Genomic DNA, 55,983 nt, shown 5'->3' with positions numbered 1-55,983 from the left:
GTGCCGCCCATCCGACGAGCTTCGCATCAAAAGTGATGTGACGGGTCATGTAGGCGGGCTGGGCATAAGGCTTCGCGGTCTCAAGCGTCATCGGCTGCCCCTCGATCGTCAGCCGGTGCGAGGTGTTGCACCAGGCGTCGGCGATCACTGCGGTACCGACCGTCGTAGGCACCTTAAGCGACGCAGCGAGGAGGCCGTCAGGACCCGACAGATCGCCGAGGTTGATCTCGGTGACGTTGGGCGATCCCAGGCTGCAGGCGCCGATCACGGTCGACCCGAGCTCGATCTCGGCGGAAACTTCATTCGCATGGGCAACGCCGGATACAGCAAGCGCTGCGATCCCGACGGTCACCAATTTGAGGCGATGGAACATATCGTCACTCCCAAACAAGATCAGCATCACTGGGCGAGCGAAACGGTGAGGCGAACCTGACCGTTATAGCTGCCCGCGACGGGACGAAGATTGTTGGCCACGGTCGGATTGGAAAGCGTCAGCTTCATCTGACCAATATTCGCCTCGGGTGCGGAGATTTCCTGGCCCGACGCGGCCGTGCTGGTGACGTTGCCCGTGACATCGTCCCAGACCAGCGTCGCGGTGTAGTCGACGCGATTGGTGAACGACGCCGAGTCAGAAACGAACGTCACGGTGTCGTGCCGCAGCGGGTCGGCCGTGATCGTGACTTTCGACGGTGCGTTGCAATAGAAGCTCGCCGCAAGTTCGCGCTCGTCGGTGCCACTGAAATCGCTGACGATCTGCCCCGTCGCGCCGGTCAAGCTGCCGAGGTTGATCGGAGTCGAACTGATCGACAGTTCGGAGCAAAAGGGCGCGACTTGCGATTTGACGGTAAAGGTGTCGCTGTCCTGCGCCATGGCAGGAACCGCATACACCGTGGCGCCCAGCACCAATGCGCGAAGCAGGGTGGTTTTCACGATCTTCTCCTATACTCATCCGCGAGGCGGACGTGCTGTTCGGCGGCTAGCGATGCCGCCATGATCTCACCGACCGGTGAAAAATTCATGGTCATGCCCGCACCGCCAATTCGACGACGATGGTGTCGCGATACCGGCCAAGGGCCGGGTCGTCGGTCGCACCGGGACCGTTCCAGCGCAGGCTCATCGTGCCCGACCGGTTGATGGCGGTGGCGTCACCCGACGACCACCCCTCTCCTCCGCCAAAGGCACAGCCCGAACCTTGCTGATCGGACAATTGGTCGGCGCGGCACCAGCCCAGGGCATTTGCCCCGGAGTCGGTGTCCACGTTGACCGAAATTTCATAAGGGATGCGCCGGGCCACGCCTTCGAGACCATGCTCGGCGACGAACCCGCCTTCCCCGGACCGTACGCGCAGTTGAAACGGCGCGTTGCAATCGAGACCGAAATGCGCCTTGGCATCGCCCTGGCGATTGAAGTCCAGTCGGTCCGCGGCGAGCATCGGCGGCGATGCCATGCGGCACCGGGCGCTGACTTCGCCCCGCAGATCGATCCGCAATTCGGTCGGCGCACCCAGCGGCGCGTCGGATGACGTATAGCCGGTGCCCAACGCCGCCACACCGAGTTCGCCCGCCGAAGCGGTCGCCGCCCCGCCAATCCCGCCGAGCAGGAGCAGCAGGGCAGAGGCCCGGTGCAAGGTGATGGTCAATCCGCGCATAAAATCCGATGTCCGCTGGATGCGATCCGAAAGCGTTCCCCGCCCAGCCTGTCATCGACACCAAGAGGCGCGATAACAGACGGGCGGGGAATGCCGATTAGATGGCGGTGGCGGTGAAACGGACGTAGCCGTTATAGTCACCAGCAACCGCACGACGGTTCGACGGGTCGGCAACGACCTGGATCGAGTCGGCGCCGCCGAAGGCACGCAGGCCGGTTTCGAATGCACCACCGGTCGCGCCGGTCAGGCTCTTGACGCCGCTAGCTTCGCCAACCGTGCTCAGGGTCGCATCCTGGCCCGCACCGACATAGACACCAGCGTCGGTGACGACGACGACGTCGAAACGATTGGTGAACGAGCTGGTATCGGCGCTCGACGACGTGCTGGTCAGTGCACCGACCGACAGCGTCACGTTGGCGGCGCCGTTGCACCACACGTTGCCGAAGCTGCGGTTGGTGAAGGTCTGACCCGCGAACTGGCCGTTGGCGTTTGCGAGATTGACGCTGATGTCGGCCTGGTCCCAAGCCGCGTCCGAAGCGGCGCCCGACTTGTGGTTGCCAACGCCGCACGCCTTGTCGACGGTCGCGCTCAGCAGGATTTCACCGGTCGCGCTCGTCTGCGCAAAGGCCGGGGTCGAAGCAAGCAGGCCAATGGCCGAAACAGCAGCAAAAAGGGTCTTCATGACTATCTCCACATGTTGAACCGACCCGGCGGGCCGGCGTAGCTTTCCCGGAAGACCGTCCCCCTCCCCACAGGATGGAAACCGGCCCCTTGTTGCGCCGCGATCGCTCGCCACGCATCCACCTGCTCGCGCCGGGATTGGACACGAACCTGCGGCGGGGCCGACGGCCCCGAGATTGGGCTTTGCCCGCAAGGACGCAGCCGCAACTCCGCCGAACAGGCCGAAGCCCGTCGACAAAAGCTCTATGGTTAGTTTGCGTGGCCGTTACTCGGCCGGTGGCCCCCGATCGCCCTGGCGATCAATGCCCCATTAGTCGTCCAAAGCGGTGCGACAGTTTCCGCCTGGCTCCCCCTCGCAGAACCAATCCTTAATCTTGTGTCAACTAACTGCGGGGCGGTCGTCCCGACATCGTGAAAAAAACGTCCGACTATCGTGAATACTGGAGGGCCGCTTCTGTCTCAGTTCAGGACATTAACCAGTGGATCAACGCGTTACCGCGCTTTGCCAAAACGGACCCAACAAAGTTCGGGTTCTTTCGAGCGCCGCGATGCCGATTTTGACCCCGGTCATTCGACCGACGCCCCTCCGAGTCGCCCCGAGTCGCAAGCGCGACGGGACAGCAGGAATCGCTTCACCGGGGAATTTGTGCGCTATGCCTTATGGATAGGGAACGTCCGGATATGCTGGTGGGTTGGCTCGCTACGGGAAGTTGTGTCGCGCGCGGGTCGTGCGCGAAGCCATGCCGCCGCGTCTCCGGACCATGGCGGGCCGACGCCAAGCGCCGGGAAACACGTCAAAAGTGGAAATGGTCGGGGAGACAGGATTCGAACCTGCGACATCTTGCTCCCAAAGCAAGCGCGCTACCGGGCTGCGCCACTCCCCGACGCCGTCGCGCCTTTAACAGGCTGGCGCGGGATGTCTATCCCGGCCGGCCCGTCCGCCCCCTAGCCAGCCGACGTCGCGATCAGCCGGGCGTAGAAATCGATCATGCGCTGGAAGCTGTCGATCGCCATATGTTCGTTGGTGCCGTGGATCATCGCCGTTTCCTTCAGCGAAAAATGCATCGGCATGAAACGGTACACATCCTGCGACACCCCTTCCATGCTGCGGCTGTCGGTGCCGGCGACGACGAGCGTCGGCGTGAGCACCGCTTGCGGCGCGTCGGCGCGCGCTGCGGCGGCGATCCATTTCCAGCCCGGCGAACTGGTCGACGACACGCGCGACGGTTCGCGCGGCGGCTTGACCCAGGCGAGGTCGACCTTGGCATCGCCGACCGCGGCCCGCGCGCGCGCCATGACGTCGGCCGAGCTGTTCCACGGCGCGATGCGATAGTTGATCAGCGCATTGGCTGATTGCGGCAGGACATTTTCCTTGGGGCTCCCTTCCAGCATCGTCGGGGCGATGGTGGTGTGAAAGGCCGCGGCGGTCGAGGGCGTCGCGCCGAGTTGGCGCTTCAGCAGCGGCGCGAACAGCCAGGGGTTGGCGACCGCCATCCTGGTCGTGCCGCCCTTCTTTGCCGCCAGTGCCCCGATCATCGCCGCGCCGGGGCCGCGCAATTCGATCGGAAAGGGATCGCCGGTAATCCCGAGCACCGCCTTCGCGAGCGTTTCGACGCCGGTTTCGGCGGGCGGCATCGAACTGTGGCCGCCGGGGGCGTTGGCGGTGACGCGCAGCGTCGCATAGCCTTTTTCGGCGATGCCGATCATGATCGCGGGACCATCGATGACCGGGGTGTCGGTGAGTATGAGGCTGCCTTCGTCGAGGGTGAAGATCGCCTTCACCCCCTCTGCCTTGAGCTTCGCCGCCGCCGCGATCGCGCCGGTGCCACCGGCTTCTTCGTCGTGGCCCGAAACGAGATAGATGCCGCGTTTCGGCCTGAAGCCCACCTTCGCCAGCGCCTCGGTCGCCTCGAACAGCCCGATCAGCGAGCCCTTGTCGTCGACGGTGCCCCGGCCCCACACCGCCTGCTCGGCGATCGTCCCGGCAAAGGGCGGGTATTTCCAGTCCTTTTCGGTCCCCGCGGTCACCGGCACGACGTCCTGATGCGCCATGACGATGATCGGCGCGAGCGCGGGGTCGCTGCCCGGCCAGTGATAGACGAGCGTCCGGTTGGGCAGGATCGTCCGTGTCATCGTGCCGTGGGTCGCGGGATAGGTCGCCGCGAGCCACGCATGGAGCTTATCCCATTCGGCGATCTGGTTCTCGGCCGGGTCCTGGTGCGAGATGGTCAGGAACTGCGCCGCAGCGCTCAGATGCGCGACCGCGGCGTCCAGATCATAAGCGGGAACCGCGGCAAGCCGCACGTCGCTGCCGTCTGCGATGTTCGCCGGCTCGAAGGTCGCGGTGCGGACCGCGACGGTTCCGGCGATGATGGCCACGATGGCCAGCCCGCCCAGCAGGATCGTCCGCTTCTTCGCCATCAATTCTCTCCCCTTGTCGCGCCCAAAAGAGCGAAATGGGTTGCATATTGCAAGGGAAATGCCGTGGGCTAGCCCGGCTGGGACGGACTGAGTCGGTTGACGGTCGCACGGATCGCCAAAGCCGGGGCGACGGAGAACCCCAGCGCAGCCAGCAACGCTCCGGCCACCCACAGGGTCTCATCCGGACCGCAGCCTTCTTCGAAAAAGCAGGGGCCGAGAAACAGGTCCATCGTCAACGGAAAAAGGGCAAAGGCGATGATCGGCGTCAGAGCGAAAGCGACCTTGCCGCCGCGCGTTCCCATGGCCGAACTCCCACCTCTCCCCGACAATAGAAAATGGTGGGCCCGGCAGGACTCGAACCCGCAACCTAGCCGTTATGAGCGGCCGGCTCTACCATTGAGCTACAGGCCCCCGAGGGGATGGCGTGGCGATAGCGGAGCGCGGCGAGGCTTGGCAAGCGCGATCAGGGCGCTGATGCCTAACGTTGCGCCATATCGAGAATCGCCGCCGCGGTGGTCGGTTCGACCCCGCGTTTTGCGAGATGGCCAAGCACCACATCCCACCAGCGATAGAAGGCCGCCAGGTCGGCGTCGGTGCGGACATAGGGCGTGTTGCCCGGTTGCAGCGACGGTGAATGGAAGGAGAAGTTGAGCACCGGCAGCCGCGCCGCGACCGCGAGATCGATCGCCGCGCACGCCTTCGCGGCGGGAATGCCCTCGGGCGTCAACGCGATCCGTTCGGCGAGGCCGAGCCGCGCGAACGCCGCGCGGGTGTTCGACGAGGTGCGGTGATAGAGCCAGCGCCCGACCGGACCGAGCAGGCCGCCGAACAGCGTCGTCACCGGCATTTCGAGCAGGCGCTGTCCGCCGGTCTCGACCCACCAGGGATGGAGCGGCATCGCGCGATAATCGGGGCCGTGGCCGGGGCGATAATCGAAGCCCGAGCGCACCGACGTGTCGCAGCGGAAGCCAAGGTCGGCGAGCATGGCCGCGCTGTCGGGACCGACACCATAGCGACCGGCACGGTACACCGTCGGTGCCGCGCCGAAACGCGCCGCGATCGCGTCGCGCAGCGCGGTCATCTTGGCGCGTTGCAGGTCGGGCGGGAGGTTGCCGGTGTAGCTGTTGTAGGCGCTGACCACTTCGTCGTGCGGCGGGGTGACCCATGGGTGGAGCTGGGCACCGACCTCGCACCGCCCCGCCGCGCGCGCGGCGCCGAGGATCGCGACGGCGCGGTCGTCGGCGACGATCGGCCAATCGACGAGATAGATCGGCGCGACCCCGGCGCTTTCGAAAAAGGCCTGGCAATCGGTGAGCGCGGGGACCGAATCGAGCCGATAACCGGTGCGCGCGAAGGGCGCCGACCAGTCGAAATCCTCTTCGGTATCGATGGTCACCCAGAAGCGCGGGCTTTCGTCCGGTCGCAAGCGGACCAGATCCGACGCCGCGGGTGGCTTCAACAGATTATCCGCTCGTTCCACCGAGCTCTTCCCCTGCACGAGGTGCCCTGCCCCGATCAGTCTTCATGCTGCTGGACCATCGGATCCAGGGCAGACGCCGGGGTGGCGGAGGGAAGGTGCAAGGTCAAGGCGTTATGCCCGATATCGAGACGACCGCCCGCCGCGCGGGCGAGGCTGTCGACGAGCCGCAGCGAGAAGCCGAGGCTGAGAATCGCCGCGCCCGGCGCGTCGCCCTCGGGGCTGTAGCTGGGGTCGAGCAGGTCGCGGGCGGGCGTGAAACGGATCGCGACCGGGCGAACGAGCCGGAGCTGAAGTTCGTCCGTTTTCGCCGGATCGGTGACCAATTGCCCGACGAGCGTCGCGTTCGATTCGAACACATCGACCAGCGCGGTGATCAGCCGCCCGATCATCCGCCGCGCGCTGATATCCTCGACCGCGGCGTGGAACGGCCCGCCGACGCGCGAGATGCTGACCCCAACGCCATGCTCGGCGAACAATGGCGCGAGCTCGCGTTCGACCTGCGCGGTGATCGCCTCGATGTCGCTGTGTCCGCTGGCGGGGGCCACCGTCGTCGGGGCGGGCTGGGTCGCCGTCTGAAGATCGTCGATGATCGCCTGCACTGCCGCAGCATCGGCGACGATCGTGTCGGCCATAGCGCGATAGGCGCCGCTGACGGGGCCGAACATCTGGCCCGAGATGATCTGCGCGAAGCCCGAGATCGCGTTCAACGGGCTGCGCAGTTCGTGGATCAGCTGGCGGATCGAATCGCCGGCATTGTCCTCGGCGGGCAGGCCGTAGGGAATTTCGTTGCGATGCGGGCGCCGCGCGCTGCCGCGATAGCCGCGGAACTGGCCGCTGACGTGGTCGAACCAGGGCAAAGCCGAGAAACGCCATTCGCCGGCGTCGGCCTCGGCGCCTTCGAGGATCATGCGCGCGTTGATCATTTCGGCGCGCTGGCGGAACGCCCCCGCCGCGACGCCGTCGGTGCCGGGTTCGCCGCCGAACGCCGCCTCGGCGATCGACAGCCCGATCGCGGCGCCGCGCGGGACACCCTCGACCCAGTGGATGACGCCGTCGGAACCGGTTTCGAAGAGGAAGGATTCGCGCGCGACGGGTGCGGGGCGCGACGCGGCGGACGGCTGGCCGCGGCCCGCCTGATATTTGTCGATGCGGCGGACGAGTTCGCTGATCTGGCTCGGTTCGGTGTCGGGCGCCGGCGCCGAAGCCGGTTGGGGTTCGGGCGCGGACTCGGCCGTTGCTGCCTCCGGTTCCGCGATCCGGTCGGGCTGTGGCAGCGCGACCGAGGCAGCGCCGAGGCTGGCGAGCGCGCGGTTGACGCCTTGCGGCAGGTCGCTGCGCGCGGCGAGGAACGAGCGCGCCATCGGGCCGGTCGCGGGCAGCAGCGCGAGCCAGTCGGCCTCGGCCAGTTGCGCGTCGCGCAGCATCGCGAGCGACACCGCAGGCACGTCGTTGGCGTAGAGCGCGACGATCGGCGCGAACCGGCTGTGGCGCGCGATCGACCTGGCGCAGTCGCGGCGGACATTTTCGGGAATTTGCGGGCGCAAGACCGCGAGCGCGTGAAGCGAGCGGCGAATATCGTCATCGGCCAGTTGATTGCCGCGCTGCGCGAGAATATCGGAGAGTTGACGCCAGGCCGCGACACAGGTTCGCCGGTCGGCCGGCGCCTGACGCAATATGGTCGCGATCATCGTGTCGGCTGTCACGCGGTGCGGGCCCCCACCCCGTTGGTTGGTTAGCAGATATTTACCGGCTAGCGTGAATCATCCGGTCATGAAAGCGCCTTAACCAACCGCGTCGCATTGTGGGACAATTGCAATCGCCTGAAATATTATTATGGTCAGCGCCTCCAGAGGGAAGCGGAAGTTACAATATGGCGAGCCAGAAATTCGATCAGATCGACCTGCAAATCCTGCACGAACTGCAGAAGGACGGGCGGATGACCAATGTCGAACTCGCCCAACTGGTCGGATTGACCGCCCCGCCGTGCCTCCGCCGGGTGCGCGCGCTCGAGGAATCGGGGGTGATCCGCAGCTATCATGCCGACCTCGACGCCGCCAAGCTCGGCTATGGCATCACGGTGTTCGCGATGGTCAGCCTGCGCAGCCAGGCCGAATCCGATTTGAAGGCATTCGAGGACTATGTCGGCGCGCTCGCCGAGGTGCGCGAATGCTATATGCTCAACGGCGAGATCGACTTCCTGCTCAAGGTCGTCGCACGCGACCTGCAGAGCTTCCAGTCGTTCCTGACCGCCCATCTGACCTCGGCGCCCAATGTAACGAGCGTCAAGACCTCGCTCACGATCCGCACCGCGAAGCAACTCGCCGGGATCCCCGTCGAACCCTGACGGGGTTTCGAACCAGACATGAGAAAGGGCGCCACCCGCCGGGATGGCGCCCTTTTCGTTTGGGTACGGAGCCCCTTAGTTGGTCGGCGCCGGAGCCGGAGCTGCCGCCGCAGGAGCCGCCGCCGGGGTGTCGATCTTCACCGTCCACAGCTGGGCGAGACGCTTGCGCGGGCCGACCACCGATGCAAAGCTCGCCTTGGCGCCGGCGGCGTCGCCGGCCAGCGCCTGCGCAACGCCCATGCGATAGGTCCACAATTCCTTGTCGCCGCCCGCCGCGAGGGCCGCCTTGTACAGCGGGATCGAATCGGCATAGCGACCGTAGCCGACCATCGCATCGCCGGTCGCGCCCGCGGTCTTGGCGACCGAAAGCGTCGAGGGTTTCGCGGCATAAGCGGTCAGCGTCGATTCCTCGTCGCCGATGCGTTCGCTCTGGGTCTTGAGGACTTCGTCGAGCTTGGCGTCGGTCGCCTGGATAACCTTGCGGTCCTTGCCATATTTGATGACCGCGACGGCTTCGCCCGGCAGCGCGGCTTCGGTCGCGAGCGCCGCATATTCCAGATATTCCGGGCGCTGGAGCATCGCCCCAGTCGCGCGCATCAGGCGCAGCGTGTCGAGTCCGATTTCCTTGTTGTCGCCCGACTGCTGCAACAGGATGAACAGCGTCTGGCGCCACACTTCGGGCTGGTTGTAGTCGCGCAGGCGCAACGTCATCATGTCGACGACCTCATCGTTGCGCTTCGCCGCCTGCAGCTTCTGGATCGGGCGGACATAGAGCTCGTCCGACGGCCGCTGGCCGGCGGCGCGCGTGGCCTCGATCGAGGTTTTCGCCAACTCAACCGCCTTGTCGAGTTGATTGGTCTGCAAAAGGCTGTCGACCATGAACAGGTCTATCGCGGGTTCCTTGGAGCCGGCGGCCTTGGCGGCCTCGAGCCGCTGGATCGCCTTCGCATAATCCTTGTCCTGATAGGCGAACTGCCCCGAGAAGAAATTATAGGTCGCAACGCTTTCGGGGGGCGTGATGCCCGACGCCAGCATCCCGTCGAGTCCCTTGCCCTGCAGCACCTTGTCCTTGTTGAGGATGCCGAGTTGGAGCGTGTAGTTAGCGATCCAGTATCTGTCCTCGGTGGTCGACGCAGTGCCCTCACCCTCGGCTAGCGCCGCCTGAAGCGCCGCGGCATCCTTCGCATTATATGCATCTATCATCTTCTTGACCGAGGGGCCGAACGCCTTGCTCGCTGCGATGGTCGTGCCCTTCTTGGCTTCTTCTTCCTTGCCCTTCTTCTTTTCCTTCTTGGGCTTGTCCTGCGCCGCTGCGGGGGTGGCCGACATCGCCATCAGCGCGCAGCCCAGCACAGCGGCCATGGCCGTCGCGGGCATCGAGCGGAAACGGGTGAACATCTGAAATCTCTCCTTCGATTCGGCCGCCGCGCGCATAGGCACGCGCAGGTTCGACCGCGCTCTAAACGCGGCTAAACCTCCGACGTTGCCATGGCAAGACAGGCCCGGTTGATTTTGCAATGACCGGGGGCGGCTGAACGGCGATTGAACCCCGTTCGTCGATAAGGCTCAGGCGATCGCGTCGATCGCCTGGTTGATTTCGCGCAGGACCGCCGGATCGCCGGGGGCGCCGGCCATCGCGGCTTCGGCGAGCTGGATCAGCGGGATGATGCCGAAGGTGGCGGCGAGCCCCTTCAGGCGAAGCGCCGCGACGTTCCAGTTGGCGTCGCAGCGGGCGCGGCGCATCAGGTCGCTGAGGTCGCGCGCGCTGCCGGTGAACGCGTTGCGCAGGTCGAGCGTCATCGCGGGATCGTCGCCGACCGCCGCGTTCAGATACCGATCAAGAGGGCCGCTATCGAACGACATTCCACAGCCTTGACAGTCCATGGTTAAGTTTCCGTTTCATGGCGGGCATTTGCTGCTAAGATGCGACTATGACGGGGGATAAAAAAATCGTCGGTTTGTGGCGGGAATCCGCGGCAAATCCGGATACGGACAGCCAGGCGGCGGAGCCGGTGGCAGCGGGCGCGGTCGTGCCCGAGGCAGAGGCGCCCGCGCCCGCCGAACGCGACTGGCTCGACATGTCGGCGCTCGCCGGCGAAGCGGACGTCGAGGACGCGACGGCAAGTCCGTCGGCCTGGCGCGACCGCATCGCCCCTGCCCTGCTGATCCTGCTCGGGCTCGTCTGGACCGTTTTCGCCGCTGCGGCGGCAACCGACAGCTTCGCGCGCGCGCCGACGATGGCTGAATGGCCAGCGCTAGTCGCCACCATCGCGATGCCGCTGACCTTGCTCGCGGTGCTGTGGATGGCACTGTTGCGGTCGAGCCGATCCGAACAGGCACGTTTCGCCCGCGTCGCGACCGCGCTGCGCGACGAGAATGCGGCGCTCAACCAGTCGATGCACTCGCTCGGACTCCATCTGGCCGATGCACAGCGCCAGCTTGCCGAACAGGCGACGACCGTCCAGCAGCTCGGACTCGATACCGTCGCGCGGCTGACCGAAAGCAGCGACAAGCTGGCCACCAATGCCTCGGTGATCGCCAACGCTCACGACCAGCTCGCACGGTCGAGCGATGTCGCGATGCAGCGGATGGATGGCCTGCTCGCGGGCCTGCCGCGCATCGACGATGTCGCGCAGCGGCTCGCAGGCAATTTCCGTGAGGCGGGCCTCGTCGCGCACCAGCAGGGCGCGAGCCTCGAGGCCAAGCTCGCCGCGCTCGCCGAGGAAGCGGTCAAGGCCGCGCAGACCGGCGAAACGTCAGCGGCGACGCTGAACGACGCAATCGGATCGCTCGAAGCGCGGACCCGGCAGGCCGAAACCGACCTGCTCGCCGTATCGGCACAGGTGACCGGCGCGCATGAAACGACGCTGGCACAGATCACGCAGGTCGCGACCGCGCTGCACCACGAACTGACCTCGACCGTCGATGCAATGGGCGCGCGGCTGGGCGAGACCTGGCAGCAGTTCCGCGACGGCGTCGCGACCTCCGCCGGTCAGCTCGACGACCGGCTCGCGGTCGCACGCGATGCGAGCGACGCTATCGGCGCACGCCTGGCGGCGCATGGTGAGGCGAGCGAGCAATTGGCCGCGCAGGTCACCGGGCACGTCGCCGAAATCGGCGATCGGCTGGAGTTCCTCGACGTCAGCGTTTCGGCGAGCGCCGGCGTGATCGGACGCGCCATCGACGACACCAAGTCGCAGCTCGCGGCGTTCATGCAACAGGCCGAGGCCGGCAACGGCACCGCGCACCAGTTGATCACCCACGCCGAATCGCTGCTGCTCGCGCTCGACGCGGTGACGCGCGAACTCGACGAATCGCTGCCGCACGCGCTCGAACGCATCGCGTCGCACGGCAAGGTGACCCGCACGACGCTCGGCGACCTGCGCCCGATGCTCGAAGCCTCCGAACTTGTCGCGCAATCGACGCTGTCGCATGTCAACGCGGTGCAGGCGACGCTCGCGTCGAACGAAACCCAGATGACGGGTCATGCGGAAAGCCAGCAGGCGCTGGTCGAACGGATCAACGCGTCGCTCGCCGAGGCCGATACCGCGCTCGCCAGGCTGCGCGACGGGGCCGACCAGTTCGCCGAACAGGGCGGCGCCAGGATGATCGCGACGCTGGGCGAGGTACGCAAGACCGCCGAGTCGGCCGCAAGCCAGGCGCAGCAGACGCTCGAAGCGCTTGTGGCGCGCGCGCGCGAGGCGATGCAGTCGACCGCCACCGAGGCGATCGACGCGGCGTTCCGCACCGAGATCATGAGCCAGCTCGACGCGATCGGCGAAGCGTCCGAACGCGCGGTCGCGGCGGCGAACAACGCCACCGACCGGCTGATGCGCCAGCTGATCACGATCATGGACACCAGCGCCAATGTCGAGGCGCGCGCCGCCGAGGCCGAACAGGCGATCGCGGCGTCGGACCGCGATTCGCTGGCGAAGCAGGTCGGCCTGCTCACCGAATCGCTGAAATCGACCGCGATCGACGTCACCAAGATCCTGTCGAGCGAAGTCAGCGACACCGCATGGGACGCCTATCTCAAGGGCGACCGCGGGGTGTTCGCGCGGCGGGCGGTCAAGCTGGTCGAGAATAGCGAGGCGAAGGAAATCCTGCGCGTCTATCAGAACGACGACGCCTTCCACGCCTCGGTGAACCAGTTCATCCACGATTTCGAGGCGATGCTGCGGCTGCTGATGGGCGCGCGCGACGGGTCGGCGATCAGCGTCACCCTGCTGTCGTCGGATATCGGCAAGCTCTATGTCGCGCTGGCGCAGGCGATCGACCGGTTGCGGGGATAGAACGCGTCATTGCGAGCGAAGCGACGCAATCCAGGGCATTACCGCAAGCTCTGGATTGCCGCGTCGCCTTCAGCTCCTCGCAATGACGGGGTGATTTAAGCCCGCCCGCTCAGCACATTGGGGTCGGCCCAGCCGTTCACATAGGCCACATAATAGATGGCGAAGCAGACCGCCGCCGCGATCGTCATCTGGGCGAGGACGCGCTTCGGGCGGAAGGTCGCGGGGGCGCCGCGATCCTGCCCCGCGATCAGCGGCGCGGCCTCGTCCTCGGCCCGACGGCCGTGGAAGGGCAGCACGAAAAAGGCGCTGAACACCCAGAACAAAGTGAAGATCGCGAGCGCGGAAGTCCATTTCATGGTGCCGCTCCTTACAGGTCGACCAGCATGACGTCGACCACCGGTTTCTTGCCGGTCCAGTCGGTCGCGATGCGGCGGACGCCGAGGCGGATCGCCTCGCGCTGCTTGTCGCGATCCTTGGAGGGCGCGCGCGCCGCCATTGCGGCGGCTTCGCGCATCTCGTCCACGAACGCCTCGCGATCGTCCTCGACCGGGACGCCGCGATAGCTGACCGCGCTTTCGGTGAACTTGCCCTTGGTGAAGATCGCCGCGACGGTGATATGGCCGTTGACCGACAGCTTGCGCCGTTCGTTGATCGTCTCGCCGTCGGCGGGCAGGATGACATCGCCGTCGAGGATCAGGCGGCCCGAGTGAACGCGCTCGACGATCTTCGCCGGACCGGGCGCCAGGCGGACAAGGTCGCCATTTTCCTGGATCAGCGCGTCGGGCACGCCGCGTTCGAGCGCAAAGCGCGCCTGTTCGTGCATGTGACGGATCTCGCCATGCACGGGCACCACGAGCTTGGGGCGGAGCCAGCCATAGAGCGCGGCGAGTTCGGGCTGGCCGGGGTGGCCGCTGACATGGATATGCGCCTGCTTCTCGGTCACGGTCAGCACGTCCTTGGCGGCGAGCTGGTTCATGATCCGCCCGATCGCGACTTCGTTGCCGGGGATCTGTTTCGACGAGAAAACGACGGTGTCGCCGGCCTCGAGCTTGATCTGATGGCTGTCGGACGCCATGCGCGCGAGCGCGGCGCGCGGTTCGCCCTGCCCGCCGGTGGCGATCACCATCACCTTGTTTCGCGGCAGCCGCATCGCCTCGTCGAAATCGACCGTCGGCGGGAAATCCTTGAGATAGCCGACCGAGCGCGCGACGCCGAGGATGCGGTCGAGCGAGCGGCCCGCGACGCACAGGGTGCGCCCCGTCGCCTTGGCGACTTCGCCCAGCGTCTTGAGCCGCGCGGCGTTGGAAGCGAAGGTGGTGACGATCACCCGGCCCTTCGCCGCGCCGACCGCGGCTTGCAGGCCGTCGAACAGCCCGCCTTCGCTGCCCGACGCCTCGGGATTGAAGGCGTTGGTCGAATCGCCGACGAGCACGTCGATGCCCTCGTCGCCGAGCTTGGTGAGCGCGGCCGCCGACGACGGCTTGCCCAGCACCGGGTCGTCGTCGAGTTTCCAGTCGCCGGTGTGAAAGACGCGGCCATAGGGCGTGTCGATAACCGCCGCGCTCATCTCGAGGATCGAGTGGGCGAGCGGCACGAAGCGGATCCCGAAGGGGCCGAGCTGGAATTGGGCGTCGATGTCGACGACATGGACCTTGACCTGCTTTTCCAGCCCTTCCTCGATCAGCTTGCCCGCGATCAGCCCCGCGGTGAAGCGGTTGGCATAGAGCGGCACGCCGAGGTCGGCGGCGAGATAGGGCAAGGCGCCGATATGGTCCTCGTGCCCGTGGGTCAGGACGATGCCGAGCAGGTCCTTCTTGCGGTCCTCGATAAATTCGAGGTCGGGCATGATGATGTCGATGCCCGGATAATCATGGGTGCCGAAGGTCACGCCGAGATCGAGCATGATCCATTTGCCGTCGCAGCCGTAGAGATTGGCGTTCATGCCGATCTCGCCCGAGCCGCCGAGCGCGAGGAAAAGCAGTTCCTTGCCGGGTTTGGTCATGCCGCGTTCCGTTGATTGTACAAATGCATTAATCCATTGAGAGTGAGGTCGGGGTCGATGCGGTCGAACAGATGTGCCTGCTCGTCGAACAGGGTTGCGAGGCCGCCGGTGGCGATCACGGTGAGCGGTTTGCCGATTTCGGCCTTCAGGCGGGCGATCAGACCCTCCATCATCGAGACATAGCCCCAATAGACGCCGATCAGCATCTGGCTTTCGGTGGTGCGGCCGATGACGCTCGGGCTGGCGGGCGCCTCGATCGCGATGCGCGGGAGTTTGGCAGCGGCAGCGACCAGCGCTTCGAGCGACAGATTGACGCCCGGCGCGATGATGCCGCCGAGATAGGCGCCGTCGGGACCGATATGGTCGAGCGTCGTCGCGGTGCCGAAGCTGATGACCAGCTTGTCCTTGCCCGGCTCGAGCGCCTGCGCCGAAATCGCGTTGACCGCGCGGTCGGCACCGACCGAGCGCGGCTCGTCGACCTTGAGCGCGATGCCCCAGGTCACCGGCTCGCGGCCCGCGACGAGCGCGTCGACGCCGAAATATTTATGCGCAAGCAGCTGCAGATTGTGCAGAGCGCGCGGGACGACTGTCGAGATGATCACGGCATCGACCTGGCTGCGGTCGTGCCCCTCGATACGCAGCAACTGGTCGAGCCAGACCATATATTCGTCGGCGGTGCGGCGATCGTCGGTCGCGATGCGCCAGCGCGCAAGCAGCTCGGTTCCCCGGAACAGCGCGAATTTGGCGTTGGTGTTGCCGACATCGATCGCGAGCAGCACGGCTATTTCCCCTCTTCGAGCGGTCGGCGCAGTTCGATGTCGCCGACATGGACCAACATGGTCTCGCCGCCGTCGCGGCGCAAGCGCAGCGCACCGTCGGGAGCCAGGCCGTCGAAAACACCGTCGATCCCCTGTTCGGACACGCGCAGCGGGGTGCCGACGCGATGCGCCTGCGGCAGCCAAGCGGCAATGATGCGACCGATGCCTTCCTGTCGCCAGGTCCACAGCGCGTCGGTCATCGCGATCGCGAGCGCATCGGCGAAGCGGTCGCGATCGAGGCTGGCGCCCTTGTCGCTGAGCGTCGCGGTCGGGCGATCGGGCAGTTCGGGCGCAGCGACGAGGTTGACACCGATGCCGATCACGATGCTGTTGCCGGTGCGCTCCATCAATATGCCCGCGCATTTGGCGCCGTCGACCAGCAGGTCGTTCGGCCATTTGAGCTGTGCGCCAAGACCGGGTGCGAGCGCCGCGACGGCCTTTGCCAGCGCCACCCCGGCAACGAGCGCCAACGTCGCGGGCGACGGATCGCCGGCGGTCAGATGGACCACGGTCGAGCCCATGAAATTGCCCTGCCCGTCGTTCCACCCACGCCCCAGGCGGCCGCGACCCGCGGTCTGGCGGTCGGCGACGAGCCAATGCCCCTCGCCCACATGCTCGCCGCTGGCCAGCCGCGCCAGCAGGTCGGCGTTGGTCGAACCTGTCTCGGCGATCCGCTCTATCGGCGGAATCAGAACAGCACCGATGCGGCGCTGGCCGATGCGATGGCCAGCAGCGGAATGAAGAGATAGCCGATCACCGACAGCCACAGCGCGCTGACCGTCATCAGCACCCGTTCGACCGGCGCCGCGGGGGCCGCGAATTCGGTGTCGGAGGGATCGTCGAACACCATCGTCTTGATGACCATGATGTAATAATATGCGCCAATAACGGACGCGACGATGCCGGCGACCGCGAGCGGCACGAGGTTGGCGTTCACCGCGGCCTGGAACACCAGCAATTTGGGCCAGAAGCCGAACAGCGGCGGGATGCCAGCGAGGCTGAGCAGGAACACCGACATCGCGGCGGCAAGCCAGCCGCGCTTGCTGGCGAGGCCAGCCATCGCGGGGATGCTCTCGACGGCATTGCCGTCCGTATCGCGCAGCTGCAGCACGACGAGGAAGGCACCGAGCGTGGTCACCACGTAAACCACCAAATAGGTCAGCACGCCCTCAACCCCAGCCTGCGTTCCCGCGGCGAGACCGATCAGCATGAAGCCGACATTGTTGATCGACGAATAGGCAAGCAGGCGCTTGATATTCTTCTGCCCGATCGCGCCGACCGCGCCGAGGATGATCGAGGCGAGCGCGAGGAAGATGACGATCTGCTGCCAGGCACCGACCGCGGGGCCCATCGCGTCGATGACGACGCGCGTCATCAGTGCCATCGCCGCCACTTTCGGCGCGCTGGCAAAGAAGGCGGTGACCGGGGTCGGCGCGCCTTCATAGACGTCGGGGGTCCACATATGGAACGGCACGGCGCTGATCTTGAACGCGAGGCCCGCGAGCACGAAGACGATGCCGAAGATCAGCCCGGCGTTGAGCTGACCGCCCATCGCGGTGGCGATGCCGGCGAAATCGGTGGTGCCGCTGAATCCGTAGAGCAAGGAGATGCCATAGAGCAGCATGCCCGACGCGAGCGCGCCGAGGACGAAATATTTGAGCCCGGCCTCGCTCGACCGCTCGTCGTTGCGCATGAAGCTGGCGAGCACATAGGCGGCGAGGCTGTTGAGTTCGAGCCCGACATAGAGCGTCATCAGGTCGCGCGACGAGGCCATGATCCCCATGCCGAGCGCGGCGAACAGGATCAGCACCGGGTATTCGGCGCGCATACCGCCCGCGAAGAAACGCGGCGCGATGAGGATCGACACGGCGCTGGCGCCATAGATGATCAGCTTGGCGAACCCGCCGAACGCATCGACCGACAGCGTGCCCGAGAAGACCGAGGCGTTGACCCCGAACAGCGCGACCACCGCGACCGTCGCGGCGGCGAGCGTCAGCAGCGCGGCGAGCTGGTACAGCCCCACCTGGCGATCGCCGAGGAAGGTGCCGAGCATTAGCGTGATCAGCCCGCCGATCGTCAGGATCAGTTCGGGCCAGACGAGCATGAGATCGGCGGTCATTGGACGCCTCCCGCATGATGCGCTTCGCCGGCGGGTGCCTCACCATGGCCGGCGCTATGGTCGGCGGCGGCCTTGGGCTTGCCGGCGCTGACATGCGCGTCACCGGCGGGCTTGGCCGGGGCGAGGCGCGCGACCACGGTGGTCACGTCGCCGCGCATCGGCGCGAGGAAGCTTTCGGGATAGACGCCCATCCACAGCGCCACGGCCGCCAGCGGCACCATGATCGCCCATTCGCGGGGATTGAGATCGGGCATCGCCTTCACATCGTCCTTGGTGAGTTCGCCGAACACGATACGGCGGTAGAGATAGAGCATGTACGCGGCGCCGAGGATGATGCCGGTGGTGCAGACGAAGGCGACCCAGCTCGACGATTCATAAATGCCCGCGATGCTGAGGAATTCGCCGACGAAACCGCTGGTGCCCGGCAGGCCGATCGACGCCATGGTGAACAGCATGAAGAACAGCGCATAGGCCGGCATGTTCACCGCGAGCCCGCCGTAACGGTCGATCTCGCGCGTGTGGAGCCGGTCGTAGATCACCCCGACGCAGAAGAAGAGCGCGGCCGAGACGACGCCATGGCTGAGCATGACGATCATCGCGCCCTCGATGCCCTGCTGGTTGAAGGCGAACAGGCCCGCGGTGACGATCGCCATGTGGGCGACCGACGAATAAGCGATCAGCTTCTTCATGTCGCTTTGCACCAGCGCGACAAGGCTGGTGTAGACGACCGCGACCATCGACAGCGCGAAGACGATCCACATCAGCTGCGCCGAGGCGTCGGGGAACATCGGCATCATGAAGCGGATGAAACCGTAACCGCCCATCTTGAGCAGCACGCCCGCAAGGATCATCGAGCCCGCGGTCGGCGCCTGGACGTGCGCGTCGGGCAGCCAGGTGTGGACGGGCCACATCGGCATCTTGACCGCGAGGCTGGCGAAGAAGGCGAGCCACAGCCATGTCTGCATTTCGACCGGGAAGTCGTAATTGAGCAGGACCGGGATAGAGGTCGTGCCCGCCTCGGCGATCATCGCGATCATCGCGATCAGCATCAGCACCGATCCGAGCAGCGTGTAGAGGAAGAATTTGAACGCCGCATATTTGCGGTTCGCGCCGCCCCAGATGCCGATGATGAAATACATCGGGATCAAGCCGGCTTCGAAGAAGATGTAGAAGAGCAGCAGATCCTGCGCCGCAAAGACGCCGATCATGACGACTTCCATCGCCAGGAACATCGCCATGTAAAGGCCGACACGCTTGGTGATCGCCTCCCAGCTCGCGAGGATGCACAGCGGCATCAGGAAGGTGCTGAGCACGATCAGCAGCAGCGCGAGGCCGTCGATGCCGAGCGCCCAGTCGAAGGGTCCGAACAGGCCTTCGTGCAGTTCCTGGAACTGCCACTGCGCGCCACCGACGTCGAACTGCGCCCAGAGCAGGATGCCCAGCGCCAGATTGACCAGCGTCGCGCCGAGCGCGACCCAGCGCGCCGACTTGTCGCCGACGAAAACACAGGCGATGGCAGCGGCCGCAGGGACCGCCAGCATCAGCGAAAGAATGGGAAAGCCGCTCACAGGAACTTCACCATGGCCCAGCTGGCCAGACCGACGAGGCCGAGCAGCATCACGAACGCATATCCATAAACATAACCCGATTGCAGCCGCACTGCGAGCCGCGTGCCGCCCTGGACGAGCGCCGCCGCGCCATCGGGACCGAAACGGTCGATGGTCTGTTCATCGCCGCGCTTCCAGAAGAAGCGGCCGATCGCGAACGCGGGCTTGACGAAGACGATGTCGTACAGCTCGTCGAAATACCATTTGCGGTAGAGGAAATTGTGCAGCAGCCCGAACTGCGCGACGAAGCGCGCGGGCAGACTGGTGTTGCGGATATAGCTGTTCCACGCGAGGAACAGCCCGATCGCCATCACCGTAAACGGCGTCCATTTCACCCACAGAGGCACTTCGTGCGCGGCGTGCATCAGATGCGCGTCGAACGCCAGCATGCTGCCCTGCCAGAAGGCGGTGCCTTCTTCGGGATAGATGAACTGGTGGTGGAAGGCGATGCCGGCGAACACGGCGCCGATCGACAGCAGGATGAGCGGGATCAGCATCGTGATCGGGCTTTCGTGCGGGTGATAACCCGCGGTGCCGTCGCCCGAAACGCCATGGTGCGCGTCGTGATGATGATCGTCATGCGCATGATCGTCATGGCCGTGGCCATGCGCGTCATGAACCGCATGCTGGATATGCTCGCTCTGCTCCCAGCGCGCCTTGCCATAGAAGGTCAGGAAGACGAGGCGCCACGAGTAGAAGCTGGTGAGGAACGCCACGAAGATGCCGACCCAGAAAGCCACCACGCCGCCGCCACCGCTGGCGAATGCCGCCTCGAGGATGCCGTCCTTCGAATAGAAGCCGGCGAAACCCGCGACGCCCGCGATGCCGACGCCGGTGATCGCCAGCGTGCCGAGCATCATCGCCCAATAGGTGATCGGGATCTGTTTCCGCAGATTGCCGTAATAGCGCATGTCCTGTTCATGGTGCATCGCGTGGATCACCGAACCGGCGCCAAGGAACAGCAAAGCCTTGAAGAAGGCGTGGGTGAACAGGTGGAACATCGCGGCGCCATAAGCGCCGGCGCCGGCGGCGAAGAACATGTAGCCGAGCTGCGAACAGGTCGAATAGGCGATGACGCGCTTGATGTCCCACTGGGTCGTCGCGACGGTCGCGGCGAAGAAGCAGGTCGCGGCGCCGACGAACATGACGACGCCCTGCGCCACCGGCGCGGTCTCGAACATCGGTGACAGGCGGCAGACCATGAAGACGCCCGCGGTGACCATCGTCGCGGCGTGGATCAGCGCCGACACCGGGGTCGGCCCTTCCATCGCGTCGGGCAGCCAGGTGTGGAGGCCAAGCTGCGCCGACTTGCCCATCGCGCCGATGAACAGCAGCAGGCAGAGGATCGTCATCGTGTCGAGGCGCATGCCGAGGAAGGTGATGCTGCTGCCCGCCATGCCCGGCGCGGCATTGAGGATGTCGGGGATCGAAACGGTGCCGAACACCAGGAAGGTGCCGAAAATGCCGAGCATGAAGCCGAGGTCGCCGACGCGGTTGACGACGAACGCCTTGATCGCCGCGGCATTGGCGCTGGGCTTCTTGTACCAGAAACCGATGAGCAGATAGGAAGCGAGACCGACACCTTCCCAGCCGAAGAACATCTGGACAAGGTTGTTCGCGGTCACCAGCATCAGCATCGCGAAGGTGAAGAGCGAGAGATAGGCGAAGAAGCGCGGCTGGTCCGGATCCTCCTCCATATAGCCCCAGCTATAGAGGTGGACGAGCGCCGAGACCGTCGTGATGACGACGAGCATCACCGCGGTCAGCGTGTCGACGCGCAATTCCCAGTTGAACTGGAGCGCGCCCGAACTGACCCAGTGCAGCACGGTGACAACCTCGGCCGTGCCATTGCCCCACACGAAGGACAGGAAGATCGGCCAGCTCAAGGCGCAGCTGGCGAACAGCGCACCCGTGGTGATCAGCTTGGCCGCGAACGGGCCGATGGCGCGCTGGCCGAGGCCTGCGACAAGCGCCGCGAGCAGCGGCAGGAATACGATCGCCTGAATCACCGGCTTACCCCTTCATCCGGTTGGCGTCATCGACCGCAATGGTGCCGCGGCCGCGGAAATAGATCACGAGAATGGCGAGCCCGATCGCGGCCTCGCCGGCGGCGACGGTCAGCACGAACATCGCGAACACCTGTCCGACGAGATCGCCGAGCGCGGCGCTGAACGCGACGAGGTTGATGTTCACCGCGAGCAGGATCAGCTCGATCGCCATCAGGATGACGATGATATTTTTGCGGTTGATGAAGATGCCGAGCACGCCGAGCGTGAACAGCACGGCACTGACCGCGAGATAATGGCCAACCGAGATCACAGCTCAACCCCCTGCCCGACGCCCGGGTCGACGAGGCGCGTGGCATCCTCGGGACGGCGCTGGTTCTGCAACGAAATATTTTGGGTGCGCGCGCCGCCGCGCTGGCGGTGGGTCAGCACGATCGCACCGATCATCGCCACCAGCAGCACGATGCCCGCCGCCTCGAACAGGAAGATATACTTCGTGTAGAGCAGTTCGCCGATCTGCTGGATATTGCTCTTGTCGGCGACCGCGGGCGCGGCGCGCGCCGCGAGATCGATCCCACCCGCGCTCCACGCGCCGACCGCGAAGATCAGTTCGGCGGCGAGGATGATCGCGACGAGCGCGCCGAGCGGCAGATAGCGCACGAAGCCCGCGCGCAACTCGGCGAAATCGATGTCGAGCATCATCACGACGAACAGGAACAGCACGGCGACCGCGCCGACATAGACGATGACGAGCAGCATCGCGATGAACTCGGCCCCCGCGAGCAGCATCAGTCCCGCCGCGTTGAAGAAGGCGAGGATCAGCCACATCACGCTGTGGACCGGATTGCGCGCGAAAATCACCATCGCGGCGGACGCGATGACGAGCGTGGCGAACAGATAGAAGGCGAAGAGCTGGATCATGTGCGCGCGCCCTTACCGGTAGGGCGCGTCGGCGGCAAGATTCGCCGCGATCGCGCGTTCCCATTTGTCGCCATTGGCGAGCAGCTTGGCCTTGTCATAGAGCAGTTCCTCGCGCGTTTCCGTCGCGAATTCGAAGTTCGGCCCCTCGACCACCGCATCGACCGGGCACGCTTCCTGGCAGAAGCCGCAGTAAATGCACTTGGTCATGTCGATGTCGTAGCGCGTCGTGCGGCGCGATCCGTCGTCGCGCGGCTCGGCCTCGATCGTGATCGCCTGCGCCGGGCACACCGCTTCGCACAGCTTGCACGCGATGCAGCGTTCCTCGCCGTTCGGATAACGACGCAGCGCATGCTCGCCGCGGAAGCGCGGCGACAGCGGGTTCTTCTCGAACGGATAGTTGATCGTCGCCTTGGGCTTGAAGAAATATTTGAGCGTGAGGGCGTGCGCCTTCACGAACTCCCACAAGGTGAAGCTTTTGACGAGATGGGCGATGGTGGTCACGACACTGCCGCTCCTGAACTTACGAAATCACTGCAAATGCCGGAGAGCCACTCTTTCGAAGGGCTGCCCTTGCCCGTGTAGTCATAGAATTCGACACGCGCTGAAATCGACTGACCGTCATTGCTACTGCTGAACCACATGGCTCCGTTGAAACTCCTGGGCGATCCGACGCCGTCAAATGACAACATGCCGAAAACGCTCGTGGGTGGCGGCAAGGGTAGGCCCGGATGCTTTTCCACCGACAATTTTTTTGGCCAAAGATAATCGTCGCGCGGATCAATCGGAAAGGGACCGTTCCAATCACCCGCCAAAAACGAGAAACGGCTCACCCATCCAGCGGATGACGCCACCTGACAATCTTTCGAGTCCGAAAGTCGACCGTCGATAATGGCGTCATGGGACGGCGTTGCTCCGCGCCTCGCCGCCACAGCAGTGGCATATTTCGACAGACCGGGATTTGATTGCGAGGGACAGCTTCCTGAAAAAACTGGCAGCCCTTTGTGCCGTCCACCGCCTCCCCGATAAATCTCAACATTATAGGTTTGGTCGATTGGTGTGAATTCGACAACAAGACCGTCTGAACGAGGTTGCGCCTGCCGGTACCTGCCCGACGTCGCTGTGAGATTGAATTGATCTCCAAACGGCCATTCACGACCAGCATAAGGAGCAACTACCACTTCGCCATCGGAATTCTGAGCGATTGCCACCACCACCACAGATTGTGACGGCCCGACAAGCAGGCACGGTGACGGACCCGCCGCAGCGGCAAGAGCGACAGATGCGAGGATGCTCACGCCCCATACCTCGTCAGCATCAGCCAGCCAGAGATCAGGAAGATCCAGATCAGCGAGATCGGCAGGAAGACTTTCCAGCCCAGCCGCATCAGCTGGTCGTAGCGGTAGCGCGGGACGGTCGCCTTCACCCAGCTGAACACGAAGAAGAAGAACAGGATCTTGCCGAACAGCCACACCCAGCCCGGAATGTCGAACCAGGGGATCAGGTCGATGTTGAGCGGCGGCAGCCAGCCGCCCCAGAACAGCACCGCGTTGAGCGTGCACATCAGCAGGACGTTGGCATATTCGCCGAGCCAGAAGAGCGCGAAGGCCATCGACGAATATTCGGTCTGATAGCCCGCGACGAGTTCCGATTCCGCTTCGGTGAGATCGAACGGCGCGCGCGCGGTTTCGGCGAGTGACGAGATCAGGAACATCACCGCGAGCGGGAAGAGCAGCAGGTTGAAGCCGAAGGCGTTGACGATGCCGAGCCCGAAACCTTCCTGCGCCTTGATGATCTCGTTCAGGTTGAAGCTGTCGGCATAGAGCACGACCCCGATCAGGATGAACCCGATCGAGACTTCATAGCTGATCATCTGCGCCGAGGCGCGCATCGCGGAAAAGAAAGGATATTTCGAGTTCGACGCCCAGCCCGACAGGATCACGCCGTAAACGCCGAGCGACGAGATTGCGAGGATGTAGAGCAGCCCGACGTTGATGTCGGCGAGTATCGCGCCCGCATTGAACGGGATCACCGCCCACGCCATCAGCGCCACCGTGAAGGTGATGATCGGCGCGATCAGGAACAGCCCGCGGTTGGCACCGGTCGGGATAATCGTTTCCTGCAGGAAGACTTTCAGACCGTCGGCGAACGACTGGAGCAGGCCAAAGGGGCCGACGACGTTCGGGCCGCGGCGCAGCGCGATCGCCGCCCAGATCTTGCGGTCGGCATAGATGATCATCGCGACGCTGAGCATCAGCGGCAGCGCGATCAGCAGGATGCCGGCGATCGTCGCGACGCCCCATGCCCAGGTCGGGTCCATGCCCCACGAGATGAAGGTATCGGTCATTTCTTCGCGCCGTCCTGGTTTTTCCAACCATTATGCGGTCCGGGCTTTTCGCTCTTGGGCGCGTTGAAACCGCGCCAGACGGCGTAGCCCATGCCGACGAGCAGCGTGCTGGCGATGATATGCACCGGGGTCATTCCGCGGCCTCCGCAAAAGTGACGCCATGGACCAGCTCTTCCGAGCAGCGCTGCATCGTCGGCGACGCGCGGCAGATGGCGTTGGTGAGATAGAAATCCTTGACCGGCGACGGGATCGCACGGGCCTCGGGCTTGGTCGGCAGCTTGGGCGCCGTCCATCCGTAATCGGCAAGTCCCTCGACTCCCAGCGCAGGCACCGCGGCGATCATCGCGGCGCGGCATTCGGCAAAGCTGTCGAAGCCGATATTGACGCCGAGCGCGTCAGCCAAAGCCCTGAAAATGCTCCAGTCCTCGCGCGCATCGCCGGGGGCGAACACCGCCTTGTCGCTGCGCTGGACCCGGCCCTCGGTGTTGACCGTGGTGAAGTCCTTTTCGGTCCATGCCGCAGCGGGCAGGATGATATCGGCGGCGTGCGCGCCCTTGTCGCCATGATGGCCGACATAGACTTTCAGCGTGTCGGCGAAGGCGGTGAAATCGACCTCGTCGGCGCCGAGGAAGAAGGCGAGCTTCGGCTTCGCCGCGATCACGTCCTTGATTCCGCCGGGCAGGCCGTAGCCGAGCATCAGCGCGCCCATGCGCGCGGCCGAGAAATGCACGACGTTGAAGCCGTTCCAGCCGTCCTTGACCGCATCCACCGCCTTGGCGAGCGCGAGGCCGGCGCCGTGAACGCCGGGCACCGAGAGCGCGCCGCCGCCGAAGATCAGCATCGGCCGTTCGGCGCCCTTCAGCGCGTCGGTGACAGGCTTCGGCAGCTTCGCGACCAGCGAGGCGTCGTCGCCGAGCCATTCAGTCTTGTAGGTGAGATCGGTTTCGGGGCCGATCGCGAAGACCTTGGCGCCCTTTTTCCACACCGCCTTGCGGACGCGGGTGTTGATCAGCGGCGCTTCCCAGCGCAGGTTCGTGCCGACGAGCAGGATCACGTCGGCATTCTCCGCCTCGGCGATCGTGGTGTTGAAATTGACCGCCGACAGGCTGGTAACGTCGTAATCGAGCCCGGTCTGGCGCCCTTCGAGCAGGGTGCCGCCGAGCGCATTGACCAGCGATTTCGCCGCGAACATCGTCTCGCAATCGGCGAGGTCGCCCGCGATCGCGGCGACCGACGATCCGGCGTTGACCGCCTTGATCGCCGCGAACGCCTCGGCCCAGCTGGCGGGCTGGAGCGCGCCATTCACCCGAACATAAGGCTGATCGAGGCGCCGGCGGACGAGGCCGTCGACATGGTGGCGCGTCTTGTCGTTCGCCCATTCCTCGTTCACATCGTCGTTCACCCGCGGCAAAACCCGCAGCACCTGGCGCCCGCGGGCGTCGATGCGGACATTGGTGCCGACCGCGTCCATCATGTCGATGCCGAGCGTCTTGGTCAGCTCCCACGGACGCGCCTCGAACGCATAGGGCTTGCTGGTGAGCGCACCGACCGGGCAGAGGTCGACGACATTGCCCGACAGCTCGCTCTGCACCGCATTTTCGAGGTAGCTGGTGATCTGCATATTCTCGCCGCGATAGATCGCGCCGATATCCTCGACCCCCGCGACTTCCTCCGCAAAGCGGACGCAGCGCGTGCACTGGATGCAGCGGGTCATCACCGTCTTGACGATCGGACCCATATATTTTTCGGTGACCGCGCGCTTGTTCTCGTCATAGCGCGTCGCGCCGCGGCCATAGGCAACCGACTGATCCTGCAAGTCGCATTCGCCGCCCTGATCGCAGATCGGGCAGTCGAGCGGGTGGTTGATGAGCAGGAACTCCATCACCCCTTCGCGCGCCTTCTTGACCATCGGGCTGTCGGTCTTGATCACCTGCCCTTCGGCAGCGGGCAGCGCGCAGCTGGCCTGCGGCTTCGGCGGGCCGGGCGCGACCTCGACGAGGCACATGCGGCAATTGCCGGCGATCGACAGGCGTTCGTGATAGCAAAAGCGCGGGATTTCCTTCCCCGCCAGCTCGCACGCCTGCAGGACGGTTGCGCCCTGCGGGACGTCGATTTCGGTGCCATCTACGGTTACTTTAGGCATGAATCAGCTTTCCTGAGCCTTGAGCAGGCGGAAACTTGCGGTGGCGACGATCGAGCGGAGGCCGGCGACGCTCGTTTCGAGCTTCACGTCCTGCGCACAGAGTTTGACGACGGGCAGCAATTTGGTCGCGGCCTGCGTTTCGCCGTCGGATCCGACCTCGGTCGCGAACAGCGCGGCGACTTCGTCGGGGGTCGAGCGTGCGACGCACATCGCGACCTTGTCCGAGGGGGCATAGGTCGCGGCTTCCTTGCCGGTCGCGGCCTTGGCGAGCCGCGCCTTGAGCGGCGTAGCGTCGCGCGCCATCATCGCCTCGGCGAGCGCCGCGGCGAAAGGCAGGTTCTGCCCGCGCAGCCGCTCGCCGCGCGTGCCGACCTGCCGCGCGCATAGCTCGTTCGCGCGGACGAGGTTGCGCAGACCGTTGCCGTAGGAGGTCTGGCGAAAATCCTGCGTCAGCAGGTCGGCGACCTTATCGGGTCTTTTTTCGGCGACGCACACGGCATAGCGCGCGAGCGTCTGGCGCGCATCGGGATCGGCCTTGCTGATCGCGCCATTCTGCTCGCGCTCGGGGTCGGGCCACGGCGCCGGCGTATTGTCGACTTGCGGCGCCCGTTCGGGCGCCTGCGCTGCAGCAAGAAGGGCGAATGCAAGCGCGATCATTGCGTAGCTCCCACTTCGACAACCGGTTGAGAACGATGGAAGATCGGCTCGGCGACCGCGTAGCGCAGCACTTCGGGCGTGATCTCGATTTCCTGCCCTGCGACGACGCAATGCGACAGATGAGGGATAAGCTTGCGCATCGCCGGCCCCTGCCCGCCCTTGCCCGGTTCGGACAGGACCAGTTCGATCGCGCCCGCGCTCTCGCGGTTGACCAGGCAATCGCCCATCTCGAACAGCGCGAGCAGCGGCGCATCGAGCGACGCGTCGTCGGGCAGCGCGTCGAGCGCGGCGGCGAACCAGGGCTTCTCGCTCGCCCGCACCGATGCCGCCCCGTTGCTGTCCGCGATCTGCCGGCGCGCCATCGCCACGCCGAGCGAGGGCCGCAGCGCACGCCCGGTGAATTCAAGCTTCTTCCCATCGAGCACGAACCGTTCGTCGTCCATGCAGGTACCGAGCGGCCCCTCGCTGCGCAGCATCACGCGATGCTCAGCCTCTGTCCCGGGCAATGTATCGAGTATCTCGCGCGAGATCTGGTTGCGCCGCTCCGCCATGCAAGCGGTGACAAGCGCGATGGTTTCGCTCGTATCATATTTGGTCGCGGTCTTGCCGATACGCGTGCCGGTACGCTGCGCCGACGCGTCGGTCGGCACAGTCGCTGCGGCCATCACTGCAAGGGCAAAGATCGGCGCGGCGAATTTCACTCGGCCGCCTCCAACGCACCGCCATTGTCGCGAATACGGCGTTCGAGTTCGGGGCGGAAATGCTTGATCAGGCCCTGGATCGGCCAGGCCGCGGCGTCGCCGAGCGCGCAGATGGTGTGGCCTTCGACCTGCTTGGTGACGTCGAACAGCGTGTCGATTTCGCTGATGTCGGCGTCGCCGGTGCGCAGCCGTTCCATCACGCGCCACATCCAGCCGGTGCCCTCGCGGCACGGCGTGCACTGACCGCAGCTTTCATGCTTGTAGAAATAGCTGATGCGGCTGATAGCCTGGACGACGTCGGTCGACTTGTCCATCACGATCGCGGCGGCGGTGCCGAGGCCCGATCCGACGGCCTTCAGCCCGTCGAAATCCATCGGGCAGTCCATGATCTCGGCCGCCGGAACCAGCGGAACCGACGAACCGCCGGGGATCACCGCGAGCAGATTGTCCCAACCACCGCGAATGCCGCCGCAATGCTTGTCGATCAGTTCGCGAAAGGGGATGCTCATCTCTTCCTCGACGACGCACGGGCGCTCGACATGGCCCGAGATCTGGAAGAGCTTGGTGCCCTTGTTGTTCTCGCGCCCGAAGCTTGAGAACCACGACGCGCCGCGGCGCAGGATCGTCGGGACGACCGCGATGCTCTCGACATTGTTGACCGTCGTCGGGCAGCCATAGAGGCCGGCGCCCGCCGGGAACGGCGGTTTCAGGCGCGGCTGGCCCTTCTTGCCCTCAAGGCTTTCGATCATCGCGGTTTCTTCGCCGCAGATGTACGCGCCGGCGCCGCGGTGGACAAAAACGTCGAAATCATAACCCGACTTGGCGGCGTTCTTGCCGAGCAGGCCGGCATCATACGCCTCCTGCACCGCGGCGAAGAGCGTCTCGGCCTCGCGGATGAACTCGCCGCGGATGTAGATATAGGCGGCGCGCGCGCGCATCGCGAAACCCGCGATCAGCGCGCCTTCGATCAGCTTGTGCGGATCGTGGCGGATGATCTCGCGGTCCTTGCACGAACCCGGCTCGGATTCGTCGGCGTTGATGACGAGGAAGCTCGGGCGATCGGCGCGCGGCTCCTTCGGCATGAACGACCATTTCAGACCGGTCGGGAAGCCCGCGCCGCCGCGGCCGCGCAGCCCCGACGCCTTGATCTCCTCGATGATCGCGTCCTGGCCGCGCTTCATCAGGTCCTTGGTCTTGTCCCAGTCGCCGCGCATCTGCGCGGATTTGAGGTTCCACGGCTGAAAACCGTAGATGTTGGTGAAGATGCGATCCTTGTCGGCGAGCATTAGCGGCGCTTTCCGAAAAGCCGTTCGGCGAGGAAATAGATGACGAGGATGACCGCGACGACGATCGCGATCTGCGCCAGATTGATTGCGACCTTGGCCGCCAGCGAAAGCAGGACGCACGCCACGATCACGAAGATCAGCAGGACGATCAGTTGGATGAGCTTTTGCACTTGCATTACCAGGCCTTCCGATAGTCGTGGTTGGCCTTGACCATCTCGACCAGCGTCGTCGGGCCGCCCTGCGGCTCGCTGGTGTGGCGATCGGCGAGCTGGGTTCCCGCCTTCGGTGTTTCGCCCGCCGCCAGCGCATCGAGGATCGCGGCGGTGCGGTCGAAATCGAGGTCTTCGTAATTGTCGTCGTTGATCTGGACCATCGGCGCGTTGGTGCAGGTGCCCATGCACTCGACCTCGGTCAGCGTGAACAGGCCGTCGGGCGTCGTCTTGCCCTTGACCATGCCGCGGTTCTTGCACGCCGCCATCACATCGTCGGAGCCGCGCAGCAGGCACGGCGTCGTGCCGCACACCTGGACGTGATAGCGGCCGACCGGCGCCATATTGTACATGGTGTAGAAGGTCGCGACCTCATAGGCGCGGATGAACGGCATTCCGAGCTGGCTCGCGACATATTCGATCACCGGCACGGGCAGCCAGCCCTGCGTCTGCGTCTCGGCGCCGACCTGGCGCTGCGCGAGGTCGAGCAACGGCATCACCGCCGAACGCTGGCGCCCCGCGGGGTAGCGCGCGATGACGGTCTTCGCCTTTTCGGCATTTTCGGCCGTCCAGGCAAACGCGCCCCAGCGCGCGCGGACTTCGGCCTCATCGGGGATTTGGGGTGCGTCAGCCATGCTGCTTGCTCACTAATTTGTTGCGGCCCCACCAAGCTGCGGCAATCGAAAGAGCCACCACTCCGAACAGGAACGGCATGCCGGTCGCCATCACGACCGGAATGCCGATCAGGAAGCACAAGGCAAAGAAGAGGAGAGATGTCTGCCGCGACGTCACCGGTCGCACTCCCCGAACACGACGTCGATCGCGCCGATGATCGCAGTGGTGTCGGCGAGCATATGGCCCTTCGACATCATATCCATCGCCTGCAGGTGCGAGAACGCCGTCGGGCGGATCTTGCAGCGGTACGGCTTGTTGCTGCCGTCGCTGACGAGGTAGACGCCAAATTCGCCCTTCGGGCTTTCGGTCGCCACATAAACTTCGCCCGCGGGGACGTGGAAACCCTCGGTATAGAGCTTGAAGTGATGGATCAGCGATTCCATCGACTGCTTCATCTCGCCGCGCTTCGGCGGCACGACCTTGCGGTCGAGGCTGGCGATCGGGCCGGTGGGCATGTCGCGCAGGCACTGCTTGATGATCTTCGCCGACTGATAGACTTCTTCGACGCGGACCATGAAGCGGTCGTAGCAGTCGCCGCGGGTGCCGACGGGGATGTCGAAATCCATCTTGGCATAGGCGTCATAGGGCTGCGACTTGCGCAGATCCCAGGCGATGCCGCTGCCGCGGATCATCGGGCCCGAGAAGCCCCATGCCAGCGCATCTTCCTTGCTGACCGTCGCGATATCGACGTTGCGCTGCTTGAAGATGCGGTTGTCGATGACGAGGCTCATCGCGTCGCCGAACAATTCGGGCAGCCGCTTTTCGACCCACTCGCCGATGTCGACGAGCAGCTTTTCGGGGACATCCTGATGCACGCCGCCGGGGCGGAACCACGCCGAGTGCATGCGCGCGCCCGACGCGCGTTCGAAGAAGTTGAGGCAATCCTCGCGCAGTTCGAACACCCACAGGTTCGGGGTCATCGCGCCGACGTCCATCACGTGCGACCCGATGTTGAGCATGTGATTGCAGATGCGCGTCAGCTCGGCGAACAAAACGCGCAGATATTGCGCGCGCGCCGGCACCTCGAGGTCGAGCAATTTCTCGATCGCGAGCACGTAGCTATGTTCCATCGCGAGCGGCGAGCAATAGTCGAGCCGGTCGAAATAGGGCAAAGCCTGAAGATAGGTCTTATACTCGATCAGCTTTTCGGTGCCGCGGTGGAGCAGCCCGACGTGCGGGTCGACGCGCTCGATGATCTCGCCATCGAGTTCGAGCACGAGGCGCAACACGCCGTGCGCCGCGGGATGCTGCGGCCCGAAGTTGATCGTGTAGTTGGTGACGACCTGGTCGCCCGCGGTGTTCGCGGTATCGACCGGATAGCCTTCGAACATGTCGCCGCCGTGGTGCTTCACATAGGGAGAGTCGGTCATGCGTCACCTCCGTCCGTCTTCGCAGCCTTGGGCTTGCGCGGCGCGCGCGGCTTGGCCGGGGCCTTTTCCGCCTTGGTCGTCGCGGGCGTCTTGGCGGCCTTGGTCGCCGCCTTCGCGCTCGCGCCGTCGCGGCTGGTTTTCGCGGCCTTCAGATTGGCCTTCGCGCCGGCGCCGGTCTGCGCCGGGGTTTCGGTGGTTTTCGGAGTCGGCGGCGGCGGGGCCTTCGCCTTGTCGTCGGCGGCCTTGACCTCTTTCGCGGTCATCGGCGTCGGCGCGCCCTTGCCGGGCGCCTCGCCCGTACCGCCGGCCTTTTCGTCGCCCGGCAGTACATAGTCGGCGCCTTCCCACGGCGACATGAAGTCGAAATTGCGGAAATCCTGCGCGAGCCGCACGGGTTCATAGACGACGCGCTTGTCCTCTTCGCTGTAGCGCAGCTCGGTATAACCGGTCAGCGGGAAGTCCTTGCGCTGCGGATGGCCCTGGAACCCATAGTCGGTCAGGATGCGGCGCAGGTCGGGGTTGCCCGCGAACAGCACGCCGTACATGTCGAACACCTCGCGCTCGAGCCAGCCGGCGTTCGGCCAGACGGGAACGATCGTCGGCACCGGCGTCGCCTCGTCGGTCGAGACGCGGACGCGCAGGCGGTGGTTCTTCGTGACGCTGAGCAGGTGATAGACGACCTCGAAGCGCTCAGGCCGGTCGGGATAGTCGACCCCGGCGATTTCCATCATCTGCTGATAGTCGAGATTGTCGCGCAGCGCGATCATCACCGCGGCGATCGCGTCGCGATCCACCGTGATGCTGTCCTCGTCGGCGGCAAAATCATGCGCGAGCAAATCCTTGCCAAGCAGCGCCTTGAGCGCAGCAGCAAGGCCCGACTGCGGGGCGACCAAAGGAGCAGGATGACCCATCAGCGTTCGATCGTTCCGGTGCGGCGGATCTTCCGCTGCAATTGCATCACGCCATAGAGCAAGGCTTCGGCGGTCGGCGGGCAACCGGGGACATAGATGTCGACGGGCACGATGCGGTCGCAGCCGCGCACCACCGAATAGCTATAGTGATAATAGCCGCCGCCATTGGCGCAGCTGCCCATCGAGATGACATATTTCGGGTTCGACATCTGGTCGTACACGCGGCGCAGCGCGGGCGCCATCTTGTTGCACAGCGTGCCCGCGACGATCATCACGTCCGACTGGCGCGGCGATGCGCGCGGCGCGGCGCCGAAGCGTTCCATGTCGTAACGCGGCATGTTGACGTGGATCATCTCGACCGCGCAGCACGCGAGACCGAAGGTCATCCACCACAGCGAGCCGGTGCGCGCCCAGTTGAACAGGTCCTCGGTCGAGGTGACGAGAAAGCCCTTGTCGCCGACCTCGTTGTTGAGGTCGTCGAAAAAGCCCGCGTCGGGATTGGTCCCGGGCGCCACCGGCATCTGGCCGGGCATCAGGATGCTCGAATTGCTCATTCCCAATCCAGCGCCCCTTTCTTCCATGCATAAACAAGGCCGAGTGCGAGTTCGGCGAGGAAAATCATCATCGTCGCCCAGCCGGCCCAGCCGATTTCCTCGAGGCTCACCGCCCAGGGAAAGAGGAAGGCCGCTTCGAGATCGAAGATGATGAAAAGAATGGCGACGAGATAAAAGCGCACGTCGAACTGGCTGCGCGCGTCCTCGAACGCGGGGAAGCCGCATTCATATTCGGTCAGTTTTGCCGGATCGGGCTGGTGCGCACCGGTCAGGCGGGAAACGCCCATCGGCAGGAACACGAATGCGGCCGACAGGCCGACAGCCACGAACAGGAAAATCAGGATCGGCAGATATTGCGTCAGGTCGACCATGGGAGCTCGCAGTTCATCTGTTGTCTGTTGGGGTGTTGGTCACCCTTTGTTGCGGGCGCTTTAGGCCAGCAAAGCGCCACTCGCAAGCGCTGCGGACAGGAAAATCATGCCCATGTGACCAAAAGCATATTGTCCCTAGGCGAGGCATGTTACGCCGCCGTCGGGTCGGTCGGCCGCGCGTATCGCGGATGGTATGGAATGAGGGAAGAACATGGGTAAATTTTCGATAGCGGGCGGGTTGGTCGTGGCGGCGGCAATGTTCGCGGCGGCGCCCGCGCAGGCCCAACTGGTCAACGCGAAGGATCCGCAGGCGATCAAGGCGATCGTCGAGTCGCAAGGCTGGCCTGCGACGCTGGTCACCAAGCCGGGTGAGAATCCTTATATCGAAAGCAGCCGCGACGGCCTGAAGTTCCTCGTCCTGTTCATGAACTGCGACGAGGGCAAGGACTGCAAGACGCTGCAATATTATATGGGTTTCAACGACGCCAAGAGCACGACGCTTGAGCAACTCAACAAATGGAACAGCGAGAAACGCTTCGCGCGCGCCTATCGGGACGATAGCGGCGACCCGGTGCTCGAAATGGACGTCGACCTCGACTTCGCGGGCCTTCCGCGCGAAAATCTGAGCGATAGCTTCAGCACCTGGGCGGCGCTGATGGACGCCTATCAGGCGTTCGTCATGGAAAAATAGCGATGGAGCGTCGGGCGCGATGTCTCAACGGACGTCGCGCCCGGCGACCGCCGCAGGAAGAAATGGGGGAATCGTCCGCGCAACGCCCTTGCCTTGCTGTATTATCAAACTAAAACAGCAGATCGAAATCCCAGGAAAGGACGACGATGCTGCGGGCGACATTTGTTGGAACGATATTGGCACTGGCCAGCCCGGCCATCGCCTGCGCCGAAGAGGCCCCACAATCGGCAACGGCGGCCATCGAGGAAACGGCGATTGCGGGTTTTCCGCATGCCAAGCTCTACCGGCTTGCCGGATCTCAGCAGCGGCCGGTCGTCGTCATCCTCGCCGGCGCCGAGGGCGGTGACGGGGCCGGAAAGCGTTTCGGACCGATCCTCGCCCGGCTTGGCTATGCCGCGGTCAGCCTGCCCTATTATTCGCCGAACTGGGGCAGCTTTGGACCGCCGCCCGAATATGCCGACCTGCCGGGCAGCTTCATCGACATTCGGGTCGACCAGATCGCCGGACTGAAGGCGCAACTCGCGACGATGCCGGGCGTCGACACCAGCCGGTTCGGCCTGTTCGCCGGATCGAAAGGTTCCGAATTCGCGCTGATCGCCGCAAGCCGCTATCCATGGATCGCCGGCGTCGTCGCCTATGCGCCGTCCGATCTGGTGTGGGAGGGCTGGGGGCTCGAGATGGTCGAGGCCGAGGGCACGCGATCGTCCTTCGCCTTCGATGGCAAGCCCCTGCCCTTCATGCCCTATCGCGGTTTTGTCGAAGGGCTGATGGCCGGGGACAAGGCCGATTTGCGCGCGATCCACGAGAATGGCCGCGCCGACCATGGCGATCGCGAAACCGCCGCGCGCATTCCGGTCGACGCCTATCGCGGCGAACTGATGCTGATCGCGGGCGACAAGGACCGGCTGTGGAATTCGGGCCGGATGGCGCGTAACATCGTCGCGACGCGCGACGCGGCAGGGTTGAAGACCACCGCGCTGCTCTATCCCGATGCCGGGCATGACCTGGCGGGCGGGTCGACCGAAGCCCGCGACGATCCGCGCGGCGGCGGCAGTCCCGACGCCAATGCCAAGGCGCGCGGCGATGCCTGGCCGCAGGTCGTGGGGTTTCTCAGGGACGCGCTGCATCCCTGAATCGTAACGTGCGAAATCAGGCGTTGCGCAGCGCGCCCGCGACCAGCTTTTGCAGCTTCGAATGCACTGCGGCGCTGCCGGCGATGAATTCGCTGCGTTCGATAGCGCGGTCGCCGCCGCGGAAATCGCTGACGAAGCCGCCGGCTTCGCGCACCAGCAATATGCCAGCGGCGACGTCCCAGATCTTGAGGTCGCTTTCCCAGAAACCATCATAACGGCCCGCCGCGACCCATGCGAGGTCGAGGCTGGCGGCGCCGAAGCGGCGGATGCCCGCGACTTCGGGCGCGACCGCGCCGAACACGCGGCTCCACTGCGCCATATTGCCATGGCCCATGAAGGGGATGCCGGTGGCGATCAGGCATTCGTTGAGATGGCGGCGCGACGACACGCGCAGGCGGCGGTCATGCAGCCAGGCGCCGCGCCCGCGCTCGGCCCAATAGCTTTCGTCGGTCACCGGGTGGTAGATGAGGCACGAGGTGATATCGCCCCAGCCGCCGCCGAGCTTGGGCTCCTGCACTGCGATCGAGATCGCGAAATGCGGGATCGCGTGGAGGAAGTTCGAGGTGCCGTCGAGCGGATCGATGATGAAACGCGGCTTGCCGGGATCGCCCTCGATCACGCCGCCCTCTTCGAGCACGAAGCCCCAGCCCGGACGATCGCGGCCAAGTTCGTCATAGAGCGTGCGCTCGGCGGCCTGGTCGGCCTTCGAGACGAAGTCTGCGGGGCCCTTTTGCGACACCTGCAGATGTTCGATCTCGCCGAAGTCGCGGCGCAGCTTGGTGCCCGCCTTGCGCGCGGCGCGTTCCATGACGGTGATGATGCCCGATACGGCCATTTCGAATCTCCCCCCTCCCGCTTGCGGGAGGGGTCGGGGGAGGGAATGTATTCGGGACAAAAGCCTGCTCCCCGAACAGGCCCTCCCCTAACCCCTCCCGCAAGAGGGAGGGGAACTTAATCAGTCCGCGCGGCGGACATATTCGCGGTCGTACACATGCACGACGATGCGGGTGCCGCTGGTGATGTGCGGCGGCACCATCACGCGCACGCCATTGTCGAGGATCGCGGGCTTGTACGACGACGAGGCGGTCTGCCCCTTCACCACCGCGTCGGCCTCGACGATCGTCGCTTCGATATGTTCGGGCAGCTCGACCGAGATCGGGCGCTCTTCCCAAAGCTCGAGCACGACATCCATGCCGTCCTGCAGGAATTCATGCGCGTCGCCAACGACGTCCTTGGCGATCGTGATCTGTTCGAACGTGTCCTTGTCCATGAACACCAGATCGTCGCCCTCGGCATAGAGGAACTGGAAATCCTTGGTGTCGAGGCGGACCTTTTCGACCGTGTCGGCGCTGCGGAAACGGTTGTTGAGTTTGCGGCCGTCGATCAGATTCTTGGCCTCGACCTGCATATAGGCGCCGCCCTTGCCCGGCTGGGTGTGCTGGATCTTGGTGACCTTCCAGATCCCCTTTTCATATTCGATAATATTGCCGGGACGGATTTCAACGCCGGTGATTTTCATCGCGCACACTCGCTGGTTCAAGGATGGAAAGAGCCGCCGACGCGTCGCGACGCACCGGATACAGGAGCGCGCCCTTAGCCGCGAAGGCGGCGAAGGGCAAGCGCGCGTTCGTTCAGGCCGTGGTCTCGACCGCTTTGCGCGTCCGCGCATAGCTGAGCGAGATCAGCGCGACGAACAGGCCGAGGCCGATGAAGATCGACGGCACATGGAAGCCGTCGCCGACCACCGCGAGCGGCGCATCGCTGTCGGTCGCATAGACGAGACCCGCATAAAAGACCCCGAACAGGCTCTCACCGACGATCATTCCGGTCGCGGTCAGCACGCCCATGCGGTGCGCGAACGCGGCGTTGGTGCGGCGTTCGGCCCAGCGGTCGTAGAACCAGCCGCCGACGGCGCCGATCACGACGGGCAGGATCACCGCCATCGGCAGGTAGATACCGATGCCGATGGCGAGCGGCGGCAGCCGCAGCTTGCCCGCGCGGCCGAGCAGTTCGTCGACGAGGATGAAGCCGACGCCCGCGAGCGCGCCGTAGCCGAGCATCGTCCAGTTGAGATCACCGCCGAGCACGCCCTTGGCCAGCGACGAGATCAGCCCGGCCTGCGGTGCGGCCAGCGCATTGGGACCCGCGCCGGGAACGCCGACGAAGCCGAGCGTCTCGTTGAGCACGTTGAGCACAGGCGGCACCACAAGCGAACCGAAGAACACGCCGATCATCAGCGCGACCTGCTGCTTCCACGGCGTCGCGCCGACGAGCTGGCCGGTCTTGAGGTCCTGGAGATTGTCGTTCGAGATCGTCGCGATGCCGAACACCACGCCGGTGACGATCAGCGCATAGGCGACCATCGCCGCGCTCGCCTCTTCGCCGCCGCCGCGCCCAAGCAGCCCGACGAGCAACAACGACGAGGCGATGATCGCGAGGATACCGATGCCCGATACCGGCGAGTTCGACGCGCCGATCAGGCCGGCCATATAGCCCGTGACCGACGCGATCATCAGCCCGATCACGACGACGAAGACGAGCGCGCCCGCGACGAGAATCACCGCCGACCCCGCCAGCGGCCCGCCCGCGAGGATCGACCAGAGCAGCCAGGCGATCGGGATCAGCACCAGCAGCGACCCGCCGAACACCCAGCCGATCGGAATATCCTGCTCCCCGACCGCCAACACCGTGCCCGCGTGACGCGCCTTGCTCGCCGCCATCGCCGAGCGGATGCCGCCGATCACCGGACTCGCGATCTTGAGCAGCGTCCAGAGTGCCGCGACCGCGATCACCCCGGCGCCGAAGAAACGCACGTCGGCGCGGAACACGGTATTCGCGATCGTCCCGGCATCGGGGCCCGAGACGCCCTGCGTCAGGATCGGCAGTAGCACCCACCAGCCGGTGACCAGCCCGACAAGCTGCGCAAGACCGACCGACAGGCCGACGAGATGACCAACGCCGAACAGTGCGAAGCCGAGGCCGCCGGCGATACCGGTCGCGCCCGCCCCGACAGAAAACCATTTCGACACTTCGCCCGCCGCGACCTTCATCTGGGTGAGCAGGGTAAAACCGGCGGCGACGAGGCTGTTCCACAGCAAGGCCGACAGGCCCGCCTTATTCTCCGCCGCGCCCTCGGCGCTCGCGGCGCCGACCTGCAGCACTTCGGCGGCGGCGCGTCCTTCGGGATAGGGCAGGTCCGAATCGACGACGAGCGCGCGGCGCAGCGGTACCGAGAAGAGCACGCCCAACAGGCCGCCGAGCATCGTGATCGCGGTGGTTTCGAGCAGCGGGAAGCCCTGCCAGTAGCCGACCATGACGAGGCCGGGCAGCACGAAGATGATCGCGGCGAGCGTGCCCGCGGCGCTCGCGATCGTCTGGACGATATTATTCTCGAGGATCGTCGCGCCGGTCATGAAGCGCAGCAGCGCCATAGAAATCACCGCGGCGGGAATCGAGGTCGCGAAGGTCAGCCCGACCTTCAGCCCCAGATAGACGTTCGCGGCGGTGAACATCAACGTCAGGACGCCGCCGAGCAGGACGGCGCGCAGCGTCAGTTCGCGGACGCCGGCTTTCGCCCCGGTGGTTGGCGTGGTGGCTTCGGTCATACTCGGTCTCCCCGCCCGCTGTGTTGCGAGGTGCCGCGCGATGCGCAAGCGAAAAGGCGTGGGCGCTATTGGACCGAAGCGCCAAATGCGACGGACCGAAATCCTTTTGACGCAACGATCCAATAGGAATGCGCCCGGCGCTGGCAGAAGCGCCCCCATGATGACCTGCAACCTCTCCGACGATATGCGCCGCCCCCGCCGCGGCGGCAACGCCCTCCCCCGGCGCCCCACCCCTGTGCCGGCCTGTTCGGCTGGCGAAAGGATGGCGCCCCGCCCCGTAGCCGCGATGACGACCCCGGCAAGAAGCCCGGTCCCGACTACCCCGCCGGCTGACCCGTCAGCGGCGGCCGCGCCGTCCGGTGAGCAGCGGATAGGGATTGATCGGCTCGCCCGCCGTCCAGGCGCTACCCGGCACGGTGGTCAGCATCTGAAAATGCAGGTGCGGAAAGGCCGGATCGGCATTGCCGCTCGCCCCGACGGTCGCGATCACCTGCCCCCGTTTGACCCTGTCCCCTTCGGCGAGGCCGCGGCGATAGCCCTGCAGATGCGCGTAATAGAGCATCAATCGACCGTCGTCGGAGCGCTGGTAGATGGTGAGACCGCCGCGATCGGAGGCAAAGAGCTTCTCGATCCGCCCGTCCATCGCGGCCAGCACCGGCGTGCCGACGGGTGCCGGAATGTCGATCGCATGGTGCGCCCGCCCGCCGGCGCGCGCGCTGGTCCAGCTGTCGACCAGTTCGGAGGGCTTGATCCCCTCGACCGGAATGATGATGGCGATGTCCGGTGCGCCGCGTCCGCTCGCTGCCGCTGCGACGCCCAATGCGAGCATCGCAATCGCAGCGCGGACCGCCGCGCTTTTCACCCCGCCAGTAGCGCGTCGAACTGTTTCACCGCCGCCGCCGCGCCCTCGGGGTGCGACCAGACCGCCCCCGACACCGCGATGAAATCGGCGCCGGCGTCGATCAATGCCCGGGCATTGTCGGGGGTGATGCCGCCGATCGCGACGCACGGCAGTTCGAACATGCTTTGCCACCAGGTCAGGATTTCGGGGTCGGCCATATGTTCGACGGTCTTGGTCGTCGTCGGATAAAAGGCGCCGAAGGCGACATAATCGGCGCCGGCATCGCCCGCTTCCATCGCGAGGTGGCGACTGCCGTGACAGGTCACGCCGATCTGCGCATCGGCACCGAGGATGCGGCGCGCCTCGCGGGGATCGCCATCGTCCTGCCCCAGATGCAGCCCGTCGGCGCCGAGCCGCTTCGCCAGCGCGACATCGTCGTTGACGATGAAGGCGGTGTCGTGCGCGGCGCAGATCGCCTTCAACGGTTCGGCGAGCCGCGCCGCCTCATGCTGCTCGATCCCCTTGACGCGAAACTGGAACGCTGCGACCGGCGCGGCGGCCAGCGCCTCCTCAAGCCGGGCAGGAAAATCGCCACCGACGTCGAGCGGCGAGATGAGATAAAGTTGGCACGGGGTGCGGGTCACTTGGGTCATGGCGGGTTCATAGCGACGCGCTTAGGTGCGGGCAAATGATGAAAACAGCCTGTCTCGCTACCCTCGGCGCCCTTTCGCTTTCGGCCTGCGCCGCGACCGGCGCCGCCACCCCGCTCGCCGACGGAAGCGACGTCGCGCTCGGCCAGCGCGCGATGGTCGACGGCCCGATCGTCCAGCCGGTCGAGATACTCGAGGACAGCCGCTGCCCGATGAACGCGCGCTGCGTCTGGGCAGGCCGGGTGCGGGTGAAGATGGTCTGGTGGCGCGGCAATGGCGAAAAGCAACCGTTCGAGGTGACACTCGGCGAATCGACCCCGCTGGCGGACGGCGCGATCCGGCTGGAGTCGGTGCGGCCGGAGAAAAGGACTGACGTGACGTTGAAGCCCGAGGATTACCGGTTCAGTTTCCGGTTCGACGGCGGGATTTAACCCACCTCGTCATTGCGAGGAGCCGAAGGCGACGCGGCAATCTCAAGACATCGACTGTACGCAAGGTCGATGGCTGGAGATTGCTTCGCTTCGCTCGCAATGACGGGAGGGATTTAGCGCACCCGCGCCAGCACGAAGCCATCCCATTTCTTCGCACCCACCGTCTGCACCGCGGTCGCGTCGAGGCGCGGGTCGGCGCTCAGCATGTCGAACAAGGCGCGGGTGCCGACGATACGTTCGTCGTCGCTGTCCGCCTCCAGCACCCCGCCCTCGCGCACGACATTGTCGACGACGATCGTCGTGCCGCTGCGCCCCAGACGGATTGCCTCGGACACGTAGAGCGCGTTGCTCTGCTTGTCGGCGTCGATGAAGACGAAGTCGAACGGCTCGCCCGTCGCCATCGCGCCGAGGCTGTCGGCGGCGGAGCCGATCCGGATATCGACCTTGTCCGACACCCCGGCGCGCTCCAGATTTGCGCGCGCGACGGCGGCATGATGCGGTTCGAGTTCGAGCGTCACCAGCCGCCCGTCATCGGGCAGCGCGCGCGCCAGCCAGATCGTCGAATAACCGCCGAGCGTGCCGACTTCGAGGATGCGGTTCGCGCCGGCGATCTGGGCGAGCAGGAACAGCATCTTGCCCTGCGTCGCCGACACGTCGATCGGCGGCAAGCCCTGTTTTTCATTGTTGGAGAGGGTGGCGGCAAGCGCGTCGTCGGCGCCGAGCAATTTGTCAGCGATATAATCGTCGACGGCTTGCCACCTCTCTCCCATCACATCAGGCCACCGAGGCCGCGTGAATTTCGTCGATCGCGCCGCCCAGCGACGCGTTGAAGTCGTCGTCGCTCATCTGGTGGCGCAGGTCTTCCAGCAGCGCGCGGCTGAAGCTGGCGATGATGCCGGGGTTCTTCGCCAGTTCGACACAGGCTTCGGGACGCGCGAAGCCGCCCGACAGCGCAACGACGCGGAGCACCTTGGGATGGTCGACCAGCGGCTGGAAAAGCCCGGCTTCGGTCGGCAGCGACAGTTTGAGCATAACCGGTTCGCCGTCCCAGGCGTCGAGCGCGGCGAGCGTCGCGGCGAGCAGCAGGCGATCGGCGGCGTCGCGCTCGGCGCTCTTGATGTTCACTTCGGGTTCGATGATCGGGACGAGGCCATGTGCCGCGATACGCGCCGCTTCGGCGAACTGCTGTTCGACGATCGCCTTCACGCCCGCTTGATTGGCGAGGTTGACGACGCTGCGCATCTTGGTGCCGAACACGCCCTTGGCGACAGCACGCGCGCACAACTCGTCGAGACCGGGGTTGGCCTTCATCAGCTGGACGCCATCGGCTTCGCCTTCGAGTCCCTTGTCGACCTTCAGGAACGGCACCACGCCGCGCTCCCAGAGCAGCGCCGGGACGGGCTTGCCGTCCGCGTCGCCGTCCATCGTGCGTTCGAACAGGATCGCGCCGATCACCTTCTCGCCATTGAAGCAGGGCGCGGTAACGATGCGGCTGCGCATGTCGTGGATCAGCCCAAACATTTCCTCGTCGTTCGAGAACGCATCGGCCTCGATGCCATAGCCCTTCAGCGCCTTTGGCGTCGAACCGCCGCTCTGGTCGAGCGCGGCGATAAAGCCCTGCCCCGATTTGATCTGGTCCAGCATGGCGGCATTGGCGGTGGTCATAACATCTCCGTGGCTTTGCATAGGTATGCGATGGCGCGCATAGCCACCCCGCTGGCGGGATGCAAATGCGCGCGCGAAATCAGGCTTTGAGTGCGTCGACCCCGGGCAGCGGCTTGCCTTCCATCCATTCGAGGAAGGCGCCGCCGGCGGTCGAGACGAAGGTGAAGTCGGCGGCCGCGCCGGCATGGTTGAGCGCCGCGACGGTGTCGCCGCCGCCCGCGACCGAAATCAGCGTGCCCCCGCGGGTCAACGCCGCGGCGGTTTTCGCCAGCGCGACGGTCGCGGTGTCGAACGGCGGGGTTTCGAACGCGCCGAGCGGGCCGTTCCACACGAGGGTACGGCAATTCTTCAGCACGTCGGCGAGCGCCTCGGTCGCGGCGGGGCCGATGTCGAGAATCATCTCGTCGGCGGCAACCTCATGGACATTGACCGTGCGCGTCGGCGGATTGGGGGCGAACTGCTTCGCCACCACGACGTCATAGGGCAGATGGATGGTGCAGCCCGCCTTGTCGGCGGCGTCGAAGATCGCGTTGGCGGTCTCGACCAGATCATGTTCGCACAGCGATTTGCCGACATCGACCCCGCGCGCGGCGAGAAAGGTGTTCGCCATGCCGCCGCCGATGATCAGATGATCGACCTGACCGACCAGATTGCGCAGCACGTCGATCTTCGACGACACCTTGGCGCCGCCGACGACCGCCGCGACCGGATGCGCCGGATTGCCGAGCGCCGCGTCGAGCGCGTTGAGTTCGGCCTCCATCGCACGGCCGGCATAGGAGGGCAGCCGGTGCGCAATGCCCTCGGTCGAGCCATGCGCGCGGTGCGCCGCCGAAAAGGCGTCATTGACATAGAGGTCGCCGACTTCGGCGAGCGCATCGGCAAAGGCCGGGTCGTTGGCTTCTTCGCCGGGGTTGAAGCGCGTATTTTCCATCACCGCGACGTCGCCGGCGGCGAGCACGGCGATGCCCGCCTTGGCGCCTTCGCCGACGCATTCGGGGATGAACATCACCGAATGGCCGAGCACATCCTCGAGCCCGCCCATGACGAGGCTCAGCGATTGAGTCGGGTTCTTCGCACCCTTCGGCCGCCCGAAATGCGCAAGCAGCAGCACGATCGCGCCCTTGTCCGACAGTTCGCGGATCGTCGGCATCGCCGCCTCGATCCGCGTCCGGTCGCCGACCGCGCCATCGATCATCGGGACATTGAGGTCGACGCGCACCAGCACCTTCTTGCCGGTGACGTCGCCGATGTCGTCGAGGGTCTTGAACGCGGCCATCGCTTTTTCCCTTCGGTTCAGAGGAACTTGGCGATCACGCCCGCGGTGTCGATCATGCGGTTCGAGAAGCCCCATTCATTGTCGTACCAGCTGAGCACGCGCACCAGCTTGCCGTCGATGACCGCGGTTTCGAGGCTGTCGATCGTCGAGCTGTCGGCATTGTGGTTGAAGTCGATCGAAACCAGCGGCTCCTCGGTATAGCCGAGCACGCCCTTGAGCGGGCCTTCGGCCGCGGCCTTGAGCACCGCGTTGACCTCTTCCTTGGTCGTCTCGCGCAGCGGGGTGAAGGTCAGGTCGACGACCGACACATTCGGGGTCGGGACGCGGATCGACGAGCCGTCGAGCTTGCCCTTGAGTTCGGGCAGGACGAGGCCGACGGCCACGGCGGCGCCGGTCGAGGTCGGGATCATCGACATCGCGGCGGCGCGGGCGCGGCGCGGGTCGTCGTGGATCTGGTCGAGGATCTTCTGGTCGTTGGTGTAAGCGTGGATCGTCGTCATCAGGCCGCGCTCGATCCCGATCGCCTCGTGCAGCACCTTGGCGAAGGGCGCGAGGCAGTTGGTCGTGCACGACGCGTTCGAGATGATCAGGTGGTCGGCGGTGATCTTGTCGTCGTTGACGCCATAAACAACGGTCAGGTCGACTTCCTTGGCGGGGGCCGAGATCAGGACGCGCTTGGCGCCGGCGTCGAGATGCTTCTGGCCGCCGGCCTTGTTGGTGAAGAAGCCGGTGCATTCCATCACGATGTCGATGCCGTTAGCGGCATGCGGCAGCGCGGCGGGGTCGCGCTCGGCGGTCACCTGGATGCGCTTGCCGTTGATGATCAGGTCGTTGCCGTCGACTTCGACGGTGCCGTTGAAGGCGCCGTGGACCGAGTCATGGCGGAGCAGGCGGGCGTTCGCCTTGGCATCGCCGAGGTCGTTGATCGACACCAGTTCGAGATCATGGTCGGTCCGTTCCAGAATCGCGCGCGCCACATTGCGGCCGATGCGTCCGAAACCGTTGATTGCAACCTTCACTGCCATGTCGAAAAGTCCTTTCTGCGTGGGGCGACCCGGTCCTTAATTGCCGAGCTTTGCCAGAATTTGCGGGGTGATCGCATCGACCGTCAGGCCGAAATGCGCGTAGAGATCGTCGATCGGTGCCGAGGCGCCGAAGCTGTCGATGCCGAACCGCAAGCCGTCGCGGCCGGTGTAGCGTTCCCAGCCAAAGGTCGTGCCCGCCTCGATCGAGACGATCAGCGTGTCGCGCGGCAGGATCGCGTCCTGATAGGCACCGTCCTGTTCATCGAACAATTCAGTCGAGACCATCGAGACGACGTCGGCGCCATGGCCGGCGGCTTCGAGCTTGTCGGCGATATCGATCGCCAGCGACACTTCGGACCCGGTTGCGACGAGTACGATCTTGCGCGCAGCCGAAGCTTCGCGGAGACGGTAACCGCCTTTGGCGCAAAGATTTTCGGTGACGTCATGACGCAGCGGCGGCAGATTCTGGCGGGTCAGCGCGAGCAGCGACGGCCGATCCGTCTGCGCCAGCGCCAGCGCCCAGCATTCGGCGGTCTCGACCGCGTCGGCGGGGCGCATCACGAGCAGGTTCGGCATCGCGCGTAGCGACTGGAGATGCTCGATCGGCTGGTGCGTCGGGCCGTCCTCGCCGAGCCCGATGCTGTCGTGCGTCATCACATAGACGACACGCTGCTGCTGCAGCGCCGACAGGCGGATCGCGGCGCGGCAATAGTCGGCGAACACCAGGAAGGTGCCGCCATAAGGGATCACGCCGCCGTGCAGCGCCATGCCGTTCATCGCGGCGGCCATGCCGAATTCGCGGATGCCATAATAGATATAGCGACCAGAATAATCGTCCTTGGTCAATGGCTTGGTCGACGATGTTTTGGTGTTGTTCGAACCGGTGAGGTCGGCGCTGCCGCCGATCATCGCGGCGATATCGGCCGTGAGCGCACCCAGCGTATTCTCCGACGCCTTGCGCGTTGCCACCTTCGGCGGTTCGGCGACGAGGCCATTCAGATAGGCGTCGAACGCCGCGCCGGGGGTCACGTCGCCCGTGATGCGCGCCGAAAATTCGTCCTTCTTTTGGTCATTTGCGAGGCGAAGCTTCCACAGAGAATGACGCTTCTTGCCCACTTCGCCGAAGGCGGCCCAGGCTTCCGCGACATCGGCGGGGACTTCGAACGGCGCGGCGGTCCAACCGAGCGTCTCGCGCGCGGCGGCGATTTCGTCGGCGCCGAGCGGCGCGCCGTGAGTCGCCGACGTGCCCTGCTTGTTCGGCGCACCGAAGCCGATGATCGTGCGGCACGCGATCAGCGACGGGCGCGGATCGGCGAGCGCGGCGTCGAGCGCGCGGCGGATGTCGGCGGGATCATGGCCGTCGCAGCTTTCGACATGCCAGCCGGTCGCGGCGTAGCGCGCGGCGATATCCTCGCTGGTCGACAGGTCGGTCGACCCGTCGATGGTGATCTTGTTGTCGTCCCACAATACGGTCATGCGGCCGAGCTGCAGATGGCCGGCCAGCCCGATCGCTTCGTGGTTGATGCCCTCCATCAGGCAGCCGTCGCCGGCGATCACCCAGGTGCGGTGATCGACAAGGTCGTCGCCATAGAGCGAATTCAGATGCCGTTCGGCGATCGCCATGCCGACCGCGGTGGCGAGTCCTTGCCCCAGCGGGCCGGTGGTCGTCTCGACGCCTTCGAGCTCAAAATTCTCCGGATGACCGGCACACGGGCTGCTCAGCTGGCGAAAATTGCGGATGTCCTCGATCGTCGGGCGCGCATAGCCCGCAAGGTGCAGCGTGGCATAGGCGAGCATCGAACCATGCCCCGCCGACAGGACGAATCGATCGCGGTCGGGCCAGTGCGGATCGGTCGGGTCGAAGCGCAGATAATCCGAATACAGGACCGTCGCGACATCGGCCATGCCCATCGGCATCCCCGGATGGCCGCTGTTCGCGGCCTGGACGGCGTCCATCGCAAGCGCGCGGATCGCGTTGGCGAGCTGACGTTCGGGCAGTGTCATAAGTCCCCCGGAAAAGGATAGGCAGTTGGCGGGATTCGGTGGGGACAGCCCTTTGCGGGGGGATGCCGCAGAGTCAACCGCTGTGGGCAAGAAATGCGCGCTTGAGGGCGCAATATTGCGCTGCTACGCCATGCATCATGGAACTCGACGAAGCCAGTCTCGCCATCGGCCGTATCGAGCGGGCGCTCAGCCGAATGGAAAAGGCGCTGACCGATCGCGCCGCCCGCCCGGCCGCCGCCCCCGCCGTTTCGGCAACCCCCTTGCCCCCTGCCGAACAGTCGGCGCTCAAGGCCGAAGTCGCGGCGGTGATCGGCGAACTCGACCGGCTGATCGCGGAGGCCGACCGTGGCTGACGTCAAACTCACCATCGCCGGACGCCCCTATGACGTGCATTGCGCCGACGGGCAGGAGGCGCAGCTGATCCAGCTTGCGAGCATCGTCGACACCAAGGCGCGCGGCATCCAGGGCGGCACCGAAGTGCGCCAATTGCTGTTCGCGGCGCTGATGCTCGCCGACGAGACGCAGGACGCGCAGACCAAGGCGGGCAGTGCCGAACCGCAGCTCGATTCGCTGCGCGCCGCGATCGCGCTCGCCGAGAGCCGCGAAACGGCAGCACGCGACGAGCTGCGCGCCGCAATCTCGCGCGAGTCGGCAGCGCTCGCCGAAGCGAAAAAAGCCGCGGACGGCGAGCGAGCGGCGCTCGATGAACTCGAAAAGCTGCGTCAGGGCGCGCCCGTCGTCCCCGCGCCGGCAGCGCCCGCGCACGGACGCGCGCTTGGCCAGATTGCCGACCGCATCGAGGCGCTGGCGACGAAAGTCGAGCAAATCCCTTGAGGAAGCGCGCCCCCCCCCCTACATAGGGGGCGGCGGGTACTGCCCGGCACGAGCTTTTGCGAAAATCCCTGAGGCGATACATCATCCTAGGGGGCTGTCCCTGCCCGGACCCTGGTCCGACGTATATGGTCCCCACCTGACGTTACTGGCGTCAGAGGATCTTCCAGCAAACGACCCACGGTGGTCCCGCCAACCACTTGATGAAGGCAGAGAGAAGGCGATGACCGATCCGTCCGCCGACCTGCCGAGCCAAAAGCAGCATTTGCGCGAGAAACTGCGCTTTCGGCGGCGCCATTTCGTCGCCAATCTCGACGAGTTCACACGCTTTGCCGCCTTTCGGGCGCTGCCCGCGCCGCTGGAGGCGCTGGTGGCCGCGCATGCCGTGACCGGCGCCTATGCGGCTTGGGGCGACGAGCCCGATATCCTGCCGATGCTCGCGGACAAGGCCGAGGCCCACGGGATCGCCCTTCCCCATCACGCCGGCCGGGTGGAGATGATGACCTTTCGCCGCTGGCGCCCCGCCGACCCGCTTGTGAAGGGGCCTTGGGGAACACGCCAACCCGCGAACGGCAGCGATTCGGCAACGCCGGCCCTGATCTTCTGCCCGCTGGTCGGATTCGACCGCAGCGGTGGCCGCATCGGCCAGGGCGGCGGCCACTACGACCGCTGGTTCGCCGCGCATCCCGACGCCTTGCGCATCGGCGTCGGCTGGTCGGTGCAGGAAATCGACGCGACGCCGATAGAACCCACCGACATGGCGCTCGACGCCGTGCTGACCGAACAGGAATTTATCGTGACCGGAGACCGTTTGTGACCCCTCAGCCGCAGCCCAGCTGGCGCAAACCCGCCGGCATGTTCCTGATCATGGTGCTGATCATCGTCTGGGCGGGGCTGGTCGCCAGCCTGTCGCCCTGGGTCGGGGATTGGCCGGTGCTGGTCCAGGCCTTGTTCTACCTGACCGCAGGGATCGCCTGGATATGGATCCTGCCGCTGAAGCGGCTGCTGCGCTGGATGGAATTGGGGCGGTGGCGCGGCTGATACAGCCGCGCCAATCCACAGTTTTCGCTTCGGAAAGCTTCCCAAGACGCGGTGGCCATTCCGTCCGAAAATGGAAGGAATGGCGCGAGTGACGGGGCTCGAACCCGCGACCTCCGGCGTGACAGGCCGGCACTCTAACCAACTGAGCTACACCCGCGTGTGCTTGGGAGCAGCGCCAATATGCGCCGCGCTCTTGCCTGTCAACCGTCGCTTTCGGGGTGGGTGCGATTTAATCGGTCGTGCATGTCGTCGACCGTGGTGAGCGTGCCGCGCTCGAACAGGAAACCGGCGAGATCGGGCGTTCCGGTCGATTGCAGCACGGTCTGGAGGATGAGTAGCAAGGGCACCGCGAGCAGCGCGCCCGGCGCGCCCCACACCCAGCCCCAGAAGCTCAAGGACACCAGAATCAGCAATGGATTGATCGTCAGCCGCCGCCCGAGCACCAGCGGGGTGATCAGATTCGCCTCGATCGTGTGCACCCCGATGAAGATCAGCGCCGGCAGCAGCGCGATGCCGACCGCGTCGAAGGTCATCAGCCCGCCGAGCCCGAGCAGGGTCGCGGCGACGATCGGTCCCAGATAGGGCACGAAATTACACAGGCTGACGATGCCGCCCCACATGAAGGGCGACGGCATGCCGAGCGCCCAGAGCAACAGCGACACCAGCAGCCCGAGGATCGCGTTGATCATCGTGATCGTCGCCAGATAGTCGGCGGTCGCATCGACGACATTCTGGATCACCCGCGCGGTCTGCATCGCGCCGTCGAAGCTGCCGCGCCGCCGAATCGTGCCCTTGCGCAGCCGGGTCCAGCCGGCGAGGAAGAAAAAGATCACCAGCACCGCGAAGAACAGCTGGATCGCCGCGGTCGGGGCCGAGGTGATGAAATAGTCGACCACCGACGACGGCGCCTGCGCCGCGACCGCCTGCGCCGTCGCCTCGGTCCCGCTCGCCACCGACATCAAGGTGCGGTCGACGAATTTCTGCAGCGTCGAATAGAAATCGATCAGCGGCGCGAGATTGCTCTGGATGCGCGGAATCGACTCGGGAAGCCGCGCAAACCAGCCGGTCGCGGGGACGACGATGATCGCCAGCGCCGCATTGACCAGCATCAGGAAGCTTGAAAGTGCGAGGAACGACGCGAGCGCCGACGGCACCCCGCGCCGCTCGAGCCATTCGAGCAACGGCACCAACGCGATCGCGATGACGATCGCGGCGGTCAGCGGCAGGAAGAATTCGGCCCCCGCCTTGAGCGCGAAGGGAAAAGCGAGGCAGAACGCCGCGCCAATGATCAGCGTCAGCGCCGCGAGCAGGCGATCGCGGCGAAAATCGTCGATCTCGATCTGTTGCAGCGGATTGATGCGCGGCGGGCGTGCATCCTTATCCCCCCGATCCTCGGCCACGCGCCATATCTCCCTGTTAACCCGTCCTTCCTACGCCAGCTTCACGACCGGCGCCAGACGGCTCGCATCGGCCCGCCCAAACGGACTTCTGTCCAACTCTGGGCCAGAATCGCACTTTCTAACGGGGGCTTAACCAGAAATTTTCCTTTTTCGCCGATTGAGGGGTCACGGACCAGCCAATCGGAGTCAAAGATCATGGTGAATGCGCCTGTGGGGGGCGCGCTGCATCAGTATCGCATCCCTGCCATTTCTATTCTCGCGCTTGCCATTGCGCTCGCCCTGCCGATGCAGGCCCAGGCCGCCGGCACCCGCGCGGGTTCGACGATCAGCAACACCGCCAGCGCCAGCTATGACGCCGGCGGCGGCACCCAGACGATCGATTCGAACAAGGTCGACCTGCGCGTCGACGAACTGCTCGACGTCACGGTCGATTCGAGCGACCCCGCCGACGTCCCGACGACGCCCGGCGCGACCGCGCAATTGCTCACCTTTTCGGTCACCAACAACGGCAATGGCGAAGAAAGCTTCGCGCTTTCGACGATCGCCAACGGCGGCGGCGATGATTACGACCCGACGGTCACGCAAATCTACATCGATAACGGCGACGGCGTCTTCGATGCCAACACCGACACGCTTTATACGCCTGGCGCCAACGACCCGACGCTCGATCCCGACAAAAGCGTCACGATCTTCGTGCTTTCGACCACGCCCGGCGGCGTCGGCGACGGCAATCGCGGCACGGTAAGCCTGGTTGCCGCGGCGAAGACGGGCACCGGCGCGCCCGGCACCAGCTTCGCCGGCCAAGGTGACGGCGGCGGCGATGCCGTCGTCGGCTCGACCGGTGCCGACGGCCAGGACCAGGGCGCCTATGTCGTCTCGGCTGCGACGGTTTCGCTCGTCAAATCGGCGGTCATCGTCGATCCGTTCGGCGGCAGCGAGCCGGTTCCCGGCGCAACGATCACCTATACCATCGTCGCGACGGTCGCCGGGAGCGGCGCGGTGAACGGCCTCGCCATCACCGACAATATTCCCGCCGACACCAGCTATATCGCGAGTTCGATTACCCTCGGCGGTACCGGACTGACCGACGCGGCCGATGCCGACGCCGGCGATTACAATGGCACGCGGGTCAATGTCGCGCTCGGCACGGTTGCCGGCGGCCAGACCCGTACTGTCACCTTCCGAACCAAGATCGATTGATGGAGCAGAACATGCGCCTGTTTTTCCTAGCGTTCGCCGCGGCAATCCTGCCCGGCCAGGCTCTGGCGGCCAATCAGGTCGCGCTCGACAACAATGTGTTCGTCGAACGCGTCTCGACCGACGCCACCGGCAAGCAGCGCGTGCTGCTCGAAGAGCCGAAGGTCGTCGTTCCCGGCGACCGCCTGGTGTTCGTGCTCAACTATCGCAACGCGAGCGCGCAGCCGGCGGACAAGTTCGTGATCACCAACCCGCTGCCCGCGGCGGTGCGTTTCGCCGACGCCGGCGACACGCGGCCGTTCGTTTCGATCGACGGAGGCAAGACGTGGGGTCTGCTTCCCGAAATGACCGTGCGGCAGGCCGACGGGACGGTGCGTGCGGCGCAGCCGGGCGACGTCACGCACATCCGCTGGGCGTTCCAGAAGCCGATCCCGGCGGGCGGAACGGGCAAGCTGATGTTCCGTGGAGTTGTCAAATAAGCGTTTGAAATAAGCCGCCTAACGGTTGCCGGCGGTGGGGAAAGGCAACCAACCAAAGCCCAGGAGTTCAGCTGATGACCAAGCTGACGAATATGGGCACCTTGGGTCTGGCGGCGATTGCAACTTTCGCCTCCGCGCCGGCGTTCGCCGCCGGCACGACCGCTGGTGCCTCGATCACGAATACCGCCACCGTCGATTTCCAGGTCGGTGGTGTGAGCCAGGTTCAGCAAAGCGCGTCGGACACTTTCGTGGTCGACCGCAAAATCAACCTGCTCGTCGAGGAAGTCGGCACCGTGACGACCAACGTCGTTCCGGGGCAGACCAACGCGATCACGACCTTCCAGTTGACCAACCAGTCGAACGAAGGGCTCGACTTCCTGCTCGCGGCCACCCAGATCACCGGCGGCACGGCGGCGCATGGCGGCACCGACAGCTTCAACGCGAGCAATATCCGGATTTATCGCGACAATCCGACGACCGGCACGGTCGGCAGTTGGGACGCGGGCGACGCCCTTGTCACCTATGTCGACGAACTGGCCGCTGATGCGATCACGCGTCTCTTTGTGCTCGCGGACATCCCCACCGGTCTCGCCAACGGCTCGGTTGCGGGTGTGCAACTGCGCGCCACGGCCCGTGAAGGCGGTGTTGTCGGTACGCAGGGTGCGGCGGTCAGCCAGACGGCGGGGGCCAATACGGCGGCCAAGGATACGGTCTTTGCCGACGGCATCGGCGTCAACGACGCCAATCGCGACGCGTCGCACAGCGACGACGACGATTATACGGTGCAGACGGCGACGCTGACGGTCACCAAGACCAGCCGCGTCATCTCCGATCCGTTCAACCTGACCTCAAACCCGAAAATGATCCCGGGCGCGACGGTCGAATATTGCATCGCGGTTGCCAATAGCGGCAGCGCCGATGCGACGAGCGTATCGATCAGCGATAGCGTGCCGACGCAGTTGACGTTTACCGCCAGCACGATCCTGCTCAACGGCACGGTCACGTCGGGGACGTGTAACGCCGATGGTGCGGCGGGGGGCAGCTATGCCGCGCCCGTCGTGTCGGGGACGATCGCCACGGTGGCGGCGGGCGCGACGCGCACGCTGGTCTTCCGCGCAACCGTCAACTGATCGCAGAAAAAGGAAAGGGCAGCGACGCCGGACTGGTTCCGGCGGCGCTCCCCCCTTGCCTGAGCGCCCATGACCCTTTTCCCGAAATGCCTAGCATTTGCGACCGCGCTGGTCGCGGCAGTGACGCTGCCCGCGGCGACGGGACGCGCCCAGACGATTTCCAATACCGCGTCGGCCGAATGGACCGCGAGCGGCCGGACCAGCCAGGCGCTGTCGAACCGCGTCGATGTGACGGTGACACCGCGCCCGCCCGAGCGGCCGACGATCCGCACCTATCGTCTGACCAACAACCTCGGTTCGGTGTCCGCGCCGGTCGTCCCGACCCGCTGCCAGGGCAATAGCGGAACCAGCCTGATCGAACCCGCCGGCGCCTTCGCCGCCTTGCCGACCGATCCCGCCTCGCTCCAGCCGACCGGACGTTTTCACGCCGGTGAAGTGCTCGTGGTCGGCGTGACGTTGGCCGCCGCCAACAGCGATCCCAATGCGCGCGACACGCTCGATGTGACGCTTGAGCTTGAAAATGGCGATCGCGAGCGCATCACCTTGTCCGAAACCGCTGTAAACAGCGGCGAATTCGTCGGCATCATCAACACGATCAGCATTCCGCCGGCGCTGGTCGCGGGCGACTGCCGCCTGTCGGTCGCGCCGGGCTCGACCGTGACCATGCGCGTCAGCGACGCCGTTCAGGCCGACCTGGTCGCGACCGCCGAGATCAGCTTCCTCGTCGATCCGTTCGGCATCGTCTTCGACAGCGGCGACGGCGCCCCGGTCGCGGGCAGCCGCGTGACGATCGTCGACGCCGCGACCGGCCAGCCAGCGCGCGTGTTCGGCGACGACGGCGTGTCGAGCTATCCGTCGAGCGTCATCACCGGCCAGAGCGTCACCGACAGCGGCGGCACCGTCTATAATTTCCCGCCCGGGGACTATCGCTTCCCCTTTGTCGCGCCCGGTACTTATCGCCTGATCGTCGAGCCACCGGCCCCCTTCACCGCGCCATCGACCGCCGATCCCTCAGCTCTGGCCGGTTTCCGACGTCCCGACGACGGTTTGCCCTATACGATCACGACCGGCAGCTACGGCGCGGCGTTCACGCTCAGCGATCCGGCGCCGGTGCGCATCGATATCCCGGTCGACCAGCCCGGGGGCGAACTCGTCCTGCGCAAGACCACCTCGACGCAGGTCGCGGTGCCCGGCGACGTGATCCAGTACCGGATCGAAGTGTCGAACCGCGACGCGCGACGCGCTACCGGTGTGGTGACGGTGCGCGACGCGCTGCCCAAGGGGATGCGCCTGCGCCTCGACACGGTGCGCGCCGATGGTGCGCGTATCGATCCCGTCGTGGCCGGAAACGGTCGTGAGTTCAGCATCACCCTGCCCGCGCTTGCGCCGGCTCAGCGGGTACTGATCACCTATCTGGCCGAAGTCATCGTCTCGGCACAGCCCGGAAATGCGCTCAACCGCGCCACCGCGACCGACAATCGCGGCGCGACGAGCAACGTGTCCGAGGCGACGGTGTCGATCAAGCGCGACCAACTCGGCGACCGGATGACGATCATCGGGCGGATCACCGACGGCGGCTGCGGCGTGAACCCCGGCAAGGCCGAGGGAATCGGCGGCGTGCGCGTGATGCTGCAGGACGGGAGCTATGCCGTCACCGACCAGGACGGCCGCTATCATTTCGAGGGCGTGCGCCCGGGCCTGCATGTCGTGCAGATCGACCCGTCGACGCTGCCGCTCGACCGCGAACCCGTCGATTGCGCGCGCTCGACGGCAAGCGCGGGCAGCGCAATCTCGCGCTTTGTGCAGGGCCGCGGCGGTTCGCTGAAGCGCGCCGATTTCCGCGCCATCGCCAGCGCCCCGCGCGCTGCGCCCAACCTTCAGGCTGTCGAAGCGCCCCTGGTGCTCAGCGATCCCGAAGCTGCGGGCGCCAATCGCGACTGGCTGACCGGGCAGCCCCCCGGCATCGCCTGGCTGTTCCCCGCGCCCGACCATAATCCGCGCTCCAAGGCCGTGCGTGCCGCGATCAAGCATGCGGCGGGCCAGAGCGTCGCGCTGACGATCAACGGCAAGCCGGTCGATCCGCTGAGCTTCGAGGGCACGAGCAAGTCCGCCGACGGCCAGGTCGCGGTCAGCCTGTGGCGCGGGATCGAAATCCGCGAAGGCGAAAACAGTCTGGTCGCGACGGTCAAGGACGCGAACGGCGTGACCGTCGAAACGCTCGAACGCCGCGTCCATTATTCGATCACCCCGATGCGCGCGGCGCTGATCCGCGAAAAATCGGTGCTGGTCGCCGACGGCGTGACGCGCCCGGTGCTCGCGGTCCGCTTGACCGACCGCGACGGCAAGCCCATTCGCAGCGGCCTGACCGGCGATTTCAGCGTTCCCGCCCCCTATTACCCCGCGATCGAAGCCGATGCGCAGCAGGCGCGCCAACTCTCGGGGCTCGAACGCGCGCGGCCGGTGTGGAAGATCGATGGCGACGACGGCATCGCCTATATCGAACTCGAACCGACGACCGCGTCGGGCACGCTGACGATCGACTTCGCCTTTCGCGACGACAAGGTCACCCGCAATCAGACGATCGAAACCTGGCTCGATCCGGGTAACCGCCCGTGGACCGTCGTCGGCTTCGCCGCGGGCACGATCGGCTACAACACGCTCGACGATCGCATGGAACCGGTCGCCGAGACGCTCGACGACCTCAACGGCGAAGCGCGCCTCGCGCTCTATGCCAAGGGCCGGGTGCGCGGCAAGTGGCTGATGACGCTGGCTTATGACAGCGACAAGGACAAGGACGAGGCGCGCTTCGGCGGCGTGATCGACCCGCGCGCCTATTACACCATCTACGCCGACCGCAACGAGACGCGCTACGACGCCGCCTCGGTGCGCAAGCTCTATCTGCGGCTCGAACGCCCGCAATTCTATGCGATGTTCGGCGACTTCGAGACCGGCATTTCGGAACCGCAGCTCGCCCGCTACCAGCGCGCGCTGAACGGCGGAAAAGCCGAATATCGCGGCAAGAAT

Annotated in this window: 58 protein-coding genes and 3 tRNA genes (2 of these 61 cut by a window edge); 13 read left to right on the top strand and 48 right to left on the bottom strand. The window is 65.6% G+C overall.

Annotation, left to right across the window (positions count from 1 at the left end; all coding sequences use genetic code 11):
- From EEB18_RS18390 to EEB18_RS18345, 10 genes are all read right to left on the bottom strand, one after another.
- On the bottom strand, positions 1–373 hold the 5' portion of the coding sequence (locus tag EEB18_RS18390) for a hypothetical protein (RefSeq protein WP_156377819.1). Its footprint begins 200 nt before the window's first position; only the first 373 of its 573 coding nucleotides appear in the window; it begins with the start codon at positions 371–373; its stop codon lies off the left edge, out of view.
- A 26-nt stretch (positions 374–399) separates the two neighbouring features.
- Positions 400–930, bottom strand: coding sequence for a hypothetical protein (locus EEB18_RS18385; RefSeq protein ID WP_156377818.1), 531 nt, complete (start codon positions 928–930; stop codon positions 400–402).
- A 91-nt stretch (positions 931–1,021) separates the two neighbouring features.
- Positions 1,022–1,639 carry a hypothetical protein gene (locus tag EEB18_RS18380; RefSeq protein ID WP_187669023.1) on the bottom strand — a complete coding sequence of 206 codons (618 nt, stop codon included), beginning with the start codon at positions 1,637–1,639 and terminating at the stop codon, positions 1,022–1,024.
- A gap of 106 nt (positions 1,640–1,745) precedes the next feature.
- Entirely contained in the window at positions 1,746–2,330 is a 585-nt protein-coding gene (locus tag EEB18_RS18375) for a hypothetical protein (RefSeq protein ID WP_187140194.1), read from the bottom strand.
- Between the two features lie 806 nt (positions 2,331–3,136).
- Positions 3,137–3,213: transfer RNA gene (locus tag EEB18_RS18370), tRNA-Pro, on the bottom strand.
- Between the two features lie 61 nt (positions 3,214–3,274).
- On the bottom strand, positions 3,275–4,750 hold the full coding sequence (locus EEB18_RS18365) for a M20 family peptidase (RefSeq protein ID WP_187140195.1): 1,476 nt from the start codon (positions 4,748–4,750) through the stop codon (positions 3,275–3,277).
- Positions 4,751–4,818: 68 nt separating this feature from the next.
- Positions 4,819–5,052 carry a hypothetical protein gene (locus EEB18_RS18360; RefSeq protein ID WP_187140196.1) on the bottom strand — a complete coding sequence of 78 codons (234 nt, stop codon included), beginning with the start codon at positions 5,050–5,052 and terminating at the stop codon, positions 4,819–4,821.
- Between the two features lie 34 nt (positions 5,053–5,086).
- Positions 5,087–5,161: transfer RNA gene (locus tag EEB18_RS18355), tRNA-Ile, on the bottom strand.
- Between the two features lie 67 nt (positions 5,162–5,228).
- Positions 5,229–6,146 carry a polysaccharide deacetylase family protein gene (locus EEB18_RS18350; protein WP_262407999.1) on the bottom strand — a complete coding sequence of 306 codons (918 nt, stop codon included), beginning with the start codon at positions 6,144–6,146 and terminating at the stop codon, positions 5,229–5,231.
- Positions 6,147–6,265: 119 nt separating this feature from the next.
- On the bottom strand, positions 6,266–7,933 hold the full coding sequence (locus EEB18_RS18345; protein WP_262407998.1) for a histidine kinase dimerization/phospho-acceptor domain-containing protein: 1,668 nt from the start codon (positions 7,931–7,933) through the stop codon (positions 6,266–6,268).
- Positions 7,934–8,100: 167 nt separating this feature from the next.
- Between EEB18_RS18345 and EEB18_RS18340 the strand changes: the two genes are divergently transcribed.
- Positions 8,101–8,574 carry an Lrp/AsnC family transcriptional regulator gene (locus EEB18_RS18340; RefSeq protein WP_056351336.1) on the top strand — a complete coding sequence of 158 codons (474 nt, stop codon included), beginning with the start codon at positions 8,101–8,103 and terminating at the stop codon, positions 8,572–8,574.
- A gap of 75 nt (positions 8,575–8,649) precedes the next feature.
- Here EEB18_RS18340 and EEB18_RS18335 read toward each other — a convergent pair whose 3' ends face one another.
- The gene (locus EEB18_RS18335; RefSeq protein ID WP_187140198.1) at positions 8,650–9,972 is read right to left on the bottom strand and encodes a tetratricopeptide repeat protein; all 1,323 of its coding nucleotides are present in this window, start codon (positions 9,970–9,972) and stop codon (positions 8,650–8,652) included.
- 168 nt (positions 9,973–10,140) lie between these two features.
- The gene (locus EEB18_RS18330; protein WP_056351331.1) at positions 10,141–10,437 is read right to left on the bottom strand and encodes a hypothetical protein; all 297 of its coding nucleotides are present in this window, start codon (positions 10,435–10,437) and stop codon (positions 10,141–10,143) included.
- A gap of 149 nt (positions 10,438–10,586) precedes the next feature.
- Between EEB18_RS18330 and EEB18_RS18325 the strand changes: the two genes are divergently transcribed.
- The gene (locus EEB18_RS18325) at positions 10,587–12,866 is read left to right on the top strand and encodes a hypothetical protein (RefSeq protein WP_262407997.1); all 2,280 of its coding nucleotides are present in this window, start codon (positions 10,587–10,589) and stop codon (positions 12,864–12,866) included.
- Positions 12,867–12,961: 95 nt separating this feature from the next.
- Here EEB18_RS18325 and EEB18_RS18320 read toward each other — a convergent pair whose 3' ends face one another.
- From EEB18_RS18320 to EEB18_RS18205, 24 genes are read right to left on the bottom strand one after another with little or no spacing between them, the layout of a single operon-like run.
- A complete protein-coding gene (locus EEB18_RS18320) occupies positions 12,962–13,222 on the bottom strand; it encodes a DUF1467 family protein (RefSeq protein ID WP_187140200.1) in 261 nt (86 codons plus the stop codon).
- An 11-nt stretch (positions 13,223–13,233) separates the two neighbouring features.
- On the bottom strand, positions 13,234–14,868 hold the full coding sequence (locus EEB18_RS18315) for a ribonuclease J (protein WP_187140201.1): 1,635 nt from the start codon (positions 14,866–14,868) through the stop codon (positions 13,234–13,236).
- Positions 14,865–15,647: a type III pantothenate kinase gene (locus tag EEB18_RS18310; RefSeq protein WP_056351317.1), complete on the bottom strand. Its 783-nt coding sequence runs from the start codon at positions 15,645–15,647 to the stop codon at positions 14,865–14,867. The genes EEB18_RS18315 and EEB18_RS18310 overlap by 4 nt, the downstream gene beginning before the upstream one ends.
- Before the next feature lie 2 nt (positions 15,648–15,649).
- Entirely contained in the window at positions 15,650–16,453 is an 804-nt protein-coding gene (locus EEB18_RS18305; RefSeq protein WP_187140202.1) for a biotin--[acetyl-CoA-carboxylase] ligase, read from the bottom strand.
- Positions 16,375–17,805 (bottom strand): NADH-quinone oxidoreductase subunit NuoN, encoded by a 1,431-nt coding sequence (gene nuoN, locus EEB18_RS18300; RefSeq protein WP_056351314.1) that lies wholly within the window; start codon positions 17,803–17,805, stop codon positions 16,375–16,377. Before nuoN ends, EEB18_RS18305 begins: the two co-directional genes overlap by 79 nt.
- A complete protein-coding gene (locus tag EEB18_RS18295; RefSeq protein ID WP_187140203.1) occupies positions 17,802–19,373 on the bottom strand; it encodes an NADH-quinone oxidoreductase subunit M in 1,572 nt (523 codons plus the stop codon). The genes nuoN and EEB18_RS18295 overlap by 4 nt, the downstream gene beginning before the upstream one ends.
- Positions 19,370–21,421 carry an NADH-quinone oxidoreductase subunit L gene (gene nuoL, locus EEB18_RS18290; RefSeq protein ID WP_187140204.1) on the bottom strand — a complete coding sequence of 684 codons (2,052 nt, stop codon included), beginning with the start codon at positions 21,419–21,421 and terminating at the stop codon, positions 19,370–19,372. The genes EEB18_RS18295 and nuoL overlap by 4 nt, the downstream gene beginning before the upstream one ends.
- 4 nt (positions 21,422–21,425) lie before the next feature.
- Positions 21,426–21,731, bottom strand: a complete 306-nt coding sequence (gene nuoK, locus EEB18_RS18285; RefSeq protein WP_053554267.1) for an NADH-quinone oxidoreductase subunit NuoK — start codon at positions 21,729–21,731, stop codon at positions 21,426–21,428.
- Positions 21,728–22,339 (bottom strand): NADH-quinone oxidoreductase subunit J, encoded by a 612-nt coding sequence (locus EEB18_RS18280; protein ID WP_056351307.1) that lies wholly within the window; start codon positions 22,337–22,339, stop codon positions 21,728–21,730. The genes nuoK and EEB18_RS18280 overlap by 4 nt, the downstream gene beginning before the upstream one ends.
- Positions 22,340–22,351: 12 nt before the next feature.
- Positions 22,352–22,840 carry an NADH-quinone oxidoreductase subunit NuoI gene (nuoI, locus tag EEB18_RS18275; protein WP_137887995.1) on the bottom strand — a complete coding sequence of 163 codons (489 nt, stop codon included), beginning with the start codon at positions 22,838–22,840 and terminating at the stop codon, positions 22,352–22,354.
- Positions 22,837–23,634 (bottom strand): hypothetical protein, encoded by a 798-nt coding sequence (locus EEB18_RS18270; protein WP_187140205.1) that lies wholly within the window; start codon positions 23,632–23,634, stop codon positions 22,837–22,839. Before EEB18_RS18270 ends, nuoI begins: the two co-directional genes overlap by 4 nt.
- Positions 23,631–24,683, bottom strand: a complete 1,053-nt coding sequence (nuoH, locus tag EEB18_RS18265) for an NADH-quinone oxidoreductase subunit NuoH (protein WP_187140206.1) — start codon at positions 24,681–24,683, stop codon at positions 23,631–23,633. Before nuoH ends, EEB18_RS18270 begins: the two co-directional genes overlap by 4 nt.
- On the bottom strand, positions 24,680–24,817 hold the full coding sequence (locus EEB18_RS18260; RefSeq protein ID WP_156377816.1) for a hypothetical protein: 138 nt from the start codon (positions 24,815–24,817) through the stop codon (positions 24,680–24,682). Before EEB18_RS18260 ends, nuoH begins: the two co-directional genes overlap by 4 nt.
- The gene (nuoG, locus tag EEB18_RS18255) at positions 24,814–26,826 is read right to left on the bottom strand and encodes an NADH-quinone oxidoreductase subunit NuoG (RefSeq protein WP_187140207.1); all 2,013 of its coding nucleotides are present in this window, start codon (positions 26,824–26,826) and stop codon (positions 24,814–24,816) included. Before nuoG ends, EEB18_RS18260 begins: the two co-directional genes overlap by 4 nt.
- Positions 26,827–26,829: 3 nt before the next feature.
- Positions 26,830–27,483, bottom strand: a complete 654-nt coding sequence (locus tag EEB18_RS18250; RefSeq protein WP_187140208.1) for a hypothetical protein — start codon at positions 27,481–27,483, stop codon at positions 26,830–26,832.
- Entirely contained in the window at positions 27,480–28,148 is a 669-nt protein-coding gene (locus tag EEB18_RS18245; protein ID WP_187669022.1) for a hypothetical protein, read from the bottom strand. Before EEB18_RS18245 ends, EEB18_RS18250 begins: the two co-directional genes overlap by 4 nt.
- 32 nt (positions 28,149–28,180) lie before the next feature.
- Positions 28,181–29,470 carry an NADH-quinone oxidoreductase subunit NuoF gene (gene nuoF / locus EEB18_RS18240; protein WP_187140210.1) on the bottom strand — a complete coding sequence of 430 codons (1,290 nt, stop codon included), beginning with the start codon at positions 29,468–29,470 and terminating at the stop codon, positions 28,181–28,183.
- Positions 29,470–29,640 carry a hypothetical protein gene (locus tag EEB18_RS18235; RefSeq protein ID WP_156377815.1) on the bottom strand — a complete coding sequence of 57 codons (171 nt, stop codon included), beginning with the start codon at positions 29,638–29,640 and terminating at the stop codon, positions 29,470–29,472. Before EEB18_RS18235 ends, nuoF begins: the two co-directional genes overlap by 1 nt.
- A 5-nt stretch (positions 29,641–29,645) precedes the next feature.
- On the bottom strand, positions 29,646–30,314 hold the full coding sequence (locus EEB18_RS18230) for a complex I 24 kDa subunit family protein (protein WP_187140212.1): 669 nt from the start codon (positions 30,312–30,314) through the stop codon (positions 29,646–29,648).
- A complete protein-coding gene (locus EEB18_RS18225; RefSeq protein WP_187140213.1) occupies positions 30,307–30,471 on the bottom strand; it encodes a hypothetical protein in 165 nt (54 codons plus the stop codon). The genes EEB18_RS18230 and EEB18_RS18225 overlap by 8 nt, the downstream gene beginning before the upstream one ends.
- A complete protein-coding gene (locus EEB18_RS18220) occupies positions 30,468–31,685 on the bottom strand; it encodes an NADH-quinone oxidoreductase subunit D (protein ID WP_187140224.1) in 1,218 nt (405 codons plus the stop codon). Before EEB18_RS18220 ends, EEB18_RS18225 begins: the two co-directional genes overlap by 4 nt.
- Positions 31,686–31,720: 35 nt before the next feature.
- Entirely contained in the window at positions 31,721–32,635 is a 915-nt protein-coding gene (locus tag EEB18_RS18215; RefSeq protein WP_187140214.1) for an NADH-quinone oxidoreductase subunit C, read from the bottom strand.
- Complete coding sequence (locus EEB18_RS18210; protein WP_156377814.1) at positions 32,635–33,189, bottom strand: NuoB/complex I 20 kDa subunit family protein; 555 nt, start codon at positions 33,187–33,189, stop codon at positions 32,635–32,637. The genes EEB18_RS18215 and EEB18_RS18210 overlap by 1 nt, the downstream gene beginning before the upstream one ends.
- Positions 33,186–33,560, bottom strand: coding sequence for an NADH-quinone oxidoreductase subunit A (locus tag EEB18_RS18205; RefSeq protein ID WP_056351288.1), 375 nt, complete (start codon positions 33,558–33,560; stop codon positions 33,186–33,188). The genes EEB18_RS18210 and EEB18_RS18205 overlap by 4 nt, the downstream gene beginning before the upstream one ends.
- Positions 33,561–33,771: 211 nt before the next feature.
- Here EEB18_RS18205 and EEB18_RS18200 point away from each other — a divergent pair, with 211 nt between their 5' ends.
- Positions 33,772–34,251 (top strand): YbjN domain-containing protein, encoded by a 480-nt coding sequence (locus EEB18_RS18200; RefSeq protein ID WP_187140215.1) that lies wholly within the window; start codon positions 33,772–33,774, stop codon positions 34,249–34,251.
- Positions 34,252–34,397: 146 nt separating this feature from the next.
- Entirely contained in the window at positions 34,398–35,384 is a 987-nt protein-coding gene (locus EEB18_RS18195) for an acyl-CoA thioester hydrolase/BAAT C-terminal domain-containing protein (protein WP_187669021.1), read from the top strand.
- Positions 35,385–35,400: 16 nt separating this feature from the next.
- Here EEB18_RS18195 and EEB18_RS18190 read toward each other — a convergent pair whose 3' ends face one another.
- From EEB18_RS18190 to thiE, 5 genes are all read right to left on the bottom strand, one after another.
- The gene (locus EEB18_RS18190) at positions 35,401–36,219 is read right to left on the bottom strand and encodes an inositol monophosphatase family protein (protein ID WP_056351281.1); all 819 of its coding nucleotides are present in this window, start codon (positions 36,217–36,219) and stop codon (positions 35,401–35,403) included.
- Positions 36,220–36,339: 120 nt separating this feature from the next.
- A complete protein-coding gene (gene efp, locus EEB18_RS18185; RefSeq protein ID WP_187140217.1) occupies positions 36,340–36,903 on the bottom strand; it encodes an elongation factor P in 564 nt (187 codons plus the stop codon).
- A gap of 112 nt (positions 36,904–37,015) precedes the next feature.
- Positions 37,016–38,989 (bottom strand): OPT family oligopeptide transporter, encoded by a 1,974-nt coding sequence (locus EEB18_RS18180; protein ID WP_187140218.1) that lies wholly within the window; start codon positions 38,987–38,989, stop codon positions 37,016–37,018.
- A 337-nt stretch (positions 38,990–39,326) separates the two neighbouring features.
- Positions 39,327–39,851 (bottom strand): M23 family metallopeptidase, encoded by a 525-nt coding sequence (locus EEB18_RS18175; RefSeq protein WP_262407996.1) that lies wholly within the window; start codon positions 39,849–39,851, stop codon positions 39,327–39,329.
- Positions 39,848–40,483 (bottom strand): thiamine phosphate synthase, encoded by a 636-nt coding sequence (gene thiE / locus EEB18_RS18170; protein WP_187142419.1) that lies wholly within the window; start codon positions 40,481–40,483, stop codon positions 39,848–39,850. The genes EEB18_RS18175 and thiE overlap by 4 nt, the downstream gene beginning before the upstream one ends.
- Positions 40,484–40,518: 35 nt before the next feature.
- Between thiE and EEB18_RS18165 the strand changes: the two genes are divergently transcribed.
- Positions 40,519–40,911 carry a hypothetical protein gene (locus tag EEB18_RS18165; protein ID WP_262407995.1) on the top strand — a complete coding sequence of 131 codons (393 nt, stop codon included), beginning with the start codon at positions 40,519–40,521 and terminating at the stop codon, positions 40,909–40,911.
- A 113-nt stretch (positions 40,912–41,024) separates the two neighbouring features.
- Here the strand turns inward: EEB18_RS18165 and EEB18_RS18160 are convergent, their stop codons facing one another.
- The 5 genes from EEB18_RS18160 to tkt form a co-directional block, all read right to left on the bottom strand.
- On the bottom strand, positions 41,025–41,681 hold the full coding sequence (locus tag EEB18_RS18160; protein ID WP_187142422.1) for an O-methyltransferase: 657 nt from the start codon (positions 41,679–41,681) through the stop codon (positions 41,025–41,027).
- Positions 41,682–41,685: 4 nt separating this feature from the next.
- Positions 41,686–42,555, bottom strand: coding sequence for a fructose bisphosphate aldolase (locus EEB18_RS18155; RefSeq protein ID WP_187142421.1), 870 nt, complete (start codon positions 42,553–42,555; stop codon positions 41,686–41,688).
- Positions 42,556–42,655: 100 nt separating this feature from the next.
- The gene (locus EEB18_RS18150) at positions 42,656–43,852 is read right to left on the bottom strand and encodes a phosphoglycerate kinase (protein ID WP_056351267.1); all 1,197 of its coding nucleotides are present in this window, start codon (positions 43,850–43,852) and stop codon (positions 42,656–42,658) included.
- Positions 43,853–43,869: 17 nt separating this feature from the next.
- Positions 43,870–44,877, bottom strand: a complete 1,008-nt coding sequence (gene gap, locus EEB18_RS18145; protein ID WP_056351266.1) for a type I glyceraldehyde-3-phosphate dehydrogenase — start codon at positions 44,875–44,877, stop codon at positions 43,870–43,872.
- A 36-nt stretch (positions 44,878–44,913) separates the two neighbouring features.
- Positions 44,914–46,881, bottom strand: a complete 1,968-nt coding sequence (gene tkt, locus EEB18_RS18140) for a transketolase (RefSeq protein WP_187142418.1) — start codon at positions 46,879–46,881, stop codon at positions 44,914–44,916.
- 137 nt (positions 46,882–47,018) lie between these two features.
- Between tkt and EEB18_RS18135 the strand changes: the two genes are divergently transcribed.
- The 4 genes from EEB18_RS18135 to EEB18_RS18120 all read left to right on the top strand — a co-directional run bounded on the left by EEB18_RS18135 (position 47,019) and on the right by EEB18_RS18120 (position 48,753).
- A complete protein-coding gene (locus EEB18_RS18135) occupies positions 47,019–47,234 on the top strand; it encodes a hypothetical protein (RefSeq protein ID WP_056351262.1) in 216 nt (71 codons plus the stop codon).
- Entirely contained in the window at positions 47,227–47,715 is a 489-nt protein-coding gene (locus EEB18_RS18130) for a cell division protein ZapA (RefSeq protein WP_187139819.1), read from the top strand. Before EEB18_RS18135 ends, EEB18_RS18130 begins: the two co-directional genes overlap by 8 nt.
- Positions 47,716–47,935: 220 nt before the next feature.
- A complete protein-coding gene (locus EEB18_RS18125) occupies positions 47,936–48,529 on the top strand; it encodes a 5-formyltetrahydrofolate cyclo-ligase (RefSeq protein ID WP_187139818.1) in 594 nt (197 codons plus the stop codon).
- Positions 48,526–48,753, top strand: coding sequence for a DUF2842 domain-containing protein (locus EEB18_RS18120; RefSeq protein WP_262407994.1), 228 nt, complete (start codon positions 48,526–48,528; stop codon positions 48,751–48,753). Before EEB18_RS18125 ends, EEB18_RS18120 begins: the two co-directional genes overlap by 4 nt.
- Positions 48,754–48,833: 80 nt before the next feature.
- Here EEB18_RS18120 and EEB18_RS18115 read toward each other — a convergent pair.
- Positions 48,834–48,910: transfer RNA gene (locus tag EEB18_RS18115), tRNA-Asp, on the bottom strand.
- A 43-nt stretch (positions 48,911–48,953) separates the two neighbouring features.
- On the bottom strand, positions 48,954–50,111 hold the full coding sequence (locus EEB18_RS18110) for an AI-2E family transporter (RefSeq protein ID WP_056352283.1): 1,158 nt from the start codon (positions 50,109–50,111) through the stop codon (positions 48,954–48,956).
- A 237-nt stretch (positions 50,112–50,348) separates the two neighbouring features.
- Between EEB18_RS18110 and EEB18_RS18105 the strand changes: the two genes are divergently transcribed.
- The 4 genes from EEB18_RS18105 to EEB18_RS18090 form a co-directional block, all read left to right on the top strand.
- Positions 50,349–51,353, top strand: coding sequence for a DUF11 domain-containing protein (locus tag EEB18_RS18105; RefSeq protein WP_187139817.1), 1,005 nt, complete (start codon positions 50,349–50,351; stop codon positions 51,351–51,353).
- 11 nt (positions 51,354–51,364) lie between these two features.
- Positions 51,365–51,829 carry a DUF11 domain-containing protein gene (locus EEB18_RS18100; RefSeq protein WP_082545286.1) on the top strand — a complete coding sequence of 155 codons (465 nt, stop codon included), beginning with the start codon at positions 51,365–51,367 and terminating at the stop codon, positions 51,827–51,829.
- 74 nt (positions 51,830–51,903) lie between these two features.
- Complete coding sequence (locus tag EEB18_RS18095; RefSeq protein ID WP_235535774.1) at positions 51,904–52,959, top strand: DUF11 domain-containing protein; 1,056 nt, start codon at positions 51,904–51,906, stop codon at positions 52,957–52,959.
- A 69-nt stretch (positions 52,960–53,028) separates the two neighbouring features.
- On the top strand, positions 53,029–55,983 hold the 5' portion of the coding sequence (locus EEB18_RS18090) for a DUF11 domain-containing protein (RefSeq protein ID WP_187139816.1). Its footprint extends 2,145 nt past the window's final position; 2,955 of the gene's 5,100 nt are visible here — the first part of the coding sequence; its start codon is at positions 53,029–53,031; the stop codon falls past the right edge of the window.

Source organism: Sphingopyxis sp. OPL5 (assembly GCF_003797775.2).
Taxonomy (GTDB): Bacteria; Pseudomonadota; Alphaproteobacteria; order Sphingomonadales; family Sphingomonadaceae; genus Sphingopyxis.
Note: the sequence above shows the minus strand (reverse complement) of the source record. Positions and strands in the feature narration are given on the sequence as shown.

What these genes read in the sequence shown, in the direction of transcription:
- EEB18_RS18375 (WP_187140194.1), bottom strand. Translation starts at nt 2,330, where the DNA reads ATGAAGACCCTTTTTGCTGCTGTTTCGGCCATTGGCCTGCTTGCTTCG.
- EEB18_RS18365 (WP_187140195.1), bottom strand. Translation starts at nt 4,750, where the DNA reads ATGGCGAAGAAGCGGACGATCCTGCTGGGCGGGCTGGCCATCGTGGCC.
- EEB18_RS18360 (WP_187140196.1), bottom strand. Translation starts at nt 5,052, where the DNA reads ATGGGAACGCGCGGCGGCAAGGTCGCTTTCGCTCTGACGCCGATCATC.
- EEB18_RS18340 (WP_056351336.1), top strand. Translation starts at nt 8,101, where the DNA reads ATGGCGAGCCAGAAATTCGATCAGATCGACCTGCAAATCCTGCACGAA.
- EEB18_RS18335 (WP_187140198.1), bottom strand. Translation starts at nt 9,972, where the DNA reads ATGTTCACCCGTTTCCGCTCGATGCCCGCGACGGCCATGGCCGCTGTG.
- EEB18_RS18330 (WP_056351331.1), bottom strand. Translation starts at nt 10,437, where the DNA reads ATGTCGTTCGATAGCGGCCCTCTTGATCGGTATCTGAACGCGGCGGTC.
- EEB18_RS18320 (WP_187140200.1), bottom strand. Translation starts at nt 13,222, where the DNA reads ATGAAATGGACTTCCGCGCTCGCGATCTTCACTTTGTTCTGGGTGTTC.
- EEB18_RS18315 (WP_187140201.1), bottom strand. Translation starts at nt 14,868, where the DNA reads ATGACCAAACCCGGCAAGGAACTGCTTTTCCTCGCGCTCGGCGGCTCG.
- nuoN (WP_056351314.1), bottom strand. Translation starts at nt 17,805, where the DNA reads ATGACCGCCGATCTCATGCTCGTCTGGCCCGAACTGATCCTGACGATC.
- EEB18_RS18280 (WP_056351307.1), bottom strand. Translation starts at nt 22,339, where the DNA reads ATGATCCAGCTCTTCGCCTTCTATCTGTTCGCCACGCTCGTCATCGCG.
- nuoH (WP_187140206.1), bottom strand. Translation starts at nt 24,683, where the DNA reads ATGACCGATACCTTCATCTCGTGGGGCATGGACCCGACCTGGGCATGG.
- EEB18_RS18260 (WP_156377816.1), bottom strand. Translation starts at nt 24,817, where the DNA reads ATGACCCCGGTGCATATCATCGCCAGCACGCTGCTCGTCGGCATGGGC.
- nuoG (WP_187140207.1), bottom strand. Translation starts at nt 26,826, where the DNA reads ATGCCTAAAGTAACCGTAGATGGCACCGAAATCGACGTCCCGCAGGGC.
- EEB18_RS18250 (WP_187140208.1), bottom strand. Translation starts at nt 27,483, where the DNA reads ATGATCGCGCTTGCATTCGCCCTTCTTGCTGCAGCGCAGGCGCCCGAA.
- EEB18_RS18245 (WP_187669022.1), bottom strand. Translation starts at nt 28,148, where the DNA reads ATGGCCGCAGCGACTGTGCCGACCGACGCGTCGGCGCAGCGTACCGGC.
- nuoF (WP_187140210.1), bottom strand. Translation starts at nt 29,470, where the DNA reads ATGCTCGCCGACAAGGATCGCATCTTCACCAACATCTACGGTTTTCAG.
- EEB18_RS18230 (WP_187140212.1), bottom strand. Translation starts at nt 30,314, where the DNA reads ATGGCTGACGCACCCCAAATCCCCGATGAGGCCGAAGTCCGCGCGCGC.
- EEB18_RS18220 (WP_187140224.1), bottom strand. Translation starts at nt 31,685, where the DNA reads ATGTTCGAAGGCTATCCGGTCGATACCGCGAACACCGCGGGCGACCAG.
- EEB18_RS18215 (WP_187140214.1), bottom strand. Translation starts at nt 32,635, where the DNA reads ATGGGTCATCCTGCTCCTTTGGTCGCCCCGCAGTCGGGCCTTGCTGCT.
- EEB18_RS18210 (WP_156377814.1), bottom strand. Translation starts at nt 33,189, where the DNA reads ATGAGCAATTCGAGCATCCTGATGCCCGGCCAGATGCCGGTGGCGCCC.
- EEB18_RS18205 (WP_056351288.1), bottom strand. Translation starts at nt 33,560, where the DNA reads ATGGTCGACCTGACGCAATATCTGCCGATCCTGATTTTCCTGTTCGTG.
- EEB18_RS18200 (WP_187140215.1), top strand. Translation starts at nt 33,772, where the DNA reads ATGGGTAAATTTTCGATAGCGGGCGGGTTGGTCGTGGCGGCGGCAATG.
- EEB18_RS18195 (WP_187669021.1), top strand. Translation starts at nt 34,398, where the DNA reads ATGCTGCGGGCGACATTTGTTGGAACGATATTGGCACTGGCCAGCCCG.
- EEB18_RS18190 (WP_056351281.1), bottom strand. Translation starts at nt 36,219, where the DNA reads ATGGCCGTATCGGGCATCATCACCGTCATGGAACGCGCCGCGCGCAAG.
- efp (WP_187140217.1), bottom strand. Translation starts at nt 36,903, where the DNA reads ATGAAAATCACCGGCGTTGAAATCCGTCCCGGCAATATTATCGAATAT.
- EEB18_RS18180 (WP_187140218.1), bottom strand. Translation starts at nt 38,989, where the DNA reads ATGACCGAAGCCACCACGCCAACCACCGGGGCGAAAGCCGGCGTCCGC.
- thiE (WP_187142419.1), bottom strand. Translation starts at nt 40,483, where the DNA reads ATGACCCAAGTGACCCGCACCCCGTGCCAACTTTATCTCATCTCGCCG.
- EEB18_RS18165 (WP_262407995.1), top strand. Translation starts at nt 40,519, where the DNA reads ATGATGAAAACAGCCTGTCTCGCTACCCTCGGCGCCCTTTCGCTTTCG.
- EEB18_RS18160 (WP_187142422.1), bottom strand. Translation starts at nt 41,681, where the DNA reads ATGGGAGAGAGGTGGCAAGCCGTCGACGATTATATCGCTGACAAATTG.
- EEB18_RS18155 (WP_187142421.1), bottom strand. Translation starts at nt 42,555, where the DNA reads ATGCTGGACCAGATCAAATCGGGGCAGGGCTTTATCGCCGCGCTCGAC.
- EEB18_RS18150 (WP_056351267.1), bottom strand. Translation starts at nt 43,852, where the DNA reads ATGGCCGCGTTCAAGACCCTCGACGACATCGGCGACGTCACCGGCAAG.
- gap (WP_056351266.1), bottom strand. Translation starts at nt 44,877, where the DNA reads ATGGCAGTGAAGGTTGCAATCAACGGTTTCGGACGCATCGGCCGCAAT.
- tkt (WP_187142418.1), bottom strand. Translation starts at nt 46,881, where the DNA reads ATGACACTGCCCGAACGTCAGCTCGCCAACGCGATCCGCGCGCTTGCG.
- EEB18_RS18135 (WP_056351262.1), top strand. Translation starts at nt 47,019, where the DNA reads ATGGAACTCGACGAAGCCAGTCTCGCCATCGGCCGTATCGAGCGGGCG.
- EEB18_RS18125 (WP_187139818.1), top strand. Translation starts at nt 47,936, where the DNA reads ATGACCGATCCGTCCGCCGACCTGCCGAGCCAAAAGCAGCATTTGCGC.
- EEB18_RS18105 (WP_187139817.1), top strand. Translation starts at nt 50,349, where the DNA reads ATGGTGAATGCGCCTGTGGGGGGCGCGCTGCATCAGTATCGCATCCCT.
- EEB18_RS18100 (WP_082545286.1), top strand. Translation starts at nt 51,365, where the DNA reads ATGCGCCTGTTTTTCCTAGCGTTCGCCGCGGCAATCCTGCCCGGCCAG.
- EEB18_RS18095 (WP_235535774.1), top strand. Translation starts at nt 51,904, where the DNA reads ATGACCAAGCTGACGAATATGGGCACCTTGGGTCTGGCGGCGATTGCA.